The organism is Agromyces sp. SYSU T00194 (assembly GCF_040496035.1).
Taxonomy (GTDB): domain Bacteria; phylum Actinomycetota; class Actinomycetes; order Actinomycetales; family Microbacteriaceae; genus Agromyces; species Agromyces chitinivorans.
Genome location: NZ_JBEPJZ010000001.1, coordinates 223,776 through 277,734 on the forward strand (window position 1 = coordinate 223,776; position 53,959 = coordinate 277,734).

63 protein-coding genes (2 of these 63 only partly in view) are annotated in these 53,959 nt (G+C 71.5%); 7 read left to right on the forward strand and 56 right to left on the reverse strand.

What is annotated here, in order from left to right; translation table 11 throughout:
- The 7 genes from ABZK10_RS01065 to guaB form a co-directional block, all read right to left on the reverse strand.
- Positions 1-217: the 5' portion of a YciI family protein gene (locus tag ABZK10_RS01065; RefSeq protein ID WP_353807338.1), read on the reverse strand. It extends 203 nt beyond the left edge of the window; 217 of the gene's 420 nt are visible here — the first part of the coding sequence; the start codon lies at positions 215-217; its stop codon lies beyond the left edge, outside the window.
- A gap of 105 nt (positions 218-322) precedes the next feature.
- A complete protein-coding gene (gene guaA, locus ABZK10_RS01070) occupies positions 323-1,975 on the reverse strand; it encodes a glutamine-hydrolyzing GMP synthase (protein ID WP_353807339.1) in 1,653 nt (550 codons plus the stop codon).
- Positions 1,972-2,424, reverse strand: coding sequence for a DUF3817 domain-containing protein (locus ABZK10_RS01075; protein WP_353807340.1), 453 nt, complete (start codon positions 2,422-2,424; stop codon positions 1,972-1,974). The genes guaA and ABZK10_RS01075 overlap by 4 nt, the downstream gene beginning before the upstream one ends.
- 9 nt (positions 2,425-2,433) lie before the next feature.
- A complete protein-coding gene (locus tag ABZK10_RS01080; RefSeq protein ID WP_353807341.1) occupies positions 2,434-3,234 on the reverse strand; it encodes an SURF1 family cytochrome oxidase biogenesis protein in 801 nt (266 codons plus the stop codon).
- 60 nt (positions 3,235-3,294) lie between these two features.
- Positions 3,295-5,025, reverse strand: a complete 1,731-nt coding sequence (locus ABZK10_RS01085; protein ID WP_353807342.1) for a glycerol-3-phosphate dehydrogenase/oxidase — start codon at positions 5,023-5,025, stop codon at positions 3,295-3,297.
- Between the two features lie 73 nt (positions 5,026-5,098).
- Positions 5,099-6,223 (reverse strand): GuaB3 family IMP dehydrogenase-related protein, encoded by a 1,125-nt coding sequence (locus tag ABZK10_RS01090; RefSeq protein WP_353807343.1) that lies wholly within the window; start codon positions 6,221-6,223, stop codon positions 5,099-5,101.
- A gap of 84 nt (positions 6,224-6,307) precedes the next feature.
- Entirely contained in the window at positions 6,308-7,813 is a 1,506-nt protein-coding gene (gene guaB / locus ABZK10_RS01095; protein WP_353807344.1) for an IMP dehydrogenase, read from the reverse strand.
- Between the two features lie 292 nt (positions 7,814-8,105).
- Between guaB and ABZK10_RS01100 the strand changes: the two genes are divergently transcribed.
- The 4 genes from ABZK10_RS01100 to ABZK10_RS01115 are packed head-to-tail and all read left to right on the forward strand — an operon-like array spanning position 8,106 to position 12,037.
- Entirely contained in the window at positions 8,106-9,380 is a 1,275-nt protein-coding gene (locus ABZK10_RS01100) for a branched-chain amino acid ABC transporter permease (RefSeq protein WP_436408521.1), read from the forward strand.
- Between the two features lie 12 nt (positions 9,381-9,392).
- Positions 9,393-10,376 (forward strand): branched-chain amino acid ABC transporter permease, encoded by a 984-nt coding sequence (locus tag ABZK10_RS01105; protein ID WP_353807345.1) that lies wholly within the window; start codon positions 9,393-9,395, stop codon positions 10,374-10,376.
- Positions 10,366-11,280: an ABC transporter ATP-binding protein gene (locus tag ABZK10_RS01110; RefSeq protein WP_353807346.1), complete on the forward strand. Its 915-nt coding sequence runs from the start codon at positions 10,366-10,368 to the stop codon at positions 11,278-11,280. The genes ABZK10_RS01105 and ABZK10_RS01110 overlap by 11 nt, the downstream gene beginning before the upstream one ends.
- Positions 11,267-12,037, forward strand: a complete 771-nt coding sequence (locus tag ABZK10_RS01115; protein WP_353807347.1) for an ABC transporter ATP-binding protein — start codon at positions 11,267-11,269, stop codon at positions 12,035-12,037. Before ABZK10_RS01110 ends, ABZK10_RS01115 begins: the two co-directional genes overlap by 14 nt.
- 730 nt (positions 12,038-12,767) lie before the next feature.
- Here ABZK10_RS01115 and ABZK10_RS01120 read toward each other — a convergent pair.
- From ABZK10_RS01120 to groES, 3 genes are all read right to left on the reverse strand, one after another.
- Entirely contained in the window at positions 12,768-14,075 is a 1,308-nt protein-coding gene (locus ABZK10_RS01120; RefSeq protein ID WP_353807348.1) for an ABC transporter substrate-binding protein, read from the reverse strand.
- A gap of 209 nt (positions 14,076-14,284) precedes the next feature.
- Positions 14,285-15,289, reverse strand: a complete 1,005-nt coding sequence (gene rarD / locus ABZK10_RS01125) for an EamA family transporter RarD (protein ID WP_436408478.1) — start codon at positions 15,287-15,289, stop codon at positions 14,285-14,287.
- 88 nt (positions 15,290-15,377) lie between these two features.
- Positions 15,378-15,674, reverse strand: a complete 297-nt coding sequence (groES, locus tag ABZK10_RS01130) for a co-chaperone GroES (protein WP_281884999.1) — start codon at positions 15,672-15,674, stop codon at positions 15,378-15,380.
- 168 nt (positions 15,675-15,842) lie between these two features.
- On the opposite strand from groES, the gene ABZK10_RS01135 reads away from it, so the two are divergent.
- Positions 15,843-17,027 (forward strand): class I SAM-dependent methyltransferase, encoded by a 1,185-nt coding sequence (locus tag ABZK10_RS01135; protein ID WP_353807349.1) that lies wholly within the window; start codon positions 15,843-15,845, stop codon positions 17,025-17,027.
- Between the two features lie 54 nt (positions 17,028-17,081).
- Here the strand turns inward: ABZK10_RS01135 and ABZK10_RS01140 are convergent, their stop codons facing one another.
- The 10 genes from ABZK10_RS01140 to glmS all read right to left on the reverse strand — a co-directional run bounded on the left by ABZK10_RS01140 (position 17,082) and on the right by glmS (position 24,789).
- On the reverse strand, positions 17,082-17,549 hold the full coding sequence (locus ABZK10_RS01140; RefSeq protein WP_353807350.1) for a hypothetical protein: 468 nt from the start codon (positions 17,547-17,549) through the stop codon (positions 17,082-17,084).
- An 8-nt stretch (positions 17,550-17,557) separates the two neighbouring features.
- Positions 17,558-18,220 carry a DUF4190 domain-containing protein gene (locus ABZK10_RS01145; RefSeq protein ID WP_353807351.1) on the reverse strand — a complete coding sequence of 221 codons (663 nt, stop codon included), beginning with the start codon at positions 18,218-18,220 and terminating at the stop codon, positions 17,558-17,560.
- A gap of 40 nt (positions 18,221-18,260) precedes the next feature.
- Positions 18,261-18,587, reverse strand: coding sequence for a DUF4190 domain-containing protein (locus ABZK10_RS01150; protein ID WP_353807352.1), 327 nt, complete (start codon positions 18,585-18,587; stop codon positions 18,261-18,263).
- 158 nt (positions 18,588-18,745) lie between these two features.
- Positions 18,746-19,798, reverse strand: a complete 1,053-nt coding sequence (gene tsaD, locus ABZK10_RS01155; protein ID WP_353807353.1) for a tRNA (adenosine(37)-N6)-threonylcarbamoyltransferase complex transferase subunit TsaD — start codon at positions 19,796-19,798, stop codon at positions 18,746-18,748.
- Positions 19,795-20,304: a ribosomal protein S18-alanine N-acetyltransferase gene (gene rimI, locus ABZK10_RS01160; RefSeq protein ID WP_353807354.1), complete on the reverse strand. Its 510-nt coding sequence runs from the start codon at positions 20,302-20,304 to the stop codon at positions 19,795-19,797. Before rimI ends, tsaD begins: the two co-directional genes overlap by 4 nt.
- Positions 20,301-20,921 carry a tRNA (adenosine(37)-N6)-threonylcarbamoyltransferase complex dimerization subunit type 1 TsaB gene (gene tsaB, locus ABZK10_RS01165; RefSeq protein ID WP_353807355.1) on the reverse strand — a complete coding sequence of 207 codons (621 nt, stop codon included), beginning with the start codon at positions 20,919-20,921 and terminating at the stop codon, positions 20,301-20,303. Before tsaB ends, rimI begins: the two co-directional genes overlap by 4 nt.
- 9 nt (positions 20,922-20,930) lie before the next feature.
- Positions 20,931-21,422, reverse strand: a complete 492-nt coding sequence (gene tsaE / locus ABZK10_RS01170; RefSeq protein ID WP_353807356.1) for a tRNA (adenosine(37)-N6)-threonylcarbamoyltransferase complex ATPase subunit type 1 TsaE — start codon at positions 21,420-21,422, stop codon at positions 20,931-20,933.
- Positions 21,419-22,558 carry an alanine racemase gene (gene alr, locus ABZK10_RS01175; protein ID WP_353807357.1) on the reverse strand — a complete coding sequence of 380 codons (1,140 nt, stop codon included), beginning with the start codon at positions 22,556-22,558 and terminating at the stop codon, positions 21,419-21,421. The genes tsaE and alr overlap by 4 nt, the downstream gene beginning before the upstream one ends.
- Positions 22,555-22,911 carry a holo-ACP synthase gene (locus ABZK10_RS01180; protein WP_353807358.1) on the reverse strand — a complete coding sequence of 119 codons (357 nt, stop codon included), beginning with the start codon at positions 22,909-22,911 and terminating at the stop codon, positions 22,555-22,557. The genes alr and ABZK10_RS01180 overlap by 4 nt, the downstream gene beginning before the upstream one ends.
- A 27-nt stretch (positions 22,912-22,938) precedes the next feature.
- Positions 22,939-24,789 carry a glutamine--fructose-6-phosphate transaminase (isomerizing) gene (glmS, locus tag ABZK10_RS01185; RefSeq protein WP_353807359.1) on the reverse strand — a complete coding sequence of 617 codons (1,851 nt, stop codon included), beginning with the start codon at positions 24,787-24,789 and terminating at the stop codon, positions 22,939-22,941.
- A 103-nt stretch (positions 24,790-24,892) separates the two neighbouring features.
- On the opposite strand from glmS, the gene coaA reads away from it, so the two are divergent.
- Positions 24,893-25,849 carry a type I pantothenate kinase gene (gene coaA, locus ABZK10_RS01190; protein ID WP_353807360.1) on the forward strand — a complete coding sequence of 319 codons (957 nt, stop codon included), beginning with the start codon at positions 24,893-24,895 and terminating at the stop codon, positions 25,847-25,849.
- A gap of 42 nt (positions 25,850-25,891) precedes the next feature.
- Here coaA and glmM read toward each other — a convergent pair whose 3' ends face one another.
- The 19 genes from glmM to ABZK10_RS01285 all read right to left on the reverse strand — a co-directional run bounded on the left by glmM (position 25,892) and on the right by ABZK10_RS01285 (position 42,533).
- The gene (glmM, locus tag ABZK10_RS01195; protein WP_353807361.1) at positions 25,892-27,253 is read right to left on the reverse strand and encodes a phosphoglucosamine mutase; all 1,362 of its coding nucleotides are present in this window, start codon (positions 27,251-27,253) and stop codon (positions 25,892-25,894) included.
- A 14-nt stretch (positions 27,254-27,267) separates the two neighbouring features.
- Positions 27,268-27,753 carry a 30S ribosomal protein S9 gene (gene rpsI, locus ABZK10_RS01200; protein WP_353807362.1) on the reverse strand — a complete coding sequence of 162 codons (486 nt, stop codon included), beginning with the start codon at positions 27,751-27,753 and terminating at the stop codon, positions 27,268-27,270.
- Between the two features lie 44 nt (positions 27,754-27,797).
- On the reverse strand, positions 27,798-28,244 hold the full coding sequence (rplM, locus tag ABZK10_RS01205; RefSeq protein ID WP_353807363.1) for a 50S ribosomal protein L13: 447 nt from the start codon (positions 28,242-28,244) through the stop codon (positions 27,798-27,800).
- Positions 28,245-28,380: 136 nt separating this feature from the next.
- Positions 28,381-29,268: a tRNA pseudouridine synthase A gene (locus tag ABZK10_RS01210; protein WP_353809581.1), complete on the reverse strand. Its 888-nt coding sequence runs from the start codon at positions 29,266-29,268 to the stop codon at positions 28,381-28,383.
- Between the two features lie 107 nt (positions 29,269-29,375).
- Positions 29,376-31,328 (reverse strand): acyltransferase family protein, encoded by a 1,953-nt coding sequence (locus ABZK10_RS01215; protein WP_353807364.1) that lies wholly within the window; start codon positions 31,326-31,328, stop codon positions 29,376-29,378.
- 114 nt (positions 31,329-31,442) lie between these two features.
- On the reverse strand, positions 31,443-32,474 hold the full coding sequence (locus ABZK10_RS01220; protein ID WP_353807365.1) for a GNAT family N-acetyltransferase: 1,032 nt from the start codon (positions 32,472-32,474) through the stop codon (positions 31,443-31,445).
- A gap of 76 nt (positions 32,475-32,550) precedes the next feature.
- Positions 32,551-33,594 (reverse strand): GNAT family N-acetyltransferase, encoded by a 1,044-nt coding sequence (locus tag ABZK10_RS01225; RefSeq protein WP_353807366.1) that lies wholly within the window; start codon positions 33,592-33,594, stop codon positions 32,551-32,553.
- 96 nt (positions 33,595-33,690) lie between these two features.
- Complete coding sequence (rplQ, locus tag ABZK10_RS01230; RefSeq protein ID WP_353807367.1) at positions 33,691-34,200, reverse strand: 50S ribosomal protein L17; 510 nt, start codon at positions 34,198-34,200, stop codon at positions 33,691-33,693.
- Between the two features lie 47 nt (positions 34,201-34,247).
- The gene (locus ABZK10_RS01235; RefSeq protein ID WP_353807368.1) at positions 34,248-35,234 is read right to left on the reverse strand and encodes a DNA-directed RNA polymerase subunit alpha; all 987 of its coding nucleotides are present in this window, start codon (positions 35,232-35,234) and stop codon (positions 34,248-34,250) included.
- A gap of 176 nt (positions 35,235-35,410) precedes the next feature.
- Positions 35,411-35,809 carry a 30S ribosomal protein S11 gene (gene rpsK / locus ABZK10_RS01240; protein ID WP_353807370.1) on the reverse strand — a complete coding sequence of 133 codons (399 nt, stop codon included), beginning with the start codon at positions 35,807-35,809 and terminating at the stop codon, positions 35,411-35,413.
- Between the two features lie 33 nt (positions 35,810-35,842).
- Positions 35,843-36,217, reverse strand: a complete 375-nt coding sequence (gene rpsM / locus ABZK10_RS01245) for a 30S ribosomal protein S13 (RefSeq protein ID WP_281884961.1) — start codon at positions 36,215-36,217, stop codon at positions 35,843-35,845.
- 152 nt (positions 36,218-36,369) lie between these two features.
- Complete coding sequence (gene rpmJ / locus ABZK10_RS01250) at positions 36,370-36,486, reverse strand: 50S ribosomal protein L36 (protein WP_055821300.1); 117 nt, start codon at positions 36,484-36,486, stop codon at positions 36,370-36,372.
- A gap of 71 nt (positions 36,487-36,557) precedes the next feature.
- Positions 36,558-36,779 carry a translation initiation factor IF-1 gene (gene infA / locus ABZK10_RS01255; RefSeq protein ID WP_021759551.1) on the reverse strand — a complete coding sequence of 74 codons (222 nt, stop codon included), beginning with the start codon at positions 36,777-36,779 and terminating at the stop codon, positions 36,558-36,560.
- A 177-nt stretch (positions 36,780-36,956) separates the two neighbouring features.
- Positions 36,957-38,105: a mannitol-1-phosphate 5-dehydrogenase gene (locus tag ABZK10_RS01260; protein WP_353807371.1), complete on the reverse strand. Its 1,149-nt coding sequence runs from the start codon at positions 38,103-38,105 to the stop codon at positions 36,957-36,959.
- Positions 38,105-38,542, reverse strand: coding sequence for a PTS mannitol transporter subunit IIA (locus ABZK10_RS01265; RefSeq protein WP_353807372.1), 438 nt, complete (start codon positions 38,540-38,542; stop codon positions 38,105-38,107). Before ABZK10_RS01265 ends, ABZK10_RS01260 begins: the two co-directional genes overlap by 1 nt.
- A 39-nt stretch (positions 38,543-38,581) precedes the next feature.
- The gene (locus tag ABZK10_RS01270) at positions 38,582-40,120 is read right to left on the reverse strand and encodes a PTS mannitol transporter subunit IIBC (protein WP_353807373.1); all 1,539 of its coding nucleotides are present in this window, start codon (positions 40,118-40,120) and stop codon (positions 38,582-38,584) included.
- A gap of 15 nt (positions 40,121-40,135) precedes the next feature.
- Positions 40,136-41,824 carry a phosphoenolpyruvate--protein phosphotransferase gene (ptsP, locus tag ABZK10_RS01275; RefSeq protein WP_353809582.1) on the reverse strand — a complete coding sequence of 563 codons (1,689 nt, stop codon included), beginning with the start codon at positions 41,822-41,824 and terminating at the stop codon, positions 40,136-40,138.
- A 42-nt stretch (positions 41,825-41,866) separates the two neighbouring features.
- A complete protein-coding gene (locus ABZK10_RS01280) occupies positions 41,867-42,133 on the reverse strand; it encodes an HPr family phosphocarrier protein (protein ID WP_353807374.1) in 267 nt (88 codons plus the stop codon).
- 88 nt (positions 42,134-42,221) lie between these two features.
- Complete coding sequence (locus tag ABZK10_RS01285) at positions 42,222-42,533, reverse strand: PTS sugar transporter subunit IIB (protein WP_353807375.1); 312 nt, start codon at positions 42,531-42,533, stop codon at positions 42,222-42,224.
- 242 nt (positions 42,534-42,775) lie between these two features.
- Between ABZK10_RS01285 and ABZK10_RS01290 the strand changes: the two genes are divergently transcribed.
- Positions 42,776-44,683: a BglG family transcription antiterminator gene (locus tag ABZK10_RS01290; protein ID WP_353807376.1), complete on the forward strand. Its 1,908-nt coding sequence runs from the start codon at positions 42,776-42,778 to the stop codon at positions 44,681-44,683.
- A 51-nt stretch (positions 44,684-44,734) separates the two neighbouring features.
- On the opposite strand, the gene map is transcribed toward ABZK10_RS01290, so the two are convergent.
- The 17 genes from map to rplV all read right to left on the reverse strand — a co-directional run.
- Positions 44,735-45,562 carry a type I methionyl aminopeptidase gene (map, locus tag ABZK10_RS01295; protein WP_353807377.1) on the reverse strand — a complete coding sequence of 276 codons (828 nt, stop codon included), beginning with the start codon at positions 45,560-45,562 and terminating at the stop codon, positions 44,735-44,737.
- Positions 45,563-45,570: 8 nt separating this feature from the next.
- Positions 45,571-46,173: an adenylate kinase gene (locus ABZK10_RS01300; RefSeq protein ID WP_353807378.1), complete on the reverse strand. Its 603-nt coding sequence runs from the start codon at positions 46,171-46,173 to the stop codon at positions 45,571-45,573.
- The gene (gene secY / locus ABZK10_RS01305) at positions 46,170-47,492 is read right to left on the reverse strand and encodes a preprotein translocase subunit SecY (RefSeq protein WP_353807379.1); all 1,323 of its coding nucleotides are present in this window, start codon (positions 47,490-47,492) and stop codon (positions 46,170-46,172) included. Before secY ends, ABZK10_RS01300 begins: the two co-directional genes overlap by 4 nt.
- Before the next feature lie 118 nt (positions 47,493-47,610).
- Positions 47,611-48,387 (reverse strand): 50S ribosomal protein L15, encoded by a 777-nt coding sequence (gene rplO, locus ABZK10_RS01310; protein ID WP_353807380.1) that lies wholly within the window; start codon positions 48,385-48,387, stop codon positions 47,611-47,613.
- On the reverse strand, positions 48,387-48,572 hold the full coding sequence (gene rpmD / locus ABZK10_RS01315; protein ID WP_281884931.1) for a 50S ribosomal protein L30: 186 nt from the start codon (positions 48,570-48,572) through the stop codon (positions 48,387-48,389). The genes rplO and rpmD overlap by 1 nt, the downstream gene beginning before the upstream one ends.
- On the reverse strand, positions 48,572-49,273 hold the full coding sequence (gene rpsE, locus ABZK10_RS01320) for a 30S ribosomal protein S5 (RefSeq protein WP_353807381.1): 702 nt from the start codon (positions 49,271-49,273) through the stop codon (positions 48,572-48,574). Before rpsE ends, rpmD begins: the two co-directional genes overlap by 1 nt.
- A complete protein-coding gene (gene rplR / locus ABZK10_RS01325) occupies positions 49,270-49,629 on the reverse strand; it encodes a 50S ribosomal protein L18 (RefSeq protein ID WP_353807382.1) in 360 nt (119 codons plus the stop codon). Before rplR ends, rpsE begins: the two co-directional genes overlap by 4 nt.
- A gap of 2 nt (positions 49,630-49,631) precedes the next feature.
- Positions 49,632-50,168: a 50S ribosomal protein L6 gene (rplF, locus tag ABZK10_RS01330; RefSeq protein WP_353807383.1), complete on the reverse strand. Its 537-nt coding sequence runs from the start codon at positions 50,166-50,168 to the stop codon at positions 49,632-49,634.
- Between the two features lie 6 nt (positions 50,169-50,174).
- On the reverse strand, positions 50,175-50,573 hold the full coding sequence (gene rpsH / locus ABZK10_RS01335) for a 30S ribosomal protein S8 (protein WP_353807384.1): 399 nt from the start codon (positions 50,571-50,573) through the stop codon (positions 50,175-50,177).
- A 125-nt stretch (positions 50,574-50,698) separates the two neighbouring features.
- On the reverse strand, positions 50,699-51,286 hold the full coding sequence (gene rplE, locus ABZK10_RS01340) for a 50S ribosomal protein L5 (protein WP_353807385.1): 588 nt from the start codon (positions 51,284-51,286) through the stop codon (positions 50,699-50,701).
- Positions 51,287-51,288: 2 nt separating this feature from the next.
- A complete protein-coding gene (gene rplX / locus ABZK10_RS01345; protein ID WP_353807386.1) occupies positions 51,289-51,654 on the reverse strand; it encodes a 50S ribosomal protein L24 in 366 nt (121 codons plus the stop codon).
- 3 nt (positions 51,655-51,657) lie between these two features.
- Positions 51,658-52,026, reverse strand: a complete 369-nt coding sequence (rplN, locus tag ABZK10_RS01350; protein ID WP_281884919.1) for a 50S ribosomal protein L14 — start codon at positions 52,024-52,026, stop codon at positions 51,658-51,660.
- A 34-nt stretch (positions 52,027-52,060) separates the two neighbouring features.
- The gene (gene rpsQ, locus ABZK10_RS01355) at positions 52,061-52,363 is read right to left on the reverse strand and encodes a 30S ribosomal protein S17 (RefSeq protein ID WP_353807388.1); all 303 of its coding nucleotides are present in this window, start codon (positions 52,361-52,363) and stop codon (positions 52,061-52,063) included.
- A 1-nt stretch (position 52,364) separates the two neighbouring features.
- Positions 52,365-52,682: a 50S ribosomal protein L29 gene (gene rpmC / locus ABZK10_RS01360; RefSeq protein ID WP_353807389.1), complete on the reverse strand. Its 318-nt coding sequence runs from the start codon at positions 52,680-52,682 to the stop codon at positions 52,365-52,367.
- Positions 52,682-53,101 (reverse strand): 50S ribosomal protein L16, encoded by a 420-nt coding sequence (gene rplP / locus ABZK10_RS01365; protein ID WP_286310352.1) that lies wholly within the window; start codon positions 53,099-53,101, stop codon positions 52,682-52,684. The genes rpmC and rplP overlap by 1 nt, the downstream gene beginning before the upstream one ends.
- 2 nt (positions 53,102-53,103) lie before the next feature.
- Positions 53,104-53,853, reverse strand: coding sequence for a 30S ribosomal protein S3 (gene rpsC / locus ABZK10_RS01370; RefSeq protein ID WP_281884911.1), 750 nt, complete (start codon positions 53,851-53,853; stop codon positions 53,104-53,106).
- A protein-coding gene (gene rplV, locus ABZK10_RS01375; RefSeq protein WP_281884909.1) for a 50S ribosomal protein L22 crosses the window boundary here: on the reverse strand, positions 53,853-53,959 show its 3' end. It continues 259 nt past the right edge of the window; 107 of the gene's 366 nt are visible here — the last part of the coding sequence; its start codon lies beyond the right edge, outside the window — the gene reads right to left on this strand; the stop codon is at positions 53,853-53,855. The genes rpsC and rplV overlap by 1 nt, the downstream gene beginning before the upstream one ends.

Below are 53,959 nucleotides of genomic sequence, written 5' to 3' on the forward strand. Positions count from 1 at the left end.
CGTACGGCCCGTCGGTCACGAGCGGCTCCTCGCCGTCGAAGTCGACCACGAACCCCTCGTCGGCCTCGGTCAGGCCCTCGCCGCCGACCATCACGCCGGCCTTCATCAACTGCTCGTTGTAGGCGCCCATGCGGGCGATGACCTCCTCGAACGGCAGCTCCCTGTAGGCGGCCACGCCGCGGTCGTCCGAGCGCATGATCAGCATGTACTTCGTCATCGTCGTTCACTCCCTGGATTCACGGGCCGCTGTCTCGACCCTCTCACCACAGACGTCGAACGGGAAGGGGCCGGATCGACAGGTGCGCGGAAGTTGCTCCCGCGGCTACTCCCACTCGATGGTGCCCGGCGGCTTCGACGTGATGTCGACCGTGACGCGGTTGACGTCGGGCACCTCGTTGGTGATGCGGTTCGAGATCTTCGCGAGCACGTCGTAGGGCACGCGGGTCCAGTCCGCGGTCATCGCGTCCTCGCTCGAGACGGGCCGCAGCACGATCGGATGCCCGTAGGTGCGTCCGTCGCCCTGCACGCCCACCGAGCGCACGTCGGCCAGCAGCACCACCGGGCACTGCCAGATCTGGGCGTCGAGGCCCGCGGCCGACAGCTCGGCGCGCACGATGGCGTCGGCCTCGCGGAGGATCGCGAGGCGCTCGGCCGTGACCTCGCCGACGATGCGGATGCCGAGGCCCGGCCCCGGGAAGGGCTGGCGGCCGACGATGACCTCGGGCAGCCCGAGCTCGCGGCCGATCGCACGCACCTCGTCCTTGAACAGGGTGCGCAGGGGCTCGACCAGCTCGAACTGCAGGTCCTCCGGCAGGCCGCCGACGTTGTGGTGGCTCTTGATGTTCGCGGTGCCCGTGCCGCCGCCCGACTCGACGACGTCGGGGTAGAGCGTGCCCTGAACGAGGAACCGGATCGGCTCACCGGCATCCTTCGCCTCGGCGACGAGGTCGCGCTCGGCCTGCTCGAAGGTGCGGATGAACTCGCGGCCGATGATCTTGCGCTTCTGCTCGGGGTCGCTCACCCCGGCGAGTGCGCCGAGGAACCGCTCCGAGGCGTCGACCGTCACGATGCGCACGCCGGTCGAGGCCGCGTAGTCCTCCTCGACCTGCCGGCGCTCGTCCTTGCGGAGCAGTCCGTGGTCGACGAACACGCAGGTGAGCTGGTCGCCGACCGCCTCGTGCACGAGCGCCGCGGCGACGGCCGAGTCGACGCCCCCCGACAGCGCGCAGATCACCTGCGACGAGCCGACCTGGGCACGGATGCGCGCGACCTGCTCGGCGATGACGTTGTCGGCGTTCCAGTCGTCGGGGATGCCGGCGGCCCGGTGCAGGAAGTTCTCGATCACGCGCTGCCCGTGCTCGGAGTGCTTGACCTCGGGGTGCCACTGCACGCCGTAGAAGCCGAGCTCGTCGCTCGCGAACGCGGCGACCGGCGTGGACTCGGTGGACGCGAGCACCTCGAAGCCCTCGGGTGCGACCGCGACCGAGTCGCCGTGGCTCATCCACACGGTCTGGTGCTCGGGCTGCCCGGAGAGCAGCGCGTTGCCGTCGTCGGTGCGCGCGGTCACCGGCGTCGAGCCGTACTCGCGGTGGCCGGTGCGCGCGACCTGTCCGCCCAGTTGCTTCGCCATGACCTGGAAGCCGTAGCAGATGCCGAGCGTCGGCACGCCGAGCTTGAGGATGCCCTCGTCGAGCGACGGTGCCCCCTCGGCGTACACCGAGCTGGGGCCGCCCGACAGCACGATGCCCACCGGGTGCTTCGCGGCGACCTCCTCGGCGGTGATGGTGTGCGGCACGATCTCGGAGTAGACGGATGCCTCGCGCACGCGCCGCGCGATCAGCTGCGCGTACTGCGCGCCGAAGTCGACGACGAGCACCGGGCGCTGCGCAGTGCCGGCGCCCTCCGCGTCGGGCTCGGCGAGCACGGCCGGCTGCTCGGCCTCATCGGGCACGGGCCCTGCGATCGGGTCGCTCATGCGCTCGCCTCCGCCGGGGTCGTGGCGGGCTCGGCGTCGCGTGCCTCGCGATCGGCGAGGTACGCGGTCACCTCGCGCCCGACGCGGGCCTCGAGGAAGAACGACAGGAACGGCACGATGCCGCCCGACGCGATCACGAGGAACCGCAGGAACGGCCAGCGCATGAGGCTCCAGAGGCGGAAGTCGCTGAAGAGGTAGACGACGTAGAACCAGCCGTGCACCATCAGGATGCCGGTCGAGAGGTTCACGGCCGTGACCGTGTCGGTCGGCACGAAGGCCAGGACGCCCTGGGGGCCGGCGAGCTCGAGCTCGAGCCCGAAGGCGTACTTCATGACCATCTCGCCGACGAGCGCGAGCAGCAGCACGCCGGTGATGACCGAGCAGACCTGGTAGAAGCGGAGCGCCCCGCGGATGCGCGGGAGATCGGCGGACTTGGGCTCGAGGGGCATGCCTCGATTCTACGCAGGCGGGCCCGCGGAATCCTGCGCGCCGGCCGCGAGCTCGGCCTCGTCGCGTTCGCGTTCGACGGCGTCGCGCACGAGGCGGTACCAGAGGTAGATCGCGAAGCCCGCGAACACCGCCCACTCGAGCGCGTAGAAGACGTTCAGCCAGTTCAGCTCGCGCTCGAGCTCGGGCGCGGGCGCGTCGATCGCGGTGAGAGCGAGGGCGGATGCCGCGTCGGGCACGATCACGTACGCGAAGTACGCCGGGCGATCGTCGAAGTCGGCCCAGACGTTGACCAGCTGCGCCACCGCGAGGGTCGACATCGCCTGCGGGTCGCCGTCCTCGTCCGGCAGCTCCGGCGCCTCGCTCGGCACGAAGCGGCCCTCGATGCGACCGGGGTCGAAGCCGCCGCCGTCGACGACCGCCGCCACCGCGGCGGCGGTCTGCTCGTCCGGCGCCCAGCCGAGTGCCAGCGGGATGCCGCCCGGGGTGCCGTCGCCCGACACCTCGGCGTGCGCGACGACCCAGTACCCCGCCTCGCCCTCGTGCAGGCGCCCCTCGAGCAGCACCGTGTCGCCCGGCACCACCTCGGCGGCGAACGTCACCATCTGCCCGGTCGCCGCCTGCGTGGTCGGCCCGTCGGGCTCGGCGACGTCGGCGAGCGGCAGCACGTCCTCGGTGGGGCGCTCGACGACCGCGCCCTGCTCCACCGCGCGCTCGATCTGCCACTGGCCGAGCAGTGCGAAGGCGGCGGCGATGCCCAGCGCGAGCAGCAGCGCGAGCAGCCAGCGTGGGCGCAGCATCATCCGGAGCATCAGCCGGAGAGTCTACCCGCGGGCGGCTGGGAACCGCGCTCCGGTCGGCGGCGGCGACCGTCAGTCGGCGCTGACGATGTCGGGCGCCTCGCGACGCACCCGGTCGGCCGAGGCGTCGTCAGGCTGCTGCTGCGAGGCGATCTCCGCCTCGACACGCTGCAGGTAGCGGTCGACCTCCAGCTGCACGCGTGCGGCGTCCCAGCCGAGCACGCGTCCCATCAGCTCGGCGGCCACCGGTGCCGCCGACACCCCGCGGTCCCACGCCTCGATCGAGATGCGCGTGCGCCGGGCGAGCACGTCGTCGAGGTGCAGCGCCCCCTCGTGCGAGGCCGCGTAGACGACCTCGGCGCCGATGTAGTCGTCGGCACCGGGCAGCGGCTCGACCAGCTCCGGATCGTCGCGGATCAGGTCGAGCAGCTCGTCGGTGAGCGTGCCGTACCGGTTCAGCAGGTGCTCGATGCGCACCTTGTGCACGCCGAAGGCCCGCGCGAGCTTGCCGCGCTTGTTCCAGGCGGCCCGGTAGCCCTCCGCTCCGAGCAGCGGGATGTCCTCGGTGGTCGACGCCGGCACGCGGCCGTCGAGCGCGTCGGCCGCCGCGTCGATGGCGTCCTTGGCCATGACCCGGTACGTGGTCCACTTGCCGCCCGCGATCACGACGAGGCCGGGCACGGTGTGGGCGACCAGGTGCTCGCGCGACAGCTTCGAGGTCTCGTCGGACTCGCCCGCGAGCAGGGGCCGCAGCCCCGCGAACACGCCCTCGACGTCGGCGCGCGTGAGCGGGATCGCGAGCACCTGGTTGACGCGCTCGAGCAGGTAGTCGATGTCGGCGGCGGTCGCGGCCGGATGCGCCTTGTCGAGGTTCCAGTCGGTGTCGGTCGTGCCGATGAGCCAGTGCCGCCCCCACGGGATGACGAACAGCACGCTCTTCTCGGTGCGCAGCAGCAGCCCCATGGTCGACTGGAACCGGTCGCGCGGCACCACGAGGTGGATGCCCTTGGACGCGCGGACCTTGAACGTGCCCCGCTCCCCGACCATGCGCTGGGTGTCGTCGGTCCAGACGCCGGTGGCGTTGACGACCTGGCGCGCGCGCACCTCGAAGTGCTCGCCGGTCTGCAGGTCGTGCGCGCGCACGCCCACGACGCGCTCGCCGACCTTCACGAAGCCCTCGACCTTGACCCGGGAGGCGACGTGCGCACCGTAGAACGAGGCCGTGCGCGCGAGCGAGGCGACGTACCGGGCGTCGTCGACCTGCGCGTCGTAGTACGTGATGCCGCCGACCAGCGCGCCACGCGCGAGCGACGGCATCGACTTGAACACCTGCCGCTTCGAGAGGTGGCGGTGGTGCGGAACGCCGGGCGGCCGGCCGCCGGAGTAGCTGAACACGTCGTAGAGGAGCATCCCCGCCCCGACGTAGAGGCGCTCGAGGAGCGGACGCGTCAGGGGGTAGAGGAACCGCACCGGCTTCACCAGGTGCGGCGCGAGGCGCTGGAGCAGCAGTCCGCGCTCGATGAGGGCTTCGCGCACCAGCCGGAAGTCGAGCTGCTCGAGGTACCGGATGCCCCCGTGCACCAGCTTCGACGACCGGCTCGACGTGCCCGACGCCCAGTCGCGCGCCTCGAACAGGCCCACGCTGAGGCCGCGCGTCACGGCGTCGAGCGCCGCGCCGGTGCCGACGATGCCCCCGCCGATGACGAGGACGTCGACCTCCTTCTGCCGCAGGCGCGCGAGCGCCGCCTCCCGCTCGGCGGGACCGAGCCGGTTGGACCGGGTGACCGTCCTGCGCTCCGCCATGCCCCCTACGCTAGTCCGGCCCGGCGTCGCAGCGGGCGGACTCGCGGGGTTCGCTCAGGCGGTCGGGCGGATGCTACTGCAGGCCGTAGGGCGCGGCGACGACCTCGACCCGCTGGAACTCCTTCAGGTCGGAGTACCCGGTGGTCGCCATCGACTTCCGCAGCGCGCCGATCAGGTTCGCGGTGCCCTCGGCGGCGGTGGCCGGGCCGAAGAGCACCTCCTCGAGGGGCGCGATCTGCCCGACGCGCACGCGCTTGCCGCGCGGGAGCTGGGGGTGGTGCGCCTCGGCGCCCCAGTGGAAGCCGCCGCCCGGCGCATCCGTCGCCCGCGCCAGCGTGGAGCCGAGCATCACGGCGTCGGCGCCGCACGCGATCGCCTTCACGATGTCGCCGGAGTGCCCCAGCCCGCCGTCGGCGATGACGTGCACGTAGCGGCCGCCCGACTCGTCGAGGTAGTCGCGCCGGGCGCCCGCGACGTCGGCGACCGCGGTCGCCATCGGCGCGTGGATGCCGAGCGAAGCGCGCGTGGTCGAGGCCGCGCCGCCGCCGAACCCGACGAGCACGCCCGCGGCGCCGGTGCGCATGAGGTGCAGCGCCGCCGTGTAGGTGGCCGCGCCGCCGACGATCACGGGCACGTCGAGCTCGTAGATGAACTTCTTCAGGTTGAGCGGCTCGTCGCCCTTCGACACGTGCTCGGCCGAGACCGTCGTGCCCCGGATGACGAACAGGTCGACGCCCGCCGCGACCACGGTCTCGTACAGCTCCTGGGTGCGCTGCGGCGAGAGCGCGCCGGCGACGGTGACGCCCGCCGCGCGGATCTCGGCCAGCCGCGCCGTCACCAGCTCGGGCCGGATCGGCTCGGAGTAGATCTGCTGCATGCGGGCCGTGGCCGTCTCGGGCGGCAGCGAGCGGATCTCGGCCAGGAGCGGCTCCGGGTCCTCGTAGCGGGTCCAGAGCCCCTCGAGGTCGAGCACGCCGAGGCCCCCGAGCCGGCCGATCGCGATCGCGGTCGTCGGCGAGACGACCGAATCCATCGGGGCCGCGAGGATCGGGATCTCGAACTGGTACGCGTCGATCGTCCACGAGACCGACACGTCCTCCGGATTGCGCGTGCGCCGGCTCGGCACGATCGCGACGTCGTCGAACGCGTACACGCGGCGACCGCGCTTGGCACGGCCGATCTCGATCTCCTGGGTCACGGATCAACCCTAGCGAACGCCCGCGACGCGACCGCCGAGGCGGGCCGGTCGCGGCCGCTCCTCACGTCGTGCGGGTGCGAGGCGCTACTTCCGGTAGTTGGGCGCCTCGACCACGATCTGAACGTCGTGCGGGTGCGACTCCTTCAGGCCGGCGGGGGTGATCCGCACGAACTTGCCCTTGGCCTTCAGCTCGGGGACGGTGCGCGCGCCGACGTAGAACATCGACTGCCGCAGGCCGCCGACGAGCTGGTACGCGACCGCCGAGAGCGGCCCTCGGTAGGGCACCTGGCCCTCGATCCCCTCGGGGATGAGCTTGTCGTCGTTCGGCACGTCGGCCTGGAAGTACCGGTCCTTCGAATACGACGTCTTCTCGCCGCGGGTCTGCAGCGCGCCGAGCGAGCCCATGCCGCGGTACTGCTTGAACTGCTTGCCGTTGACGAAGATGAGCTCGCCGGGGCTCTCCGCGGTGCCCGCGAGCAGCGACCCGAGCATGACGGTGTCCGCTCCCGCCACCAGCGCCTTCGCGATGTCACCGGAGTACTGGAGGCCGCCGTCGGCGATGAGCGGCACGCCCGCCTGGCGCGCGGCGAGGGATGCCTCGTAGACGGCCGTCACCTGGGGCACGCCGACGCCCGCGACCACGCGCGTCGTGCAGATCGAGCCCGGGCCCACGCCGACCTTGACGGCATCCGCCCCCGCATCGATGAGCGCCTGCGCGCCCGCCCGGGTGGCGACGTTGCCGCCGATCACGTCGATGCCGGCGAACGCCGGGTCGGCCTTCAGCCGGGCGATGATCTCGAGCACGCCGGAGCTCTGGCCGTTGGCGGTGTCGACGACGAGCACGTCGACGCCCGCGTCGCGCAGCAGCCCCGCGCGCTCCCACGCGTCGCCGAAGAAGCCGATCGCGGCGCCCACGCGCAGGCGTCCCTCGTCGTCCTTGGTGGCGTGCGGGTACTTCTCCGACTTCTCGAAGTCCTTCACCGTGATGAGGCCGGTGAGGCGCCCGCTCGCGTCGATCAGCGGGAGCTTCTCGATCTTGTGCTGGGCGAAGATGGCCACGGCGTCGTCGGGGTCGATGCCCACCTTGCCGGTCACGAGCGGCGCCTTCGTCATCACGTCGCGCACGCGCGTCGTCGGCTTCTCGAAGTCCGAGACGAAGCGCATGTCGCGGTTCGTGATGATGCCGACCAGGATGCCCTCGTCGTCGATCACCGGGAGGCCCGAGACGCGGTAGCGCCCGCACATCGCGTCGACCTCGGCCACCGTCGCGTCGGGGTGGGTCGTCACCGGGTTCGTGATCATGCCCGACTCCGAGCGCTTGACCTGGTCGACCTGCTGGGCCTGGTCCTCGATCGAGAGGTTGCGGTGCAGGATGCCGATGCCGCCCTCGCGCGCCATGGCGATCGCCATGCGCTGCTCGGTCACGGTGTCCATCGCGGAGGAGAGCAGCGGCGTGGCCACCTCGATCCGGCGGGTGAGGCGCGAGGTCGTGTCGGCCTCGCTCGGGATGACGTCGGTCTGCCCGGGCAGCAGCAGCACGTCGTCGTAGGTGAGTCCCGTGAAGCCGAACGGATCGGGCTGCTCGTCCATGTGGTCCTTTCGCGAGCGCGAGTCGAGGGGTGCTCGCGCGCGTCGTGGGCGCGTGAGTGTACCCATGTTAATCGAGTTCACCGGTCCCCCATTCCCCGATAACGATCGGGCACCAGTGCGGCCCCCGGGAAACACATAGGACATAATCGGCACGTACTGTCGTCATCGCAGCCGGCAGTAGGAGACCGGACCCGACCGGTACCACCGGCGCACGGGTCCCCATGGAGGTGCAGTGGAACCGACTCTGACAGTCACCAGACCCTGGTCCGGTCGATTGCTCGCCCTACTCGGAATGGTCTTCGCGGTGCTCGCCCTGATGGGCGTCACGGCATCGGCCGCCGTCGCGGAGGAGACCGACGACGGCACCGGCCAGGAGGAGGTCGTCGAGTACGACTACCACTTCCGCGGCAACGTCCAGTTCGAGGGCGAGCCGCTCGCGGGCGTGGCCATCACGATCGAGGGCCCCGGCGGGTTCGAGGCGATGGTCGAGACCGACGCCGACGGCCGCTGGGAGGTGGGCGTCCCCGAGAAGGTCGCCTACACCGTCACCCTCGACGAGGAGACCCTCCCCGAGGGCGTCATCGTCGCCGAGGGCGGCGCGACCCGCGAGGCCGAGTTCGGCCAGACCAGCAATGCCTCCGTCAACTTCTTCCTCGGCGAGGGGCAGCGCGTCACGCAGAACATCTGGAGCCAAGTGCTCGACCGGGCGGTGACGGGCCTCAACTTCGGCCTGCTGCTCGCGCTCGCCTCGATCGGCCTGTCGCTCATCTTCGGCACGACCGGCCTGTCGAACTTCGCGCACGCGGAGATGGTCACGTTCGGTGCGCTCATGATGCTGACGTTCTCGGTCTACGTCGGGCTGCCGGTGTGGCTGGCGATCATCGTCGCGCTCATCCTGAGCGCCGCACTCGGCTGGGTGCTCGACGCCGGGCTGTGGAAGCCGCTCCGGCGACGCGGCGTGGCGATCGTGCCGCTCATGATCGTCTCCATCGGACTCTCGCTGGCCATGCGCTACCTGTTCCAGTTCTTCTACGGCGGCACGACGCAGCAGCTGCCCGGCGCGACCATCCCGCCGACGATCATCCTCGGACCGATCTCCCTGTCCTGGATCGACGTGACGTCGATGGCCGTCAGCGTCATCGCGCTCCTCGGCTTCGGCTACTTCCTGACCCGTACGCGCATCGGCAAGGCGACGCGCGCCGTCTCCGACAACCCGAGCCTCGCGTCCGCCAGCGGCATCGACGTCGACCGGGTCATCCGCATCGTCTGGGTGCTCGGAGCGCTGCTCGCCGGCCTCAGCGGCATCCTCTTCGCCTACTACCGCCCCGGCGTCAGCTGGGACATGGGCTTCCAGCTGCTGCTGCTGATCTTCGCCGCAGTCACCCTGGGCGGCCTCGGCACCGCGTTCGGCGCGCTCGTCGGTTCGCTCATCGTCGGCCTGTTCGTCGAGCTGTCGACGCTGTGGCTGCCGAGCGACCTGAAGTACGTCGGCGCGCTGGTGGTGCTGATCCTGGTGCTGCTGTTCCGGCCACAGGGCATCCTGGGCCGTCGAGAGAGAATCGGATAGGAGGGGCCTGACATGCTCGACTGGGGAGCGATCTTCGGCAATGCCGCAATCGAATTCATCAGCCCGACCACCGCGGCGTACGCGCTCGCGGCGCTGGGCCTCGCCGTCCACTTCGGCTACACGGGCCTGCTGAACTTCGGCCAGGCCGGGTTCATGGCCATCGGCGCCTACGGCTACGCGCTCTCGGCGCTGCGCTTCGGACTCCCGATCTGGGCCTGCGTGCTCATCGGCATCGGGGCATCCGTCGTCTTCGCCCTGATCCTCGGCATCCCGACCCTGCGGCTGCGCGCCGACTACCTCGCCATCGTGACGATCGCGGCGGCGGAGATCGTGCGCCTGCTGTTCACGACCAACGAGTTCGACGCGTTCACCGGCTCGGCGAGCGGGCTCTCGGCCTTCCAGCGCGACCTCGAGGCCCTGAACCCGCTGCCCGACGGTTCGTACGGGTTCGGGCCGTGGAACTTCAGCGACCGCACGTGGTTCTTCCTGATCATCGCGTGGGTCGTCGTGGCGATCTGCGCCCTGCTCACCTGGATGCTCATGCGCAGCCCCTGGGGCCGCGTCATCAAGGGCATCCGCGAGGACGAGGACGCCGTGCGCTCGCTCGGCAAGAACGTCTACTCGTACAAGATGCAGAGCCTCATCCTCGGCGGCGTCTTCGGCACCCTGGCGGGCATGCTCTTCGTGTTCCCCCGTGCGGTGGTGCCGTCGTACTTCCAGCCGACGCTGACGTTCTTCGTCTACGCGATCCTGCTGCTCGGCGGCGCCGCCACCATCCTCGGTCCGATCGTGGGGTCGATGGTCTTCTGGGTCCTGCTGTCGTTCTTCTCCGGCTTCGTGGCTCGCGCCGTCGCCGCCGGCTGGTTCCCGTTCATGACCCAGGTGCAGGCCGGGCAGCTCCGGTTCATCCTCGTGGGCGTGGCGATCATCCTGATCGTCGTGTTCATGCCACAGGGCATCCTCGGCAACAAGAAGGAGTTGGCCTTTGTCAAGTGACACCGTTCCCTCGAAGCGCCCCGAGAAGACGACCGGGCTGCACGTCGGCGATCCCGCGCCGGGCGTGAAGAAGGTCGATCCGATCCTCGTCGCCGACAGCGTCAAGCGCACCTTCGGCGGTCTCACGGCCGTCGACGTCGACCACGTCGAGATCCCCCGCAACGCGATCACGGCCCTCATCGGGCCGAACGGTGCGGGCAAGACCACGTTCTTCAACCTGCTCACCGGCTTCGACCGGCCCGACACCGGCAAGTGGGAGTTCGACGGGCGTCCCCTCGCGCACGTGCCGGCCTACCGGGTCGCGCGCATGGGGCTCATCCGCACCTTCCAGCTGACCAAGTCGCTCGGCCTGCTGACCGTCATGGACAACATGAAGCTCGGCGCCAAGGGACAGTCGGGCGAGAACATCTTCCGGGCGCTCCTGCCGTTCCTGTGGCGCGGCGAGGAGCAGGCGAACGAGGAGAAGGCGCTCGACCTCCTCACCCGGTTCAAGCTCGACGCGAAGAAGGACGACTACGCGGCGAGCCTCTCCGGCGGCCAGCGCAAGCTCCTCGAGATGGCGCGGGCGCTCATGAGCGACCCGACGCTCGTCATGCTCGACGAGCCGATGGCGGGCGTGAACCCGGCGCTGACCCAGTCGCTGCTCGACCACATCCTCGACCTCAAGGCCGAGGGCATGACGGTGCTCTTCGTCGAGCACGACATGCACATGGTGCGTCACATCGCGGACTGGGTCATCGTCATGGCCGAGGGCCGCGTGGTCGCCGAGGGCGACCCGCACGAGGTCATGCAGGACCCCGCCGTGATCGACGCCTACCTGGGCAGCCACCACGACAGCGACCTCGGCGAGACCGAGTCCGAGCACGTCACGGCGATGAAGGAGCTCATCGATGACGAACAGTGAACCCAGCAGCACCCCGGTCCTCGAGCCCGAGGGCGAGATGGTCGTCGACGTGCGCGGCGTCACGGCCGGGTACCTCCCCGGTGTGAACATCCTCAACGACTGCTCGCTCCAGGCCCGCGACGGCGAGCTCATCGGCATCATCGGGCCGAACGGCGCGGGCAAGTCCACGCTGCTGAAGTCGATCTTCGGCCTCGTGAAGGTGCGCGACGGCGGCATCTTCCTGCGCGGCGAGGAGATCACCAACCTCAAGGCGAACAAGCTCGTCGCCAAGGGCGTGGGCTTCGTGCCGCAGACGAACAACGTGTTCCCGACGCTGACCATCCAGGAGAACCTCGAGATGGGCGTCTTCCAGCGCCCGAAGGACCTGAAGCACCGGCTCGAGTTCGTGGTCGACATCTTCCCCGAGCTCGGCAAGCGCCTCTCGCAGCGCGCGGGCTCGCTCTCGGGCGGTGAGCGACAGATGGTCGCCATGTCGCGCGCGCTGATGATGGGGCCGCACGTCCTGCTGCTCGACGAGCCGTCGGCCGGCCTCTCCCCCGTGCGCCAGGACGAGGCCTTCCTGCGCGTCAAGGAGATCAACCGCGCCGGCGTCACGACGATCATGGTCGAGCAGAACGCACGTCGCTGCCTGCAGATCTGCGACCGCGGCTACGTGCTCGACCAGGGGCACGACGCCTACACGGGCACCGGCCGCGAGCTGCTGAACGACCCGAAGGTCATCGGGCTGTACCTCGGCACGCTGGGCCAGGAGGAGTAGCCGCCGCACGCCGACACGTCCACGACGGGGGCGGATGCCACGGGCATCCGCCCCCGTCGTGTCACGTCCGGGCGGGCGACCGTGCGGGGCCACGGCCACCGCGCAGGGCGGCCCGCGTGTGCCTGCGTCTGTGCGCCTGCGTGCGTGCGTGCCTGCGTGCCTACGCGCCTGCGCGCCTGCGTGCCTACGTGCCTACGTGCCTACGTGCGCCTGCGTGCGCCTGATCAGCTGCGCGGGGCGCGGCAACGGTCGCACCGTCGCAGCATGTCCGACGCTCTTCAGGAGCCTCCCGCCGCGCGCTGTGGATTCCGTCGCCGCCGAGCGGCCAGGTGCACGATCAGTGCGCCCGGCCGGCCTGATCCGGCATGATGCGCCGCGGGCCGCTCCTGGGTTCCTGAATACGGAAACCCACGCGCGCGGGGCAGCGGGACACGGAGGCACGGTGGGCGCAGGCACACGTGGCGCAGGCGCACGTGGCGCAGGCACACGTGGCGCAAGCGCACGTGGCGCAAGCACACGTGGCGCAGGCACACGAGTGCGCAGGATCCGATCGTGGACACCCGGCGCACGGCAGCGCGCAGCCCCGCCCGTACGGCGATCGCGGCACCGAGGTCGGACGCCCGAGCTCGGGGCCGCGACGCTCACGAAGCGGCGGAGCGGGATGCGCCCGGGAACGACGATGGGCCCCGGCCGAAGCCGGGGCCCATCGCCTACGCGTCAGCTGCGGAGACTATCCGTCGCCGATGCGCTCGTAGGTGCCGTCGGCACCGTACTGGAAGATACCGATGGTCGCCTCGGTCGGGTCGCCGTTCTCGTCGAACGTGACCGGGCCCGACGGACCGTCGTAGTCGACCTGCTCGCCGTCGGCGAGCAGCGCAGCGGCGTCGGCGAAGGTCGTGACCTTCTCGCCCACGCCCGCGATGCCGCCCGAGACCTGCTGGAGGTACTCGGCGATGTCGGCGCCGTCGGTGCTGTTGGCCGCGTAGGCCGCGAGCGCCAGCAGGATGACCGCGTCGTACGACTCGGCGGCGTAGCTGAAGTCGGTCAGCGAGTCGTCGATCGTCAGCAGGTTGTCGGTGAAGTCACCGAGGGTGGCGGTGTCGAGACCGGGAAGGGTGCCCTTGGCGCCCTCGACCAGACCCGGCGCGAAGTCCGCGCTGTAGTCGGCCAGGTTGCCGTCGACGAAGTACAGCTTGTCGCCGGGGAAGCCCTCGCCCACGAGCGCCGGGGTGATGATCTTCGCCTGGTCGAACGTGATCAGCGCGATCGCGTCCGGGTTGGCGGCGGTCACGCCGGCGATCTGCGAGTCGAAGTTCGAGTCGCCCTCGTTGAAGAGCTCCTCGGCGACGACCTCGCCGCCGGCAGCCTCGAACGCGGTCTTGGTGAACTCCGCGAGGCCGGTGCCGTACGGGTCGTTCAGCACGATCATGCCGAGCGTCGCGTTGCCGTCCGACGCGATCAGGTTGCCGAGCACCTCGCCCTGGAGCGTGTCCGACGGAGCGGTGCGCCAGTACAGGTTGTCGTCGTCGTAGTCGGTGAAGTCGGCCGACGTGTTGGCCGGCGAGAACTGCACGACGCCGGCGGCGACGATCTGGTCGATGACGGTCTTCGAGACACCCGACGAGGCGGCGCCGACGATGCCCGAGACGTCCTGCGAGAGGAGGTCGGTCACCGAGACGGTCGCGGTGTCGGTGGTGGTGTCACCCGAGTCGCGGTAGACGACGTCGACGGTGATGCCGAGGTCGGCCTCGTTGATCTCCTGCGCGGCGAGGGCCACACCGGCCTCCTCGGGCGGGCCGAGGAAGGCGAGGGCACCACTCTGCGGGAGGATCGTGCCGATCTTCAGCGTGAGGTCACGCTCGCCGGGTTCGATCGGGTTTGCGTCGCCGGAGGCGGCCGCATCTTCGGACTCGGTCGGCTCGGACGTATCACCCGTGCTGCACGCGGTGAGGAGGAGGGCGGACACACCCGCAAGGGCGATCCCCGTCCAGGCCGCGCGAGCCGAGCGCTTGGCCGAGGCCTTCGCGATTACGCTCATGATGCTCCTAGGGACTGTTAGGACACTGGTTGGAACGGCACCCGCGAGGATGCCGTGCGTTCACAGTAGTCAGGCCCGTGAGACGGGAACAAGTCAGGGCGATCACAACCATGTAACGCCGCCTGAATCGTTACGTGGGCGTCATAATCCCGCTCGCACGACGTGTTTCCTGCGTTCCGGGCACGCTCCCACGCAACGATCGTGAGCCCTCAGATGGGGCCCACGGGCGCTTCCGGGGCGTCCCGGTCATCGGAAGCGGAAAGGGCCCTCCGGGCCGCCCTGCCGCGCCCTGCGGCCCGCGCGAGGTCCGCCAGCAGCAGTGCGATGGCGAGCCAGACCAGCGCGAACCCGACCCATCGCTCGGCCGGCATGGGCTCGCCGAGCACGGCGACCCCGACGATGAACTGGATCACCGGCGCGAGGTACTGGATGAAGCCCATCGACACGAGGGGAAGGCGGCGCGCCCCTGCCGCGAACGCGAGGAGCGGCACCGCGGTGACCGCGCCGGCGCACAGGAGGAGCACGGCGTGCGCCGGTCCCGCAGCGCCGAGCGTGAGGCCCGACGTCGCGGCGACGACCACCAGCTGCACGATCGCCACCGGGGTGAGCCACGCGGTCTCCAGCGTCAGTCCGGCGACCGCGTCGACCCGATCGCCGACGCGCTTCTTGATCAACCCGTAGCAGCCGAACGAGAAGGCGAGCGCGAGGGCGATCCAGGGCAGGCCGCCGTGCGCCACCGTGAGCACGAGCACCGCCGCGAACGAGATGCCGACCGCGATCCACTGCAACGGGCGGAGCCGCTCTCGCAGCACCAGCACGCCGAGGAAGACCGTCACGATCGGGTTGATGAAGTAGCCGAGCGACGCCTCGACGACCTGGCCGGTCGCGGTCGCGTAGACGTAGGTCTGCCAGTTGACGTAGATGAGCGCGCCGGCGGCACCCATGGTGAGCAGCACGCGCCGATCGCGTGCGAGCGCGAGCAACGGCCGCCAGGTGCGCGCGACGGTGAGCAGGAGCGCGCAGAACACGAGCGAGAGCAGCACGCGCCAGGCGACGATCTCGAACGGGCCGGTCGGCGCGAGCGCGAGGAAGTACAGCGGCAGGATGCCCCAGAGCCCGTAGGCCGCGAACGCGAACGCGAACCCGGCACGGCGCGTGCCCGCGGGGACGCCGGCTGCCGGCACGGGCGGCGGGCGCCGCGAGGAGTCGGTCACCGCTCGATGCTACGCCGCCGCGGACGGCGGGACGACGAACGGCCCGGCCGCGCGATGCGACCGGGCCGTCCGGGTGGAGCGGATGCGACTAGCGGACGACGACCGCGAGGACGTCGCGGGCCGACAGCACCAGGTAGTCCTGGCCGCCGAACTTGACCTCGGTTCCGCCGTACTTCGAGTAGATCACCTTGTCGCCGACTGCGACGTCGAGCGGGACGCGGTTGCCGTTGTCGTCGATGCGACCCGGGCCCACTGCGACGACCTCGCCCTCCTGGGGCTTCTCCTTCGCGGTGTCCGGGATGACGAGACCCGAAGCGGTGGTCTGCTCCGCCTCGACCTGCTGGATGACGATGCGATCCTCGAGCGGCTTGATGGAGACCGACACGGTTGACCTCTTTCTTGAAGAAACGAAGACTGTTTAGCACTCGCAGACTGAGAGTGCTACGTCGAGTCTAGGGGTCTGTTGGCACTCGTGCAACGTGAGTGCCAACAGGGTTGCGGATGCCGCCGGGCGGGCACGGACCGGCCGCCGCGCCGGTGCTAGCGTGGCGGGATGGATCGCGCCGAGCTGGTCGAGCTGCTGAGCCCCGAGGGCCTCCGGCTGCTCGACTCGCTCCCCCGCTGGACGGGTCGCGACCAGGTCGTGTCGACCGTCAGCCGGCTCCGCAGGGAGGGTCACTCACCGGGGGTCGTCGCGGCGGCGCTCACGCAGTCGCGCCTGCGCGCCCGCGCCGAGGCGAAGTTCGGCCCGTTCGCCGAGCGCATGCTGTTCACCGAGGCCGGGCTCGAGCAGGCCACCCGGCTCCGCGTCGCCGCGCTCCACGCGGGGCGGTTCGACGCCGCCGGCCTCCGTCGCATCGCCGACCTCGGCTGCGGCATCGGCGGCGACGCGCTCGCCATGGCCGCGATCGACCTCGAGGTGACCGCGGTCGAGGCCGACGAGGTCACCGCGGCGATCGCCGCCTACAACCTCACGCCGTTCGCGCAGGCGCGGGTGGTGCATGCCGACGCGGCATCCGTGCCCCTCGACGACGTCGACGCCGCCTGGCTCGACCCCGCCCGCCGACGGGTCGAGCAGGGCACCACGACCCGGCTCTCCGAAGCCGACTACTCGCCGAGCCTCGACACCGTCTTCGCCATCGCGGAGCGCATGCCGGTCGGCGTGAAGCTCGGGCCGGGCACCGACCGCGACGTGATCCCCGACGACGCGGAGGCCCAGTGGGTCTCGGTCGACGGCGACCTCGTCGAGATGGTGCTCTGGACCGGCGTGCTCGCCCGCGACGGCGTGCGCCGCGCCGCGCTCGTGCTCCGCGACGACGGCGCGCACGAGATGACGGCTGCGGCCGACAGCGCCGACGAGGAGACGGGGCCGCTCGGGGCGGTCGTGTACGAACCCGACCCGGCGGTCATCCGCTCGCGGCTCATCGGCGACCTGGCCCGCAGGCTCGGCGCGCGCATGGTCGGCGACGGCATCGCCTACCTCACCGCCGACGAGCTCACGGTGACCCCGTTCGCGACCGCGTTCCGGGTGCTCGAGCAATTGCCGCCCGACGAGGACGACCTCCGGCGCGCGCTGAGGCAGCGCGACATCGGGGTGCTCGAGATCAAGAAGCGCGGCGTCGACGTCGACCCGGCGGCGCTGCGGAAGCGGCTGAAGCTGCGCGGCGACCGCAGCGCGACGGTCATCCTGACCCGCGCGCAGGGGCGCCACGTCGCGCTGCTGGCGGAGCGCGCCTGAGCGCTGCCGGCGATACCCGCATCTTGAGCCCGGCCGCACGGACCGGCGACCGGGTCAGCCGATCGCGCCGAGCACGTTGACGTAGTAGACGATCCAGATGGACGAGAACAGGGTGCCGAGCGCGCCCGTGACGATGCCGACCCAGGAGCGCGACTCGTCGCCCGCGCCGCGGCGCACCCCGAGCACGCCGAAGACGATCGCGGCGATCGACAGCGGCACCGCCCAGCCGACGAACAACGCGGCCAGCAGCCCCAGGATGCCGCTGACCGAGGCGACGGTGCCGTAGAGCGAACGCTCGACGACCTCCTCCTCGGCGGCGTGCTCGTCGAGCTCGGCGTCCCAGTCGCGGTGGACGACCAGCAGCTCGGCCGTCGGGAGCTTCGCGAGCTGCCCGGTGTCCATGGGCACCTCGTACTCGCGCTGCACGGCGAGGTCCGCGGGCAGCGACTCCCCCGACGACGCGCGTCGCCCGGCCGCAGGATCCCCCGGCGGCCGGGCGACGGACTCGTCGTCGGGGAGCATCGCGCCGATCAGTAGTACAGGTAGGGGTCGGACGTGAAGATGGCCACCCACCCGATGATCGACAGGATGCCGATCGCGATGCCGACGAACCCGAGGATGATGCCCGCGAGCGCCATGCCCTTGCCGTTCGGCTCCTTGCGCCGGCCCAGGAAGCCGAGCACCACCGCCGCGGCGGGGATGAACAGCTGCAGGATGCCGCCGACGATCGGGATCCAGACCACGAGGATCGACCCGACGACGCCCAGGATGCCCGCGACGAGCGAGAGGATCGACAGCACGGCGGGCGGAGCCGCGGGTGCCGACGGCGCGCTCGCGGAGGGGCCGTACGACGCCGTCGCGGACGGACCGTAGGACGCACTCGTTCCGCTCGGCCCGTAGGCCGGCGGGACGGGCGGCGGAGGCGAGGACGCCGCGGGCGGCGCGACGGGCGGGCCCGGCGGCGCCGGCGGTGCCGTGGGCGTCTCCGGCGGTGCCGTGGGCGTCTCGGGCGCGCCGGGCGAGGGCACGACGGGCTCGGCCGGCGTCGGCGCGAGCGGCTCCTCGGGGGCCGGCGGCGCCGGCTCCTCGGGGTTGGGTGCGACGGGCTCGGCGGGCGTCGGGACGTCGGGCTCGCCGGGGGCCGGCGTCTCGGGCTCGTCGGGCTGGTCGGCCGGTACCTTCGGATCGGTCATGGTGCGCTCCTCGGGTGCGTCGGTTCCGTCGTGCGAGGGATCAGTAGTTCAGGTTGCCGGAGCTGGCGGCGATCCCGAAGATGACGACCCAGAAGAGGAGGACGATAAGGCCGATCACCAGGCCGACGTAGCCGATGACGAGGCCGGCGATCGCGAGGCCGCGGCCCTGCTCGCCCGTCTTCTTGATCTGGCTGAGGGCGATGTGCCCGGTGATGATCGCCACGAGCGAGATGAAGAACGCCGACACGAGCGAGACGATCGCGAGGACGTTCGTCTTCGGCGTGCTGCTCGGCGCGGCGGCGTACTGGCCCGACGGGGCGGGCGCTGCGGAGTAGTCGGGCTGCTGGGGAGTGTTGGGATCGGTCACGGTGGGTGCCTCCTCGTGTGATGCAGGACGACGGATGCGGTGGCGCGCATGCATCCGGGCGCCACGACGTGCGGCGCTCGTACCTCACCATAGCGTCGGGCCCGACCCGGGCACAGGAGGGTTAACCCTCGGATGTCGCAGCGTGTCGGGAACGCACGTCAGGACTGGATGCGCGTGACCGGCAGGGTCGAATCGGCGCCGAAGCCGAGCTCGGACGGCTCGTGCCCCGCCATGATGCGCTGGGCGCCGAGCGCCGCGATCATCGCCCCGTTGTCGGTGCAGAGCGAGAGCGGCGGAACGCGCAGGGCGATGCCCGCGGCAGCCGCCCGCTCCTCGGCGAGCGCGCGCAGCCGGGCGTTCGCGACCACGCCGCCACCGAGCAGCAGGCGCGGCACTCCGAGGTCGGTGCACGCCGCGATCGCCTTCGTCACGAGCACGTCGGCGACCGCCTCGCGGAAGCTCGCGGCGACGTCGGCGACCGGCACCTCCTCGCCCGCGTCCTCGCGCTGCTCGACCCAGCGGGCGACGGCCGTCTTCAGGCCCGAGAAGCTGAAGTCGTACCGGTGCCGCTCCAGGTCCTTCGGGCGGCTGAGGCCGCGCGGGAAGCGGATGGCGCGCGGGTCGCCGCCGACCGCCGCAGCGTCGATGCGCGGCCCGCCCGGGTAGGCGAGGCCGAGCACGCGCGCGACCTTGTCGAACGCCTCCCCCGCGGCGTCGTCGATGGTCTCGCCGAGCAGTTCCACGTCGGAGACCAGGTCGCGCACGAGCAGCAGCGAGGTGTGCCCGCCCGAGACGAGCAGCGCGATCGTGGGGTACTCGAACCGGTCTCCGTCGGCGAGGATGTCGGCGCCGACGTGGCCGACGAGGTGGTTCACGGCGTAGATCGGCTTCCCGAGCGCCAGCGCGAGCGCCTTCGCGGCCCCGACGCCGACCATGAGCGCGCCGGCGAGGCCGGGGCCGTTGGTGACCGCGACGGCGTCGACCTCGTCGAGCGCGATGCCGGCGCGGCCGAGCGCCTCGTGCAGGGTCGGGCCGAGCGCCTCGAGGTGGGCGCGCGCCGCGACCTCGGGCACGACGCCGCCGTAGCGCGCGTGCTCCTCCATCGAGGAGGCGATCACGTTGGCGAGCAGCGTCGAGCCGCGCACGATGCCGACGCCGGTCTCGTCGCAGCTGGTCTCGATGCCGAGCACGACGGGCGCGGTGCGGTTCACTCGGTCACCTCCACGGCGACGGATGCCGCGGGGCGGGTCACCGGCGCACTCAGGCGCGCGCGCATGACGAGCGCGTCGACCCCGTCGGGCTGGTAGTACGCCCGGCGGCGGCCGATCTCCGAGAAGCCGAGCGAGCGGTACAGCCCCTGCGCGACCGGGTTGTCGGCGCGGACCTCGAGGAAGACGTCGTGCGCCCCGCGCCGCCAGGCCTCCGCGAGCAGCGCCTGCATCAGGGCGCGCCCGAGCCCGCCGGCGCGCGCGTCGGGTGCGACGGCGATGGTCTGGATGTCGCCCTGCCCGGAGCCGCGCGGCGCGAGCAGGCCGGCGTAGGCCACGACCGTCGCCGCGTCGTCCGCCGGCGTCGCCACGAGGTAGTGGGCGTGCGGGTCGACGAGCTCGCGGGCCATCGCGTCGGCCGACCAGGCGTCGTTCACGAAGATCGACCGCTCGAGCTCCATCACCTGCTCGAGGTCGCCGATCTCGGCGCGGCGCAGCATCCAGCTCATGCGCTCACCCGCTTCGGCGCGGCGGCGGGCGTGACGTCGGGCGAGCGCAGGTACAGGGGCTCGTCGGCGGCGAACGGGACGCCCGCGGCTCCCATGCCGGCGGCGAGCGTGCCGAGCGCGGCCGCGGAGACCCGGTGCGCGTCGAGGCGCGTTCCGGCCGCCTCGGGCAGCGCGTCCGGCTTGGCCAGGCCGGGTCCCTCGACGCGCACGGGCAGGCCGTCGGCGTCGAGGCCCTCGTAGGCGCTCCAGTAGCGTTCGCGGCGGCGCGCGTCGGTCACGACGAGGAGCGGCCCGGTGCCGCCCGCGGCGTACCACTCCGCCGCGAGCGCGTCGTGGCTCACGACCGGCAGCACCGGCACGCCCGCGCCGAACGCGAACGCGTGCGCGGCGGCGATGCCCACGCGGAGGCCCGTGAACGGCCCCGGACCCATGCCGGCGACCACGGCCGAGACGTCGGCGCCGGTCGCCCCGGCGTCGGCCAGCGCCCCCGCCAGGAGTTCCCCGATCGCCTCGGCGTGCCGCATGGTGTCGTCGGTCGCGCGTTCGGCGACGACCCGGCCGTCGTCGTCGACCACGGCGACACCCGTGCCGGCCGACGTGTCGATCGCGAGCAGCATGGGTCCAGCCTACGTCCGGGCGGCGTAGCGGGTGCCCGCCCAGCGGACGCCCCGGCCGGTCGCGGTCAGCACCCGCGGCTCGTCGGCCTCGAGGTCGTCGGACGCCTCGGCGGAGGCGCCGGTCGGACGATCGATCTCGACCTCCAGCCACGACTCCGCGACGCCGTCGAGCATGCCGGCGCCCCACTCGACGACGACGACCGATCCCGCGAAGTCGATGTCGAGGTCGTCGAGCTCCATCGCGCTGCCGAGGCGATACGCGTCCACGTGCACGAGCGGCGGGCCGTCGCCGAGGCTCGGATGCGTGCGCGCGAGCACGAAGGTCGGGCTCTGCACGGGCCCGCGTACGCCGAGCCCGGCCCCGATCCCGCGGGTGAGCGTGGTCTTGCCGGCACCGAGCGGGCCGGTGAGCACGACCAGGTCGCCGCGTCGCAGCTCGGCGGCAAGCTCGCGGCCGGCCGCCTCCATGGCGTCGGCGGTCGGCACCTCGCGCGCGATCATCGCGCCTCACGGTGCGTGCGCGGCACCCTCGGCCCGATGCGCGTCACGATCTCGTAGCCGATCGTGCCCGCGGCATCCGCCCAGTCGTCGGCCGTCGGCGCGCCCGTCGCGGCTGCGCCGAACAGCACCACCTCGTCGCCCACGGCGACCTCCGCGTCGCCCGCGTCGACGAGGAACTGGTCCATCGCCACCCGCCCCACCACGGGGCGCACGGCGCCGCCGAGCAGCACCGAGGCGCGCCCGGACGCATGGCGGGGCACGCCGTCGGCGTAGCCGAGCGGCACCAGCGCGAGGGTCGTCGGCGCGCCCGCGCGCCAGGTGAGGTCGTACGAGGCACCGGCGCCCGCAGGCACCCGGCGCACGGCCGCGATGCGGCCGCGGAGCGTCATCGCCGGCACGAGGCCGAGGTCGGCACCCGTCGTACCGTCGCCGTAGGGGGTGAGCCCGTACATGCCGATGCCGACGCGCACGAGATCGAACCGGGCGTCGGGTCGCCGCAGCGCCGCGGCGGTCGAGGCGAGGTGGCGCATCGCGGGGTGCAGCCCGGCAGCCTCGGCCGCCTCGACGGCGGCGCGGAAGGCCGCGAGCTGCGCGTCGTCGTCGGCGTCGGACGCGTTGGCCAGGTGGCTGAACACCCCGTCGACGCGGAGCACCCCGGCGAGCTCGAGCTCGCGGGCACGGGCCACGACGGCGCCCCAGCGCACGGGCTCCACGCCGTTGCGACTGAGGCCGGTGTCGATCTTCAGGTGCACGGATGCCGCGGGCGCACCGCGCTCGACCGCACCCGCGACCTGCTCGAGCTGCCTCGCCGAGGACACGCCGATCGAGACCTGCGCCTCCAGCGCCGGGCCGAAGTCGAGTCCGGGATCGTGCAGCCACGCGAGGATGGGCGCCGAGAGCCCCGCGGCGCGCAGCGCGAGCGCCTCCTGCACGTCGGCCACGCCGAGCATCCGCGCCCCGCCCTCGAGCGCCGCACGCGCCACCGGCAGCGCACCGTGGCCGTAGGCGTCGGCCTTCACGACGGCCATCACCCCGGCGGGCGCCGCCGCCGCCGCGATGCGCGCGACGTTGCCGCGGATCGCATCGAGGTCGACGACGGCCTCGCGGAACGGGCCGACCGGACCGGCGCCGCTCACGCGTCCCGCTCCAGCACCACGAACGCCGTGGCGACGCCGGCGTCGTGGCTCATCGAGACGTGCACGTGCGCGATGCCCCGCCCGGCCACATGCGCGGCGAGCGCGCCGTGCAGCGCGAAGTCCGGGTTGCCCTCCGGATCGTTCACGACCTCCATGTCGTGCCAGCGGAGCACGTCGGGGCCGCCCAGCGCCTTGATCAGCGCCTCCTTCGCCGCGAAGCGCGCGGCGAGCGAACGCACCGGCCGCTCACGCTCACCCGCGGTGAAGAGGCGCTCCCGCAGCCCGGGCGTGCGCGTGATGGCGCGCTCGAAGCGCGCGACGTCGACCACGTCCACCCCGATCCCGGCGATCACCGTGCCTCCCCGATGCGAGCGTACCCGCTACTCGACCGTGACCGACTTGGCCAGGTTGCGCGGCTGGTCGACGTCGAGGCCCTTCGCGGCAGACAGCTCCATCGCGAAGATCTGCAGCGGCACGACGGCCAGGAGCGGCTCGAACAGCGGACCGGCCAGCGGGATGCGCAGCACCTCGTCGGCGAACGGCAGCACCGCGGCATCCCCCGCCTCGGCGATCGCGATGACGCGCGCGCCGCGTGCACGGATCTCCTGGATGTTCGAGACGACCTTCGGGTGCAGCGAGGCCGAGTTGCGCGGACTCGGCACGACCACGAACACGGGCTGGCCCGGTTCGATCAGCGCGATCGGGCCGTGCTTCAGCTCACCGGCGGCGAAGCCCTCGGCGTGGATGTACGCGAGTTCCTTGAGCTTCAGCGCGCCCTCGAGGGCGATCGGGTACCCGACGTGGCGTCCGAGGAAGAGCACCGATCGGGTGTCGGCCATCCAGTGCGCCAGCTCGGCGATGCGCGCGCCCTGCTCGAGCACCGTGGCGAGCTTGTCGGGCACCTGCTCGAGCTCGCGCGCGGCCGTCGCGAGCTGTGCCGGCGTCGACGTGCCGAGCACGCGCGCCAGGTGGAGGCCGAACAGGTAGAGCGCCGCGATCTGCGCGACGAACGCCTTGGTCGATGCGACCGCCACCTCGGGGCCCGCGTGCGTGTAGATGACGGCGTCCGACTCCCGCGGGATCGTCGCGCCCTGCGTGTTGCACACCGAGATCGTGCGCGCGCCGTGCTCGCGGGCGTACTTCACGGCCATCAGCGTGTCCATGGTCTCGCCCGACTGGCTGACCGAGATCACGAGCGTGTCCGGGCCGATCACCGGCTCCCGGTAGCGGAACTCGTGGCTGAGCTCGACCTCGACCGGGACCCGGGCCCACTTCTCGATCGCGTACTTGGCGACCATGCCCGCGTAGGAGGCCGTGCCGCAGGCGATCACGATGATGCGGCGGATGCTCCGCAGCACGTCGTCGCCGAGATCCTCGAGCTCGCCCACGACGACGCCGCCGTCGACGAGCCGCCCGCGCAGCGTGTCGGCCACAGCGGTCGGCTGCTCGCTGACCTCCTTCTGCATGAAGCTCGACCAGCCGCCCTTGTCGGCCGCGTCGGCGTTCCACGCCACCTCGAACGGCTCGACCGGGACCGGCGCCCCGTCGAAGTCGGTGACGGTCACCTCGTCGGCCGTGATCGCCACGATCTGGTCCTGGCCGATCGCGACGGCGTTGCGGGTGTGCTCGACGAAGGCCGCGACATCCGAGCCCAGGAAGTTCTCCCCCTCGCCGAGCCCGATCACGAGCGGCGAGTTGCGCCGGGCGCCGACGACCAGGCCCGGGGCGTCGCGGTGCACCGCGAGCAGCGTGAAGGCGCCGTCCAGGCGCGTGACGACGCGGCGGAAGGCCTCGACCAGGTCGCCGGTCGCGCGGTACTCGCGACCCAGCAGCACGGCCGCGACCTCGGTGTCGGTCTCGCTGGCGAACTCGGCGCCGCCTGCGACCAGCTCGTCGCGCAGCGCGGCGAAGTTCTCGATGATGCCGTTGTGGATGACCGCGAGCCGTCCCTCGTCGGCCAAGTGCGGGTGGGCGTTGCGGTCGGTCGGCCCGCCGTGCGTGGCCCACCGCGTGTGGCCGATGCCGGTGCCCCCCGCGGGCACGGGGTGCGCCGCGAGCTCGTCGACCAGGGTCTGGAGCTTGCCCGCCTTCTTGCTGGTGCCGAGGTTGCCCTCGTCATCGATGACCGCGACCCCTGCCGAGTCGTAGCCGCGGTATTCGAGGCGACGCAGGCCTCCGAGAAGGACGTCCAGGCTGTTGGCATGCCCGACGTACCCGACGATTCCACACATGGGGGCGATTGTATCCGCGCCCGGCCGTGCCCTTGCTGCATGCCGCTCGGCGGCCGTGGACGGGCGGCCGGAGCAGCATGGGCGCGTGGCTAGACTGTCCGCGATGTCCGATCCCGCGACCGCACCCGTCGCCGTGCAGCACCTGTCCCCCTTCGTCGAGCTCGACCGGGCGGACTGGGCGGCGCTGGCGCCGTCGATGCCGCAGCCCCTCACCGAGGTGGAGCTGGTGCAGCTGCGCGGACTCGGCGAGCCGCTCGAGCCCGACGAGGTCGCGGAGGTGTACCTGCCGCTCAGTCGGCTGCTGAACCTCTACGTCGGCGGCATGACGCACCTGCACCGGCTCACCAGCGACTTCCTCGGCGAGCGCGCCGAGCGCACGCCGTTCGTCATCGGCGTCGCCGGGTCGGTCGCGGTCGGCAAGTCGACGATCGCCCGCCTGCTCCGCGAGCTGCTCTCGCGCTGGGAGCACACGCCGCGGGTCGAGCTCGTCACCACCGACGGCTTCCTGCTGCCGAACGCCGAGCTCGCCCGTCGCGGGCTGATGGAGCGCAAGGGGTTCCCCGAGTCGTACGACCGGCGCGCGCTGCTGCGCTTCGTGAGCGACGTCAAGGCGGGTGCGCCCGAGGTGCGGGCGCCCTTCTACTCGCACCTCGCGTACGACATCGTCCCCGACGCGCAGGTGACGGTGCGCCGTCCCGACGTGCTGATCGTCGAGGGCCTCAACGTGCTGCAGCCGCCCGCACCGGGCCACCGGCTCGCCGTGAGCGACCTGTTCGACTTCTCGATCTACGTCGACGCACGCACGCAGGACATCGCCCACTGGTACGAGGAGCGGTTCCTGCGGCTGCAGCGGGGCGCGTTCGCGAACCCGAACTCGTACTTCCACCGCTTCGCCGACCTGAGCGAGGAGCAGGCGCGGATGCGCTCGCGCGAGATCTGGCGCACGATCAACGAGCCCAACCTCATCCAGAACGTGCGGCCGACGCGCTCGCGCGCGTCGCTGGTGCTCCGCAAGGACTCCGACCACGCCGTCTCGAGCGTGCTGCTGCGCAAGATCTGACCGCGCGCGATCGGCGAGGGGCGACGGATGCCCCGGGCCGGCCTACGCCGAGAGCTCGGCGCGCACGACCTCGGCCAGCGCCTCCGCGTGCCGCTGCGCCACGTCCTGCTCGGCGGCCTCGACCATGACGCGCACCATCGGCTCGGTGCCCGAGGGGCGGAGCAGCACGCGACCGGAGTCGCCCAGCTCCTCTTCCGCGGCACGCGTGGCGGCCTCGATCCGGGCGTTGCCGGCGAGCGCGTCGCGGTCCACGCCGCGCACGTTCAGGAGCACCTGCGGGTACACGGTCATGACGTCGGCCAGGTCGGCGAGCGACCGGCCGGTGCGCGCGACCTCGGCGGCCAGGTGGAGCCCCGTGAGCACCCCGTCGCCCGTGGTCGCGAAGTCGGTCATGATGACGTGGCCGCTCTGCTCGCCACCGAGCGCGAGTCCGTCGGCGGCCAGCGCCTCGAGCACGTAGCGGTCGCCGACCTTCGTCTCGACGACGCGGATGCCGTGCTCGGCCATGGCGCGGCGCAGCCCCAGGTTGCTCATGACCGTGGTCACGAGCGTGTCGTCGGTCAGTCGCCCGCGCTCCTGCATCGAGATCGCGAGGATCGCCATGATGCGGTCGCCGTCGACGACCTGGCCGCGGTGGTCGACCGCGAGGCAGCGGTCGGCGTCGCCGTCGTGCGCGATGCCCAGGTCGGCGCCCCGCTCGAGCACGGCGGCCTGCAGCACGTCGAGGTGCGTGGAGCCCACGCCGTCGTTGATGTTCAGCCCGTCGGGGTCGGCGCCGATGACGGTGACCTTCGCGCCCGCGAGGGCGAACGCCTCGGGCGAGACGCCGGCAGCGGCCCCGTGCGCGCAGTCGATCACGACGTGGAGGCCGTCGAGCCGGTTGGGCATCGTGCCGATGAGGTGCAGCACGTAGCGGTCCTCGGCGTCGGCGAACCGACGGACGCGCCCGACGTCGCCGCCGACCGGGGTGAGCTTCTCCTCACCGAGCCGCGACTCGATGCGGTCCTCGACCTCGTCGGGCAGCTTGGTGCCGCCGAAGGAGAAGAACTTGATCCCGTTGTCGGGCGCCGGGTTGTGCGACGCCGAGATCATCACGCCGAAGTCGGCGTGCTCGCTCGCGATGAGGTACGCGGTCGCCGGGGTCGGGAGCACGCCGGCGTCGAGCACGTCGATGCCGGAGCTCGCGAGTCCCGCGACGACCGCCGCGGTGAGGAACTCACCGGAGATGCGGGGGTCGCGCGCGACCACCGCCACGGGCTTGCGGCCCGCCGCGCGGATGGACTCCGCGTGGCGACCCTGCGTGAGCACGAGCGCCGCAGCCTGGGCGAGTTCGAGGGCCAGCCCTGCCGAGAGTTCCCGGTTGGCCAGCCCCCGGACACCGTCCGTGCCGAAGAGGCGAGGCATGGAGCCGTCGGGCCTCAGCGCTTGGAGAACTGGGGCGCCTTGCGGGCCTTCTTGAGACCGGCCTTCTTGCGCTCGATCACGCGCGCGTCGCGGGTGAGGAAGCCGGCCTTCTTGAGGGTCGGGCGGTTGTGCTCGCGGTCGATCTCGTTCAGCGCACGGGCGATCGCCAGGCGCAGCGCGCCGGCCTGGCCCGAGGGGCCGCCGCCGGTGATGCGGGCGGTCACGTCGTAGCTGCCGCGCAGGTCGAGCACGGTGAACGGGTCGGTGATGAGCTGCTGGTGGAGCTTGTTCGGGAAGTAGTCCGCGAGCTCACGGCCGTTGACCGTGATGCCGCCGGCGCCGGGAACGACGCGCACGCGGGCGATGGCCTGCTTGCGGCGGCCGACGGCTGCGCCGGACACGTTGAGGATGACGCGCTCCGAGGCCGGGGTCTCGGTCGGCGCGCTCTCGGTGGTGTAGCTCTCGGGAGCCTGGTCGATCTGGTCTGCGATCTTCGCCACGATGAATGAATCCTTTGGTCTTGAACGTCGAGAGGGGAGCGCCGCTACTGGGCGATCTGGGTGAGGGTGTACGCCTTCGGCTGCTGGGCCGCGTGCGGGTGCTCCGCACCGGCGTAGACCTTCAGCTTCTTGATCTGGGCGCGACCGAGCGAGTTCTTCGGGAGCATGCCGCGGACCGCCTTCTCGACGGCGCGGACCGGGTTCTTCTCGAGGAGCTCGGCGTAGGTGACGGCCGAGAGGCCGCCCGGGTAGCCGGAGTGGCGGTACGCCTTCTTCTGCTCGGCCTTCTGACCGGTCAGGGCGACCTTGTCGGCGTTGACGATGATCACGAAGTCGCCGGTGTCGACGTGGTTCGCGAAGGTCGCCTTGTGCTTGCCGCGCAGCAGGGCTGCGGTGTGGCTGGCGAGACGGCCGAGCACGATGTCGGTCGCGTCGATGACGACCCAGTCGCGCTGGATCTCGTTCGCCTTGGGGGTGTAGGTGCGCGTCACGGAAGTGCTGCTTTCTGATCGAGAGAGGGGTTCGTGAATCCCGCTCCGTCGGGAGTTCGCCCGCGATGCGGTCGAACGCCCGGGTGGAGGGCTCATCTTCGGATGCCGACACTGGTGGCGGCACCAAAGAGACAGCTTAGCCCACGATCCCGTCGGCGTGCAATTCACGGCGTGCCCGGGTCTGGCGCGCCCGATCGGCGAGCTCGTCATCGCCGGGGTAGCCCACCTCGGTGAGCACGAGGCCCTTCGCGGGCATCACCCGGAACGCGCTCGTGCGCTCACCCGCGCGCATCAGCGCGAGCGGGGCGTCCAGGCCGAGCCTGCCCTCCCCCACGGCCACGCACGCCCCGACCAGGGCTCGCACCATCGAGTGGCAGAACGCATCGGCCTGCAGGGCGGCGACGAGCACGCCGTCGGGCTCGCGCCGCCAGTCGAAGGCCTGCAGGGTGCGGATCGTCGTCGCCCCCTCGCGGGGTCGGCAGAACGCCGCGAAGTCGCCCAGCCCGAGCAGGGAGCGCGCCGCGGCGCCCATCGCCGCCGCGTCGAGGGGCTGCGGATGCCACACGGTGCTCGCCCGCACGAGCGGATCGCGCGTCGCGCGCGCGTCGGCGACCCGGTACTCGTAGCGGCGCCAGACCGCCGAGAACCGCGCGTCGAAGCCCTCCGGGGCGATCACGGCACCCGAGACGACCACGTCGGAGTCGTGGGCGCCGAGGATGCCCGAGAGCCGGCGCAGCAGCACCCCGGCCGGGTCGACGGCGCGGCCGGAGCGCGGGTCGCCCCGGCGGGGACGGGTGACCTCCGCGAGGGCGTCCGCGTCGACGTCGAGGTGGGCGACCTGGCCGCGGGCGTGCACGCCGGAGTCGGTGCGCCCCGCAACGGTCAGTCGCGGCGCCGTGCCGGAGCGGCGGAAGAGCGTGCCGAGCGCCTGTTCGATCACTCCCTGCACGGTGCGCTGCCCGGGCTGGGCGCTCCAGCCGTTGAACGCGGTGCCGTCGTAGGCGATGTCGAGTCGCAACCGCACGTTGCCGCCGGGGTCGGCCGGCGCCCCGGCGCGCTCGCCCGCGGCATCCGTCGACTGCTCGTTCACGCCACCAGCCTACGGTCGTGGCCCGCGCGCACGCCGCACGGTCAGCGCAGCCGGCCGAACGCGGCCGCGAGCGCATCGGCGTAGAGCGCGCCGCCCGCGGCGAGGGGATGGATGCCGTCGCCCGCGAGCGCCTCGGGGTGCGGCGACACGGCGGCGTTCCAGCCGCTCACCGCGGTGCCGCCGTTGGCGTCCGAGACCCGCGCCAGCCGCTCGTTCACCACCCCCGCCCACGACGTGCCGGCCACGTCGACGAAGACCACGTGCCGCCCGGTGCCGGCAATGTCGACCACCTGCTGGTACGCGGCGTCAGGGCCGTCGCCGTTCGTGCCGAGCGCGACGACCACGTACTCGCGGAGCGATCCCGACGCGGCCAGCGACTGCACGATCGCCGGTCCCTCCCGCACCTGGCGCGACACGGCCGCGTCGATCGCGATGCCGGGGAAGCGGCGCTGGAGCTCGGGCGCGGCGGCGAGCAGGACGGAGTCGCCGATGGCGGTGATCCGGTCGCCCGACGGGAGCGCTGCGGGCTCCACCGGCGGTGCGGGGGGCGGTGCCGGCTCGGGTGCAGGCTCCGGCTCCGGCTCGGGTGCAGGCTCCGGCTCGGGTGCAGGCTCCGGCTTGGGCCACGCCTCCGACGCCCCGGCGGCCGCCTGCCCCCCGGGCGTGGGCCCAGGCGTCTCGGCCGGCGCCTCCGCCTCCGCCACCGCGTCGGCGCCGCGCTCGATCGCCGCCGCCGCGCTCGTGCGGTGCGGGGCCGACGCCACGCCGTATGCGGCGACCGCGACGAGCATCGCGACGACCGCCGCCGCGACGGCGAGCGTGACGGCACGTGCGAGCGAACCCCGGGGCACCGCCGCCGCGACCCTCCGCGCCGTGCCGCGGAACCCGAGCCGCCGCACCGGCACCTCGACGAATCGGTACGAGGCCGTGGCCGCACCGAGCGTGATCGCCACCGCGGCCGCCGGCGCGATCCAGGCGGGCGACTCCGGCCCGAGGACCGCCACGACGAGCACCAGCACCGGCCAATGCCAGAGGTAGAGCCCGTACGCGCGCACGCCCACCCAGCGCATCGGCCCGGCGTCGAGCAGGCGGCCGACGGCGGGCGCCGCGACGACGAGCCGGATGATCCCCGCGGTGACGAGGCAGGCGAGGAGCATCCCGCCGCGGTACGGAGCGGCCCCGGCCGGGTCGAGCACGCGCATCAGCAGCACCAGCACGGCGAGCAGCGCGACGACGGCGAACGCGCCGGCGAGCGGGGCGAGGCCGCGTGCGGGTGCACGACCGGCCGGAGCATCCGCCCGCCGCTCCAGCTGCAGCGCGAGGAACGCGCCGACCAGCAGTCCGAACGCGTGCGTGCCGGTGCCGTAGTACGCCGCCGTCGGGTCGCCGGCCGCGACCACCGCCATCGCCACGGCCGAGAGGCCCGCGGCGTAGCCCACGACCCAGAGCCGGATCGCCGACGGCGAGGTGCGCGCCAGCGCGACCAGCAGGAGCGGCCAGAGGAGGTAGAACTGCTCCTCGATCGCGAGCGACCACAGGTTGCGGAACAGCTCCGGGGCGGTGGCGCCGAGGTAGTCGGCCTGCGCCGCGATCGCGAACCAGTTGTAGCTGAAGGTCGCACCGCCGAGGAGCTGCCATCCGAGGCCGACCAGCACGTCGCCGCCGACGAACACCGCCACGACCGCGCAGGCGAGCAGCACGAGGCCGAGCGCCGGCAGCAGGCGCCGCGCCCGGCGCACCCAGAAGGCGCGCACGGCGATGCGCCCCGAGGCCGCCCGCTCGCGCAGGAGCAGCGTGGTGATGAGGAACCCGCTGATGACGAAGAAGACGTCCACGCCGAGGAAGCCGCCGGGCAGCACCGCGCCGCCCAGGTGGAACAGCAGCACCGCGACCACGGCGATCGCGCGCAGGCCGTCGAGCCCGGCGACGCGCGTCGTTCGCGTCGCGGGAGGCCGCGCCGCCGGCGTCGTCGCGTCGACCGCCTGCACGTCCACCGCGCCCCCTCCCCGGTCGTCCGGGCGACCCCCGCCCCGACCCGGCACACGATACGCGCACCGGCCCGCGACGGCGCGCCGCTCCGCGCCGACGCGCCGGGCCCGCCCGCGGGCTCAGAGCACGATCGTGTAGCTCGTCTCGCGCTGCGTTGGGGCGTAGCCCATGCCCGTGTACAGTCCCAGCGCACCGGTCGGGCTGTCGCTGTCGACGTCGAGCACCGAGCGTTCCAGCCCGGCGGCCCGCGCTGCGTCGAGGTGTCGGGCGAGCAGCGCTCGCGCGATGCCGCGGCCCCGCGCGTCGCGCACGACGCCCACCAGCCCCACGTACGTGCCCGAGAACCCCTGCCGGGCCCAGTCCTCCTCGTTCACCTCGGCGAGCACGAACCCCGCGACGCGGCCGTCGGCGTCGGCCGCGACGACGGAGAGGTCGGCCCGGAACACGTCGGACCCGGTGAAGCGACTCCACTGCTCCGCGCTCATCGACTGGCTGCCCCAGTGGTCGCGGAAGGCGTCGTTGCGGGCCGCGAGCGCGGCCTCCGAGAACGACGGGTCGTACGGCGCGAGCCGCACGCCGTCGGGGTCACCCCCGTCGTCGATCGGGTCGGCGAGCACGCGCTCCAGCCCCAGGAAGTAACGCGCCGGCGCGAACCCCGCCCGCCGGACCATCGGCCCGGTGCGCGTCGCGCGGTCGTCGGCGTAGACCACGATCCAGCCCGGCAGCCGGGCGTCGGAGGCGGCGAGCTGCTGCCGTGCGCGTCCGACCTGCCACGCGAGCAGCTCCCGGCCGATCCCGAGCCCGCGGGCGTCGGGGTGCACGCCGCCGAAGAGGATGGAGCGCACCAGCGTCTCGCGGCCGGGCGGGCAGACGACGAGCCCGTGCGCGATGGCGCGGCCGTCGGCGTCGTACCCGATCAGCGAGTCGAGCGCGGGCTCGACGTGGCTGATGTCGTACTCCTCGAGGACCTCCTCGCGCGTCGGGAGGTAGTTCGGGTGGTCGGCCGTGCCGATCGCGTGGTCGAGGGCGACGAGCGCGTCGTGGTCGGCCCCCGTCACCGGGTGCCAGTCGACGACCAGCGGATGCGACGGGAGCCGGAGTTCGGTCGGTGCGGCCACCCGCTCCGAGAGGGGTGCGGGGGTCTCGCTCATGGGCTCAGCGTAGCGGCGCGCGGGGCGTGCCACCGGGTACGGGGCGGGCGGGGCGGGCAGGCCCGCTCGCGAGCGCTCAGAACTCGATCGAGTACGCGAACTCGCGGTGCAGCTCGCGATAGCCCATCGACTCGTAGAGCGCGTTCGCCCCGGTCGGGCTGTCGGCGTCGACCTCGAGCACGCTCGACGAGAACCCGGCCGCCGCTGCGGCGTGCAGGTGCTCCGCGAGCAGGCGACGCGCGATGCCCCGGCCCCGGCCCTCGCGGCGGACGCCCACGTACTCGACGTAGATGCCGGTCTCGCCCTCGTGCGCCTCGGACGCCTCGTACTCGCTGGCGAGGAGGAACCCGACCACCCGGTCGCCGTCGACCGAGACGAACGACAGGTCGCCGCGGAAGCCGTCCCCGCCGACGAGGTGCCCCCACTGCTCCGACGACATCACGTCACTCCCCCAGTGGTCGCGGAACGCGTCGTTGCGGGCGTGCCGCACGCCCTCCGCGTCGGCGTCGCCGTAGCGCCGCACCGCGGCATCCGCCCCGGGGATCCCCGGCAGCGGCTCGGCGAGATCGCGCGAGAACTTCAGGAAGTAGCGCTTGACGGCCATTCCCGCGTGCTCGAGGAGGCGACGGTGCTCGGGAGTGCGCTCCTGCGCGTAGCCGAAGACCACGCCGGGCAGCAGGGAGTCGCTCGCCGAGAACTGCTCGATGCCTCGCGCGAGCTCCCAGTCGAGCAGCACGCGGCCGATGCCGCGGCCGCGGAGGTCGGGGCGCACGCCGCCCATCAGGAAGCTGCGCACCATGAACTCGGCGCCCGCCGGGTTCAGCACGAGCCCGTGCGCCGCGAGCGTGCCGTCCGCGGCGAACCCCAGCACGCTGTCGCGCGCGAGGTCGAGCTCGCTCCGGCCCAGCAGGTCGGCGACCTCCTCGCGGCTGGAGCGCCACTCGGGGTGGTCGGCCGCGGCGAGCGCGTGCTCGAACGCGGTGATGACGTCGACGTCGGCGACGGTGGCGGCGCGCCACTCGCGGACGTCGGGATGGGCGAGGACGGCGCTGCGGCGGGCCGACGCGACGCGGTCGCGCAGCGGCTCCTGCCGCGGCTCGGGGTGCAGGGACTCGGTCATCGTGCCATTCCTTTCCGGCGCCGGCCGGCGCCTGGCGACGACGAACGCCCCGGGCGGAACCCGCCCGGGGCGTTCATGCGATGTGGGACGCGGAGGTCACTTGGCCTCGGCGTCGGCCTCCTCGGCGACCTCGGTCGACTCCTCGGCGGCGGGCGCCTCCTCGACGACGGCCTCCTCGGCCACGGGCTCCTCGGCCACCGGCTCCTCGGCGGCGGGCGCGGCCTTGGCCGGCTTCGCCTTCGGGGTCACCGGCTCGAGCACGAGCTCGATGACCGCCATGGGGGCGTTGTCGCCCTTGCGGTTGCCGATCTTGGTGATGCGCGTGTAGCCGCCCTCGCGGTCGGCCACCTGCGGCGCGATCTCGGTGAAGAGCTCGTGCACGACGCCCTTGTCGCGGATGACCGCGAGCACCCGGCGACGGGCGTGCAGGTCACCGCGCTTGGCGAAGGTGACGAGGCGCTCGGCGAACGGACGCAGGCGCTTGGCCTTGGTCTCGGTCGTCGTGATGCGCTTGTGCGTGAACAGGCTGCTGGCGAGGTTCGCGAGCATGAGACGCTCGTGCGCGGGTCCGCCTCCGAGGCGGGGGCCCTTGGTGGGCTTGGGCATTGTTCTGTATCTCCAGTAGTGGGGTGTGCGAGGCGCGCGCGGCGTGCCTAGTTCTCTTCGTCGAACCCGGTGTAGAAGTGCGCGCCGTCGAAGCCGGGAACCGAGTCCTTCAGCGACAGGCCCATCTCGGTGAGCTTGTCCTTGACCTCGTCGACCGACTTCTGGCCGAAGTTGCGGATGTTCATCAGCTGCGTCTCGCTCAGGGCGACGAGCTCCGAGACCGTGTTGATGCCCTCGCGCTTCAGGCAGTTGTACGAGCGGACCGACAGGTCGAGGTCCTCGATCGGGATCGAGAGCTCGCTCGAGAGCACGGCGTCGACCGGCGCGGGGCCGATCTCGATGCCCTCGGCCGCGTTGTTCAGCTCGCGGGCGAGGCCGAACAGCTCGGTGAGCGTGCGCCCGGCCGACGCGATCGCGTCGCGCGGGGTGATGGCGGCCTTGGTCTCGACGTCGACCACGAGGCGGTCGAAGTCGGTGCGCTCGCCGGCACGCGTCGCCTCGACGCGGTAGGTGACCTTGAGGACCGGCGAGTAGATCGAGTCGACCGGGATCTGGCCGGCCTCGGAGAACTCGCTGCGGTTCTGGCTGGCCGAGACGTAGCCGCGGCCGCGCTCGATGGTGAGCTCGAGCTCGAACTTCGCGGTGTCGTTCAGGGTCGCGATGACGAGCTCGGGGTTGTGCACCTCGACGCCTGCCGGGGCCGAGATGTCGGCCGCGGTGACCTCACCCGAACCCTGCTTGCGCAGGTAGGCGGTGATGGGCTCGTCGTGCTCGCTGGAGACGACCAGGTTCTTGATGTTGAGGATGATCTCGGTGACATCCTCCTTCACGCCCGGCACGGTGGAGAACTCGTGCAGGACACCGTCGATGCGGATGCTGGTGACGGCGGCACCGGGGATCGACGACAGGAGGGTGCGGCGAAGCGAGTTGCCGAGGGTGTAACCGAAGCCCGGCTCGAGGGGCTCGATCACGAAACGCGAACGGAACTCCGAGATGTTCTCTTCCGTGAGCGTGGGACGCTGTGCGATCAGCACTATGGATTCCTTTCGGCTCAGTGCCCGCTATATGACACTTTGCGATGGAGGCCGGGTGGCTGGCCCGGCCGGATATGGAGTTGTGAGAGAACGGATGCGCCGGTCGGGCGCCGGACGACGGCGCGACGGACCGAGTGGCCCGCCCGATGCGCCGACGTCCGACCGGCGGACGAGCGTCAGACGCGGCGGCGCTTCGGCGGGCGGCAGCCGTTGTGCGCCTGCGGCGTCACGTCGTTGATGCTGCCGACCTCGAGGCCTGCGGCCTGGAGCGAGCGGATCGCGGTCTCGCGGCCCGAGCCCGGGCCCTTCACGAACACGTCGACCTTCTTCATGCCGTGCTCCTGCGCCTGGCGTGCGGCCGACTCGGCGGCCAGCTGCGCGGCGAACGGGGTCGACTTGCGCGAGCCCTTGAAGCCGACGCCGCCCGAGGAGGCCCAGCTGATGACCGCGCCGTTCGTGTCGGTGATCGAGACGATCGTGTTGTTGAAGGTCGACTTGATGTGGGCCTGGCCCACGGCGACGTTCTTCTTGTCCTTCTTGCGGGGCTTGCGGGCCGCCGACTTGGGTGCTGCCATGACTTCTCCTGAATCCTCGTCGCTGGCCGGGGGCTAGCGAGCCTTCTTCTTGCCGGCGACGGTGCGCTTCGGGCCCTTGCGGGTGCGCGCGTTGGTCTTGGTGCGCTGGCCGCGGACCGGGAGGCCGCGACGGTGGCGGATGCCCTCGTAGGAGCCGATCTCGACCTTGCGGCGGATGTCGGCGGCCACCTCGCGGCGGAGGTCGCCCTCGACCTTGTAGGTGCCCTCGATGTGGTCGCGGAGGGCGACGAGCTGGTCGTCGGTGAGGTCCTTCACTCGGATGTCGCCGGAGATCCCGGTCTCTGCGAGGGTGGCGAGCGCGCGGGTGCGGCCCACGCCGTAGATGTACGTCAGTGCGATCTCCACGCGCTTCTCGCGCGGGATGTCGACGCCTGCCAGACGTGCCATGTTGGCTTCTCCTGAATGGTGTGCGAGAGGTGTGGAGCAACGCCGGTGCCCGGGCCTCTCTCCCGAGGTGTCATCCGCGTCGAGCGGAATCCTGGCGTTGCCGTGTCGTATTCAGTTGTGGGGTTCGTCGTGCCGCCCTCGGGCGGCGCAGGTCAGCCCTGGCGCTGCTTGTGGCGCGGGTTCGACTTGCAGATGACCATGACGCGACCGTTGCGGCGGATGACCTTGCAGTGGTCGCAGATGGGCTTGACGGAGGGGTTGACCTTCATGTGGGGGTTCCTTGCTGCATCGCTGTCTTCGTGCCCGCGGGGTGCCGCGGGCCGTTACTTGCAGCAGAGACCTACTTGTAGCGGTAGACGATGCGGCCGCGGGTCAGATCGTAGGGGCTCAGCTCCACGATCACGCGGTCCTCGGGGAGGATGCGGATGTAGTGCTGACGCATCTTGCCCGAGATGTGGGCGAGCACCTTGTGCCCGTTCGTCAGCTCGACCCGGAACATGGCGTTCGGGAGAGCCTCGACGACCGAACCTTCGATCTCGATGACACCGTCTTTCTTGGCCATAGCCTCACTATCGCTAGGGTTGGAATCTGCTGGTCGTGCGATCGCTTCGCGCGACGAGCCCATGCGCGAGGCATGGGCGTATCGAGGCGCGAAACACCAAGGGTCAACATTACGCCATCCGGCGCGGTTTTTCCAATCGGATGCGCGGGGCGGTCCGCCCCGCGACGACGGGGACGCTCAGGCGGACTGTCGCTCCCGGACGCGCTCGACGATCGGCGCGGACAAGGGGTGCGTGGGCGCGAGCCCGGTGACGTCGGCGACGATCGCCTCGGCGGACTCCTCGCGGAGCATCCGCTGCAGCTCGACGCTCTGCTCGTCCGACGGCACGTCGAAGCGCAACGCGGCCGCCATCGCGTCCAGCAGCGCGCGCGGCGCCATCCCGTGGTCGACGAGCTCGGCGGCCGGGCCGACGAACCGCTCGTGCCGGCCGAGCTTCCGGATCGGCTGGCGGCCGACCCGCTCCACCGTGTCGGGCAGCGCCTCGTTGCGGAACCGCTCGAGGATCGTCTCGCGATATCGCGTCTGCGCCTCCTCGGCGAACTCGTGCTTGGCGACCAGCAGCGCCGAGGTCTCCTCGAGCACGCCGGCCACCGCGGCCTCGACGACCGGGTCGGCGAGCGCCTCGGCGATGCGGTGATGGCCCGCGATGAACCCGAAGTAGGCGATCGACGCGTGGCCGGTGTTCACCGTGAACAGCTTGCGCTCGATGTAGGGCGCGAGGTCGTCGACGAAGTGCGCGCCGGGGATCGCGGGCACCGCGTCACCGAACGGCCCGCGCTCGATGGCCCACTCGAAGAACGTCTCCACGGTCACGTCGAGTCCCGCGTCCGGGTCCTGTCCCGGCACGATGCGGTCGACCGCCGTGTTCGCGAACACGGCCCGCTTCGCCAGGCCGGTCCACTCCTCGGGCGTGCAGAGGGCCGCGGTCTCGTCGTGGAGCAGGTCGGTGGCGTTGATGGCGTTCTCGCACGCCATGACCTGCAGCGGCGGCAGGCCGTCGGGCCGGGCCCGGAGGCCGGCGAGCAGGTGCGGCGCGATGAACCGCAGGATGTTGGGACCCACCGCGGTCGTCAGCACGTCGGCCGAGGCGATCTCGGAGACGACGCGATCGGGGTCCGACGCGCTGTTCACCGCGCGGAACCCGTCGACGCGGGTCGTGGTCGACGACGCGCCCACGGCGTGGACCTCGTAGGAGTCCGCCGCCGCGAGCGCGTCGATGAGCTCGGCGTTCACGTCCGCGAACACGACCTCGTACCCGGCTTCGTGGAGCAGCAGCCCCACGAAGCCGCGGCCGATGTTCCCGGCGCCGAAGTGGACCGCCTGCATCAGGCGTTGACCTCGCCGAGCACCGCGTACAGCGCCTCGGCGTCGTCGGCGGCGAGGAGTCGCTCGACCTCGTCCTCGTCGGAGAAGACGATGGCGATCTTCGACAGGATGTCGAGGTGCTCGTCGCCCTGGCCCGCGATGCCGACGACGAAGCGCACCTGGTCGCCGCCCCAGTCGATCGGCTGGTCGTACCGCACGAACGACAGCGCCGAACGCAGGATCGCGTCCTTCGACTCGTTCGTGCCGTGCGGGATGGCCAGCAGGTTGCCCATGTAGGTCGACACCGACTGCTCGCGCTCGAGCATCGCATCGACGTACGCGGGCGTGACCGCGCCGGCCTCCACGAGGATGCCGCCCGCGGCGCGGATGGCCTCCTCGCGGCCGACCGCCGCGGCGGCGAGACGCACGTTCCCGGGTGACAGCACCTGTTCGCTCATGTCATCCTTTCCCTTCGCTCCTCGCCGCCGCGGTCGCGGTCAGCGAACCCCTTCGGACTGCAGCATGTGCACGACCTCGTCGTACTTCGGGGAGTTCATGAAGTTCTCCACCGAGACGTGCAGCGCGCTGGGCGACTGCAGCTTGGCACGGTCGGTCAGGTCCTGGTGGGTGATCACCAGGTCCACGTCGTCCGTGAGATTGGCGATCGACTTGTTCGTCACGGTGACGCTGTCGATGCCGGCCTTCTTGATCTTATTGCGGAGCACCGTCGCCCCCATCGCACTCGAGCCCATGCCCGCGTCGCACGCGAAGATGATCGTGTGGATCGGCTTGTGCTCGAAGGCCTCCTGCTCGCCCTCCGAGACGAGGCCCGCGCCGGCGGCGACGCCCTCGGCCTGCAGCCCGCCGAGCACCGAGCTCTCCTTGCCCTTGTTGGCCTGGGTCTTCGCGATGGCACCGCTCAGGTCGCCGGCGCCCTCGCCCTCGCGCTCGAGGTCGCGCTTGCGACTCGCCCGCAGGATGATCGAGGCGATGATGAACGACACGGTGGCCGAGAGCACCACCGAGAGGATCACCCCGAGGTAGCTGTCGTTCGCCGTCTGCAGCAGCACCGCGATGATGCTGCCCGGGGCGGCGGGCGCCCGGAGGCCGGAGTCGAACAGCACGTTCGTGGCGACGCCGGTCATGCCGCCGGCGATCACGGCGAGCACCGTGAGCGGCTTCATGAGCACGTACGGGAAGTAGATCTCGTGGATGCCGCCGAAGAACTGGATGATGATCGCGCCCGGCGCGCTCGCACGGGCGAGGCCCACGCCGAAGATCGCGAACGCGAGCAGCAGCCCGAGGCCCGGGCCGGGGTTCGCCTCGATGAGGAAGAGGATCGACTTGCCGGTCTCCTCCGACTGCTGGACGCCGAGCGGGGTGAACACGCCGTGGTTGATGGCGTTGTTCAGGAAGAGGATCTTGCCCGGCTCGACCAGGATCGACACGAGCGGCAGCAGGCCTGCGACGACGAGCCAGTTGACTGCGGTCTCGAGCCCGTTGCTGACCCACTCCACCGCGGGTGCGAAGGCGTAGAATCCGACGAGCGCGAGCAGCATGCCGAGGATGCCGGCGGAGAAGTTGTTCACGAGCATCTCGAAGCCCGCCTTGATCTTCCCCTCCCAGATGCGGTCGACCTGCTTCATGAGGTACGCGGCGAGCGGGCCCATGATCATCGCACCGATGAACATCGGGATGCCCGCGCCCACGATCACGCCGACGGTGGCGATCGTGCCGACGACGCCGCCTCGGGTGTCGTAGACCATCCGGCCGCCCATGTTCGCGATGAGCAGCGGCAGCAGGTACGTGATCATCGGGCCGACGAGCCCGATGTGCTCGGTGCCGTCGGCGCTGGGGAAGCCGCCGATCTCGGGCACAGGGAACGGCCCGTCCGCGATGAACAGCGCAGTGATGAAGCCCCACGCGATGAAGGCCGCGATGTTGGGCATGATCATGCCGCTGAGGAAGGTGCCGAAGCGTTGCACGGCGACGCGTGCCCCTCCCCGCTGCTTCGTCTCGGGTGACGTCGTTGTCATGGTGATGCCTCTCCTTTAGGACGTGGGCGCGGACACGTCGTGCCCGGCCGTGACGGAGCCTGCGGCGTCCTTCGCCGCCTGCTGAGCTTCGGCCGCCCCCTCGGCGGCCAGTGCTGCGCGGGCGATCGCGATCGCGTCGTCCTTCGTGTACCGCGCCAGGGACGCGCGGACGTCTGCGAGTGCCGACGGGGACATCGACAGGGTGGTGGCGCCGAGCCCGACGAGCACGACGGCGAGCATCGGGTCGGCTGCGGCCTCGCCGCAGATGCCGACCGGTCGACCGAGTTCCCGACCTGCCTCCCCCACGGACGCGACGAGCGAGAGCACGGCAGGGTGCCACGGGTTCTGGAACGCCGCGACGGTGCCGAGCATTCGGTCGGCGGCCATCGTGTACTGGGTGAGGTCGTTCGTGCCGATCGACGCGAAGTCGGTCGCGGCGAGCAGCCGATCGGCGAGGAGCGCCGCGCTCGGCACCTCGATCATGACCCCGGCGGTGCGGATGCCGAGCTCCTTCGCCAGTGCGGTGAAGTACCGCGCCTCCTCCACGTTGGCGACCATGGGCGCCATGACCCACAGGTCGGCGTCGGTCGCCGCATCCGCCGCCGCAAGCGCCGTGAGCTGCTCGCGCAGGATCGTCTCCGACTCGCGGAGGGCGCGGATGCCGCGCAGGCCCAGCGCCGGGTTCTCCTCCTCGGCGTCGTTCAGGAACGACAGCGGCTTGTCGGCGCCCGCGTCGAGCACGCGCACGACCACCTTCTTCCCGCCGAAGGCGTTGAGCAGGCGCGTGTACTGCTCCTGCTGCTCGACCACCGTCGGCGCCTGCTGCGCGTCGAGGAAGAGGAACTCGGTGCGGAACAGGCCCACGCCCTCGGCGCCGAGCTCGACCGCGCCGGCCGCGCCGTCGGCCGAGCCGAGGTTCGCCAGCAGCGGCACGGGCGTGCCGTCGGCGAGCGCGCCGGGCGTGATCGGTGCCGCCGCCCGCGCCTTGCGCTCGGCGATGCGCTCCTGCGCCGCGACCCGCTCGTCCTCGGTCGGGCCGACGATGACGAGGTCGTTCTCGGCGTCGACGATCACCTGGTCGCCCGAGTCCAGCTGACCGGCATCCGTCGCACCGACCACCGCGACGATCGACTTCTCGCGGGCGAGGATCGCCGTGTGCGAGGTCGGTCCGCCGTCGATGGTCACGAGCCCGAGCACCTGGTCGAGGTCGAGGGTCGCGGTGTCGGCGGGCGCGAGGTCGCGCGCGACGAGCACGAACGGATGCCCCGGGTTCGGCACGCCCGGCGCGGGCAGCTTCAGCAGGTTCGCGATGACCCGCTGCGAGACGTCGTCCAGGTCGGCGGCGCGCTCGCCCATGTAGCCGCCCATCGCGGCGAGCATGTCGCGGAAGGAGGCGAACGCCTCGAACACGGCGCGCTCGGCCGTCTTCCCCTCGCCCAGCCGCTTCACGATGTCGTCCATGAGCGTCGGGTCCTCGGCCATCATGGCCTGGGCCTCGAGCACGTCCTGCGCCGCTCCGCCGGCCTTCGCACCGCGGCCCTGCAACTCCGCCGCGACGACGGAGAGCGATCCGCGGGCGCGCTCGGCCTCCCGCTCGGGGTCGAGGTGGCTCGGCCGGTCGACCGGCTCCGGCAGCGGCTCCGCCATGCGGACCACCGGCCCGAGCGCGACGCCCGATCCGATCCCTGTTCCGTGCAGTTCCATCACGCGTCTCCCATCCGTTCGGCGAACGGGAGCGGGCGCCCGCTATTCGTCGTGGTCGGTGCTGAGCAGCTCCACGAGCCGCTCGAGCACGGCATCCTCATCGCCGCCCTCGACAGTGAGGGTGACGGTGTCACCGTGATCGATGCCCTGCGAGATGACGGCCAGGATGCTCGCGGCGTTGACGGCCGAGCCGCCATCCTTCGCGATCGTGACCTGTGATCCCGACTCGGCAGCGGCCTGCGTGAAGAGCTTCGCCGGCCTGGCGTGCAGTCCGTGGCTCGATCCGATCTGGACAGTGCGTTCCACCATGATTCCGGCCTCCGTCGCTGGCGTCCGTTCCCGTACTCACCATAGCCCCGGCACTCCACGTCCGGGAGGGTGACGCGCGCTCGCGCGTTCACGATCGCGCCCCAGCGACTTCGAGGGCGAGATCGAGGGCTTCTTCTCCGTCGCGCGCCGCGAAGACGCGCTCGGTCATCACGGCGACGGCGACGGACGCCTCGGCGGCGCGCTCGCGCACGAGGTCGGCGAGGTCGCCGACGTGCGCTCCGAGCAGGACCACGTCGACCTCGTCGAGCCCCTGCTCGAGTCGGCCGGCTCCCGCCGCATCCACCTGCACCACCAGCCCGCGGTCGCGGGCGCTGCGCCGCACGCGCTGGGCGACGAACGTGCTCGACGCACCCGCGCCGCACACCACGAGGATCCTCATCGATCCGCTCACCGTCTCCCGTGTTCCCAAGTCGGTGCCGACCCCCCGACGAGCCGGCGCCCCCGCCGAGGTTCCGGCGGGGCACGACATCAGTCTGGCGATCCGGGCGGGCGTCCCACCACCAGACGTCTTTCCGCACCCCCGGAAATCCGGGTCGGCTCCGCCCGCGGGCCCGGCCGAGGTGGTTGACTCATGGTGGGACGTGCGACGCCGCCGGGCGCTCGCGCGCGGGAGGAGGGTCCGTGGCCGAGCGGCAGGAGCGGATGCTGGCCGTGCTCGAGCGCGGCGGCACGTTCACCGCCGCGGAGCTGGCGGACCGCCTGGGGGTCACGTCGCGCACCGTGCGCAACTACGTCGCCGCGACGAACGCCGCCGCCGAGGACCCGGTGATCCTCTCCGGTCCGAGCGGCTACACGCTCGACGCCGCCGCCCTCGCGCGCTTCCGCGAGCGCGACCGCGACCCGGCCGACTCGCCCGGCGCGCGTCGCGTGCGCGTGCTGCGCCGGTTGGTCGACGCGCACGAACCGGTCGGCGTGCACGACCTCGCCGCGGAGCTGTTCGTGAGCGACTCGACGGTCGAGGCCGACCTCGCCCGCGCGCGCGACCGCCTGCAGGGCTCCGGGCTCCGGCTCGAGCGCCGTGGCGACACCGTGCGCGTCAGCGGCACCGAGGCCGCCCGGCGGCGCATGCTCGGCGCACTGTTCCGCGAGGAGTCGAGCCGCGGCATGCTCGAGGTCGATCGCCTGCAGCAGGCGTTCGCGACCGAGCGGCTCGCCGAGTTCAAGACCGCGCTGCTGGAACGGCTCACCGACGCGGGCTACCTCGTCAACGACTACGGGCTCAGCAACGTGCTCCTCCACGTCGCCGTGTCGGTCGACCGGATCACGCGGGAGCACGCGCTGCCCGAGGCATCCGCCGCCGAACTGCCCGAGACGGCCGAGACCGCGCCGCTCGCGGAGGTGCTGCGCGAACTCGTGCCCGCCCACTTCGACATCGACCTCGGCGAGGCCGACCTGCGCTACCTCGCCTCGCTCATCGCGACCCGGGCCGCGACCCCGGTCGCCGGGGAGGCCGCGTCGCTCGAGCGGTACGTCGACGCGGAGCGCCTCGCGTCGGTCCGGCGCATCGTGCTCGAGGCCACCCGCCGCTACCTGGTCGACCTCGACGACGAGGAGTTCCTCGGCCGGCTCGCGATGCACGTGCAGCACCTGGTCGCGCGCGCCGGGGAGCATTCATACGCGCGCAACCCGGTGGCGGGGTCGCTGAAGTCGTCGTACCCGATGATCTACGAGCTCGCGGTCTTCATCGCCGGCGAGCTCCAGCGCGAGGAGGGCATCGACGTCAACGAGGACGAGATCGCCTACATCGCGATGCACGTCGGCGCCCGCCTGGAGGACGCGACCGCGGGCAGCGACCGGGTCGACGTGTCGGTCGTCGTGCCCGCGTACCAGGACCTCCACCTCAGTGCGCTCCGCCGCATCCGCGACGCCATCGGCGCCGAGGGGCGGATCGTCGACGTGATCACCCGCAGCGACGTCGACTGGGCGTCCCTGTCGGGCGAGGTCGTCGTGACGACCATGCCCGAGCGGCGGCCCGACGAGCGCACCATCGTCGTCACCCCCTTCGTGCGCGACGACGACCTCGACCGGGTCCGGCGGGGCATCGCGCACGCACGCCGGGCGCGGCGTCGCGGACGCATCGCCGCCGAGCTGCTCGAGTACTTCGACCCCGCGCTGTTCCGGCGCACGGTGCCCGACGTGGGCGCGGAGGGGATCATCCGGGAGCTCGGCGCCGAGATGGTCGCACGCGGGCTGATCGACGACGCCTACGTCGAGGGTGCGCTCGAGCGCGAGCGCCTGTCGTCGACCGCGTTCACCGAGAGCCTCGCGGTGCCGCACGCGATGGCGATGACCGCCCGGCGCACCGCGATCTCGATCGTCGTGAGCCCCACGCCGCTGCGCTGGGGCGACGACGCGGTGCGGGTCGTCGCCCTGATCGCGTTCAGCGAGGAGGGACGCGCCGCGTTCCAGCGCGTCTTCGACCAGTTCGTGGAGGTGTTCTCCGAGCCGGCGCACGTCCGCGAGCTGGTGGCCGCCGGCGGCGACTTCCCGTCGTTCATCGACGCGCTCACGCACGTCATGGAGTCGTGACCGCCGTGGCGGTCGAACCCGCGCGGCGCGAGGGGCGGTGGATGCCGCCGGTCAGCGCGGCGGCACCGGGACGATGCCGTGCGCGGCGAGGCCCGCCGCTCCCCCGTCGTCGGCGGTGAGCACCCAGATGCCGTCGTCGTGCACGGCGATCGAGTGCTCCCAGTGCGCGGCGTCGGCGCCGTCGGTGGTCGCGACGGTCCAGTCGTCGTCGCGCACGAGCGTGTCGATGTCGCCAGCGACGATCATCGGCTCGATCGCGACGACGAGCCCGGGGCGCACCTCGGGCCCCCTCGGCCGCACCCGGTAGTTGAACACCGGCGGCTCCTCGTGCATGGTGCGCCCGATGCCGTGGCCCACGTAGTCGGTGAGGATGCCCCAGTCGCCGAGCGACTCGACGTGGTCCTGGATCGCCGCGCCGACGTCGTTGAGGTACCGCACGCGCGCGAGCGCGGCGACGCCCGCCCACAGCGCGGACTCCGTGACCTCGGAGAGCTCCCGTCGCGCCGCGACGAGCTCCGGCCGCGCCGGGTCGTCGAGCACCACCGTGAACGCGGAGTCGCCGTTCCACCCGTCGACCTGCGCGCCGCCGTCGACCGAGACGATGTCACCGGGCGCGAACGGTCGCGTGCCCGGGATGCCGTGCACGACCTCGTCGTTCACCGACACGCAGAGGGTGTGCCGGTAGCCCGGCACGAGCTTGAAGTTCGATTCCCCGCCGTGCGCGCGGATCACCGACTCGGCGAGCGCGTCGAGCTCGATCGGGGTCGCCCCGGGCCGGATCGCCGATCGCGCCGCCGCCAGGGCGGCCGCGGTGGCCGCGCCGGGCGCGCGCATCGCGCGGAGCTGTTCGGGCGACTTGTAGATCGAGCGCTTGAACACGCGCCGGCTCAGGCGTCGTCGACGGATGCGACCGCGCGGAGGCCGCGCGCCGCCATCGCGTCGAGGATGCGCTCGGTGACCTCCTCGACGGCGCCGAGGCCGTCGATCTCGACCACCAGGCCGCGCTCGCCGTAGACCGCCACGAGCGGGGCGGTCTGCTCCGCGTACAGGGCCATCCGGTGGCGGATGACGTCCTCGGTGTCGTCGGAGCGGCCCTGCTCGGCAGCCCGCTTCAGCAGCCGCGCGACGACCTCGTCGGTGTCGGCGACGAGCTGGATCACCGCGTCGAGGGCGTTGCCGTCCTCCTGGAGGATGCGGTCGAGCTCGTGCACCTGCTCGATCGTGCGCGGGTAGCCGTCGAGGAGGAACCCGGTCGTGGCGTCGGCGTGCTGCAGGCGGTCGTGCACGATCGCGTTGGTGAGCGAGTCGGGCACGTACTCGCCGCGGTCCATGTACGCCTTGGCCTCGAGGCCGAGGGTCGTGCCGCCCTGCACGTTGGCGCGGAAGATGTCGCCGGTGGAGACCGCCGGAACGTCGAAGGCCTGCGCCAGGCGCGCGGCCTGGGTGCCCTTGCCCGCGCCGGGCGGGCCGATCAGGAGGATGCGGGTCATCGGAGGAGCCCTTCGTAGTGGCGCTGCTGCAGCTGCGCGTCGATCTGCTTCACGGTCTCGAGGCCGACGCCGACGATGATCAGGATCGAGGCGCCGCCGAACGGGAAGTTCGCGTTCGCGCCGACGAGGCCCAGCGCGATGAGCGGGATGAGCGCGACGATGCCGAGGTAGATCGAGCCCGGCAGGGTGACGCGCGTGAGCACGTAGTCGAGGTACTCGGCGGTGGGGCGCCCGGCACGGATGCCGGGAATGAACCCGCCGTACTTCTTCATGTTCTCCGCCACGTCCTCCGGGTTGAAGGTGATCGCGACGTAGAAGTAGGTGAAGCCGACGATGAGCAGGAAGTAGAGCAGCATGTACAGCGGGTGGTCGCCGTTCACGAGGTAGTTCTGGATCCAGACGACCCAGGGCTGCGGCTCCTCACCCGGCTGCGGCTGGTTGAACTGCGCGATCAGCGCCGGCAGGTACAGCAGCGACGAGGCGAAGATGACGGGCACCACGCCGGCCATGTTCACCTTGATCGGGATGTAGGTGTTGTTGCCGCCGTAGGTGCGGCGCCCGACCATGCGCTTGGCGTACTGGACGGGGATGCGGCGCTGGGACTGCTCCACGAACACGACGGCGACGACGATCGCGATGCCGACGACGAGCACGAGCGCGAAGATGTCCCAGCCGCGGGCCACGCCGATCGCCCAGAGCGAGCCGGGGAAGGTCGCCGCGATCGAGGTGAAGATGAGCAGCGACATGCCGTTGCCGATGCCGCGCTCGGTGATGAGCTCGCCGAGCCACATGATGAGGCCGGTGCCCGCCGTCATGGTGATGACCATGAGGAGGATGGCGTACCACGCGTCGTTCGTGAGCAGCTGCGAGCACTCCGCGATCGGGTTGGTGTTGAAGAGCGCGCCGCTGCGGGCGACCGTGATCAGCGTGGTCGACTGCAGGACCGCGAGCGCGATGGTGAGGTACCGCGTGTACTGGGTCAGGCGGGCCTGGCCGGCCTGGCCCTCCTTGTACAGCGCCTCGAAGTGCGGGATGACGACGCGGAGGAGCTGCGTGATGATCGACGCCGTGATGTACGGCATGATGCCGAGCGCGAAGATCGACAGCTGGAGCAGTGCGCCGCCGGAGAACACGTTGACGAGCTCGTAGAGGCCGGACGTGCCTTGGTTGGCCGCGAGGCAGGCCTGCACGTTGCCGAAGTCCACGAACGGCGCCGGGATGAACGAGCCGAGCCGGAACAGGGCGATGATCCCCAGGGTGAAGCCGATCTTCCTGCGAAGATCCGGCGTGCGGAAGATCCGCCCGATGGCGTTGAACACCTGTCCTCCTGTTGCTCCGTCGTGGAGCAGGTCGTTGTTGCGGCTCGAGCCTGTCAGGGCCCCCGTAATACTACGCGAGGCCCCGACAGGCTCGACACACCGTGCTGCTGCGCGGGGATTACTTGACGGAACCGCCGGCGGCCACGATCTTCTGCTCCGCGGAACCGGAGACCTTGTCGACCGTGACGTTGAGCTTGACGGCGATGTCGCCGTCGCCCAGCACCTTGACCTTCTCGTTCTTGCGCACCGCGCCCTTGGCCACGAGGTCGGAGACGGTCACGTCCCCGCCCTTCGGGTAGAGCTCGGCGAGCTTGGCCAGGTTGACCACCTGGTACTCGACGCGGAACGGGTTCTTGAACCCGCGCAGCTTCGGCGCACGCATGTGGTAGGGCAGCTGGCCGCCCTCGAAGCCGACGCGCACCGTGTTGCGGGCCTTCGTGCCCTTGGTGCCACGACCGGCGGTCTTGCCCTTCGAGCCCTCACCGCGACCGACGCGGGTCTTCGCCTTCTTGGCGCCGGGCGCCGGGCGGAGGTGGTGGACCTTGAGGACCTGCTCGCGCTCGTCGGTCTCGGCGGCCTTGGCCGGAGCCTTCTTCGCCGGAGCCTTGGCAGCCGGAGCCTTGGCAGCCGGGGCCTTCTCGGCAGCGGCCGTGGCGGCCGGAGCCTTCTTGGCCGGAGCCTTCGCAGCCGGAGCCTTCTCAGCCGCGGGCTTGTCGGCAGCGGCCTTCGCCGGAGCCTTCTTCGCCGGAGCCTTCTCGGCGGCCGGCTTGTCGGCAGCGGCCTTCGCCGGTGCCTTCTTCGCCGGAGCCTTCTCGGCAGCGGCCTTCGCCGGAGCCTTCTTCGCGGGGGCCTTCTTCGGGGCCTCCGCCGCGGCGTCCTTCTTCTCTTCTGCCATTAGTCGATCTCCTCAACCTTGACGAGGTGAGCGACGGTGTTGACGTACCCGCGGTTCTGCGGGGTGTCCTCGCGGACCACGACGTCACCGATGCGCTTGAGTCCGAGACTGCGCAGGGTGTCACGCTGGTACTGCTTCTCGCTCACCTTGGACTTGATCTGGGTCACCTTGAGCCGACCGGCCATCAGGCACCTGCCTTCGCTGCAGCGGCAGCCTCGGCTGCCTGGGCCTCGGCACGCAGCAGACGGGCCGGGGCGACCTCGTCGTAGTCGAGGCCGCGGCGAGCTGCGACGGCACGGGGCTCCTCGAGCTGCTGCAGCGCCTCGACGGTGGCGTGCACGATGTTGAGGGTGTTCGACGAACCGAGCGACTTGCTCAGCACGTCGTGGATGCCGGCGCACTCGAGCACGGCGCGCACCGGACCACCGGCGATGACACCGGTACCGGGGGCGGCCGGACGCAGGAGCACGACGCCGGCGGCGGCCTCGCCCTGCACCGGGTGCGGGATGGTGGCGGCCACGCGCGGGACGCGGAAGAAGTTCTTCTTCGCCTCCTCGACGCCCTTCGAGATGGCCGTCGGGACCTCACGGGCCTTGCCGTAGCCGACGCCGACCATGCCGTTGCCGTCGCCCACGACGACGAGCGCCGTGAAGCTGAAGCGGCGACCGCCCTTGACGACCTTCGAGACGCGGTTGATGGTCACCACGCGCTCGAGGAACTGGCTCTTCTCGTCGCGGTCGCGGCCGCGGCCCTGGTTGCGGTCGCGACCGCCGCCACGACGGCCCTCACGGCCGCCGCCGGCGTTCTTGGCGGACTCGCTCGACGCAGCCGTCTCGACGGGCGTCTCGGAGACCACGTCCGGCTCCTTGTTGTTGTTCTCGGTCACAGGTTCAGCCCTGCCTCTCGCGCTCCATCGGCGATCGCTGCGACACGACCGGCGTACTTGTTGCCACCGCGGTCGAAGATCACGGCCTCGACACCGGCGCTCTTCGCGCGCTCGGCGACGAGCTCGCCGACCTTGCGCGCCTTGGCGGTCTTGTCACCGTCGAACGCACGGAGGTCGGCCTCCATGGTGGACGCCGAGGCGACCGTGCGGCCCTTGCTGTCGTCGACCACCTGGACGAAGACGTGGCGCGCCGAGCGCGTCACGACCAGACGCGGACGCAGCTCGGTGCCGACGACCTTCTTGCGCAGGCGGGCGTGGCGGCGCGAACGCGCAGCCGACTTGCTCTTGACGGCCATGATTACTTACCAGCCTTTCCGGCCTTGCGGCGAACGACCTCACCGGCGTAGCGGATGCCCTTGCCCTTGTAGGGCTCCGGCTTCTTGATCTTGCGGATGTTCGCAGCGGTCTCGCCGACGGCCTGCTTGTCGATGCCTGCCACGGTGAGCTTGTTGTTGCCCTCGACCGTGAAGGTGATGCCGGCGGGCGGCTCCACCGTCACCGGGTGCGAGAAGCCCAGGGCGAACTCGATCGAGCTGCCCTTCTGCTGCACGCGGTACCCGGTGCCGACGATCTCGAGGGCCTTCGAGTAGCCCTGCGTGACGCCGACGATCTGGTTGTTGATCAGCGAACGGGTGAGGCCGTGGAGCGAACGCGACTCGCGCTCGTCGTCCGGGCGGGTGACCAGGACCTGGCCGTCCTCGACCTTGGCCTCGATGGGAGCCGCGACGACGAGCGAGAGCTCGCCCTTCGGGCCCTTCACGTTGACCTGACGGCCGTCGACCGAGACGGTGACGCCGGCAGGGATGTCGATGGGGAGACGTCCGATTCGTGACATGTCGGGTTACCACACGTAGGCGAGGACTTCCCCACCCACGCCCTTCTTCTCGGCCTGGCGGTCGGTGAGCAGACCGCTGGAGGTGGACAGGATCGCGACGCCGAGGCCGCCGAGCACCTTGGGGAGCTCGGTCGACTTCGCGTACACGCGGAGTCCGGGCTTCGAGACCCGCTTGATGCCCGCGATCGAACGCTCGCGGTTGGGGCCGAACTTCAGCTGCAGGGTCAGCGTCGTGCCGACGCGCGCCTCGGAGACCTCGAAGTCGGCGATGTAGCCCTCGTTCTTCAGGATCTCGGCGATGTGCGACTTGAGCTTCGAGTTCGGCATGGACACGCTGTCGTGGTGCGCGGAGTTGGCGTTGCGCAGCCGGGTCAGCATGTCAGCGACCGGATCGGTCATCGTCATGATGTGTTTCCTTCGTTCACCAGGTTTCAGGGCCCGTTACACGGGAGCTGACCTGTGGTGGTGAGCCGGGCGGTCGCCCGGATCGGGTGCGGATGCCGCGCGCATGACGCGGCATCCGCGGGGTCCTACTGTGCGTTCGAGCCGGCCGAGTAGGGGAAGCCGAGCGCCGTGAGCAGCGCGCGACCCTCCTCGTCGGTGTTCGCGGTGGTCACCACGGTGATGTCCATGCCGCGGACGCGGTCGATCTTGTCCTGGTCGATCTCGTGGAACACGGACTGCTCCGTGAGGCCGAACGTGTAGTTGCCGTGGCCGTCGAACTGACGGTCGGACAGGCCGCGGAAGTCCCGGATGCGGGGCAGCGCGAGCGAGAGCAGGCGGTCGAGGAACTCCCACATGCGGTCGCCGCGGAGCGTCACGTGCGCGCCGATCGGCTGGCCCTCGCGCAGCTTGAACTGCGCGATGGACTTGCGGGCCTTCGTCACCAGCGGCTTCTGGCCGGTGATCTTGGTGAGGTCCGCGATCGCGCCGTCGATGACCTTGCCATCGCGGGCCGCCTCGCCGACGCCCATGTTCACGACGATCTTCGTGAGGCCGGGAACCTGGTGCACGTTGGTGTAGCCGTGCGCCTCGGTCAGCTTCGCGATGATCTCAGCCTGGTACTTCTGCTTGAGACGGGGCTGGATTTTGCCAGTTCCCACTGCAGTGTCGGTCATTGCTACAGGTCCTTACCTGACTTCTTGGCGTAACGAACGCGGACCGTCTTCTCGACGCCGTCCTTCGTCACGGTCTCGGTGCGGAAGCCGACGCGCGTCGGCTTCTTGGTCTCGGGGTCGACGATCGCGACGTTCGAGACGTGGATGGGGGCCTCGTGGGTCTCGAGGCCGCCCGTCTTCGAGCCGCGCTGGGTCTGGCCGACCCGCACGTGCTTGGTGACGTAGTTGACGCCCTCGACGACGACGCGCTGGTCGGGCAGCACCTCGATGACGCGACCCTGCTTGCCGCGGTCGCCCGGGCTGCCGTCCTTCTTGGTCTTGGGACCCGAGATGACCTGGACCAGGTCACCCTTCTTGATCTTCGCCATGAGTTAGATGACCTCCGGCGCCAGCGAGATGATCTTCATGAACTTCTTGTCGCGCAGCTCGCGGCCCACCGGGCCGAAGATGCGGGTGCCACGGGGGTCACCGTCGTTCTTGAGGATCACTGCGGCGTTCTCGTCGAACTTGATGTACGAGCCGTCGGGACGACGGGTCTGCTTGACCGTGCGGACGATGACCGCCTTGACGACGTCGCCCTTCTTCACGTTGCCACCGGGGATCGCGTCCTTGACGGTCGCGACGATGGTGTCGCCGAGGCCGGCGTAGCGCCGGCTCGACCCGCCGAGCACGCGGATGGTGAGCAGCTCCTTGGCGCCGGTGTTGTCGGCGACCTTGAGCCGGGATTCCTGCTGAATCACTGTGTACTCCTTCTACGAAGCAAGCCCGCGGGGCTTACTTGGCCTTCTCGAGGATCTCGACAAGGCGCCAGCGCTTGGTGGCGCTCAGGGGCCGGGTCTCGCTGATGACGACCAGGTCGCCGATGCCGGCGGTGTTCTGCTCGTCGTGCGCCTTCACCTTGGAGGTGCGGCGGATGACCTTGCCGTAGAGCGGGTGCTTCACGCGGTCCTCGACCTCGACGACGATGGTCTTGTCCATCTTGTCGCTGACGACGTAGCCGCGGCGCACCTTGCGGTACGGGCGGACGAGCTCGGCCTTCTCGGCGACCTCGGCCGCAGCCTTCTTGGTCTCAGCCATGTCAGGCCTCCTTCGTCTCGGCGTCGGCGTCGGCCGCCGCCTTCTTGGTCTTCTTCGCGGGCTTCTCGGCCTTCGCGGGCACCTCGACCGGGGCCGGGGTGGCGCGGATGCCGAGCTCGCGCTCGCGGATCACGGTGTAGATGCGAGCGATGTCGCGCTTGACGGCCTTCAGTCGACCGTGGCTCTCGAGCTGACCGGTCGCGGCCTGGAAGCGCAGGTTGAACAGCTCCTCCTTGGCCTTCTTCAGCTCGTCGACGAGACGCTCGTCTTCGAAGGTGTCGAGCTCGGCGGGGGCGAGCTCCTTGGATCCGACGGCCATTATGCGTCGCCCTCCTCGCGCTTGATGATGCGTGCCTTCAGGGGCAGCTTGTGGATTGCACGGGTCAGCGCCTCACGTGCGAGCTCCTCGGAGACGCCCGAGATCTCGAACATGACGCGGCCCGGCTTGACGTTGGCGACCCACCACTCGGGCGAACCCTTGCCGGAACCCATGCGGGTCTCGGCCGGCTTCTTCGTGAGCGGACGGTCGGGGTAGATGTTGATCCACACCTTGCCGCCGCGCTTGATGTGACGGGTCACCGCGATACGAGCGGACTCGATCTGGCGGTTGGTCACGTAGGCGGGGGTCAGGGCCTGGATGCCGTACTCGCCGAACGACACCTTGGTGCCGCCGGTGGCCTGGCCACGACGACCCGGGTGGTGCTGCTTGCGGTACTTGACTCGACGGGGAATCAACATGGTTATGCCTCAACTCCTGCTGCGACCGGCTCCTGCGCCTTGGGCGCACGACGACGGTCTCCGCGCTCGGGGCGCGACGACTTCTGGTTGGCCTGCTCGCGGGCGAGCTCCTTGTTGGTGATGTCGCCCTTGTAGATCCAGACCTTCACGCCGATGCGGCCGAAGGTGGTCTTCGCCTCGTAGAAGCCGTAGTCGATGTTCGCGCGGAGGGTGTGCAGCGGCACGCGACCCTCGCGGTAGAACTCCGAGCGGCTCATCTCGGCGCCGCCGAGGCGGCCGGAGACCTGGATGCGGACGCCCTTGGCGCCGGCGCGCTGCGCGCCCTGCAGGCCCTTGCGCATGGCGCGGCGGAAGGCCACGCGTGCGGAGAGCTGCTCGGCGATGCCCTGCGCGACGAGCTGGGCGTCGGCCTCGGGGTTCTTCACCTCGAGGATGTTGAGCTGGATCTGCTTGCCGGTGAGCTTCTCGAGGTCGGCGCGGATGCGCTCGGCCTCGGCGCCGCGGCGACCGATCACGATGCCCGGGCGGGCGGTGTGGATGTCGACGCGGACGCGGTCACGGGTGCGCTCGATCTCGATGCGCGAGACACCCGCGCGGTCGAGCGAGGTCTGCAGCAGGCGACGGATGCGGACGTCCTCGGCGAGGTAGTCCGAGTAGCGCTGGCCGGGCTTGTTCGAGTCGGAGAACCAACGCGACACGTGGTCGGTGGTCACGCCGAGACGGAAGCCGTACGGGTTTACCTTCTGACCCATTACTTCGTACCCTCCTCGGGAGTGGCGAGCACAACAGTGATGTGGCTGGTGCGCTTGTTGATGCGGAACGCACGACCCTGGGCACGCGGCTGGAATCGCTTGAGGG

What these genes read in the sequence shown, in the direction of transcription:
- guaA (WP_353807339.1), bottom strand. Translation starts at nt 1,975, where the DNA reads ATGAGCGACCCGATCGCAGGGCCCGTGCCCGATGAGGCCGAGCAGCCG.
- ABZK10_RS01075 (WP_353807340.1), bottom strand. Translation starts at nt 2,424, where the DNA reads ATGCCCCTCGAGCCCAAGTCCGCCGATCTCCCGCGCATCCGCGGGGCG.
- ABZK10_RS01080 (WP_353807341.1), bottom strand. Translation starts at nt 3,234, where the DNA reads ATGCTCCGGATGATGCTGCGCCCACGCTGGCTGCTCGCGCTGCTGCTC.
- ABZK10_RS01085 (WP_353807342.1), bottom strand. Translation starts at nt 5,025, where the DNA reads ATGGCGGAGCGCAGGACGGTCACCCGGTCCAACCGGCTCGGTCCCGCC.
- guaB (WP_353807344.1), bottom strand. Translation starts at nt 7,813, where the DNA reads ATGGACGAGCAGCCCGATCCGTTCGGCTTCACGGGACTCACCTACGAC.
- ABZK10_RS01100 (WP_436408521.1), top strand. Translation starts at nt 8,106, where the DNA reads ATGGTCTTCGCGGTGCTCGCCCTGATGGGCGTCACGGCATCGGCCGCC.
- ABZK10_RS01105 (WP_353807345.1), top strand. Translation starts at nt 9,393, where the DNA reads ATGCTCGACTGGGGAGCGATCTTCGGCAATGCCGCAATCGAATTCATC.
- ABZK10_RS01115 (WP_353807347.1), top strand. Translation starts at nt 11,267, where the DNA reads ATGACGAACAGTGAACCCAGCAGCACCCCGGTCCTCGAGCCCGAGGGC.
- ABZK10_RS01120 (WP_353807348.1), bottom strand. Translation starts at nt 14,075, where the DNA reads ATGAGCGTAATCGCGAAGGCCTCGGCCAAGCGCTCGGCTCGCGCGGCC.
- ABZK10_RS01135 (WP_353807349.1), top strand. Translation starts at nt 15,843, where the DNA reads ATGGATCGCGCCGAGCTGGTCGAGCTGCTGAGCCCCGAGGGCCTCCGG.
- ABZK10_RS01140 (WP_353807350.1), bottom strand. Translation starts at nt 17,549, where the DNA reads ATGCTCCCCGACGACGAGTCCGTCGCCCGGCCGCCGGGGGATCCTGCG.
- ABZK10_RS01145 (WP_353807351.1), bottom strand. Translation starts at nt 18,220, where the DNA reads ATGACCGATCCGAAGGTACCGGCCGACCAGCCCGACGAGCCCGAGACG.
- rimI (WP_353807354.1), bottom strand. Translation starts at nt 20,304, where the DNA reads ATGAGCTGGATGCTGCGCCGCGCCGAGATCGGCGACCTCGAGCAGGTG.
- tsaB (WP_353807355.1), bottom strand. Translation starts at nt 20,921, where the DNA reads ATGCTGCTCGCGATCGACACGTCGGCCGGCACGGGTGTCGCCGTGGTC.
- tsaE (WP_353807356.1), bottom strand. Translation starts at nt 21,422, where the DNA reads ATGATCGCGCGCGAGGTGCCGACCGCCGACGCCATGGAGGCGGCCGGC.
- glmS (WP_353807359.1), bottom strand. Translation starts at nt 24,789, where the DNA reads ATGTGTGGAATCGTCGGGTACGTCGGGCATGCCAACAGCCTGGACGTC.
- coaA (WP_353807360.1), top strand. Translation starts at nt 24,893, where the DNA reads ATGTCCGATCCCGCGACCGCACCCGTCGCCGTGCAGCACCTGTCCCCC.
- glmM (WP_353807361.1), bottom strand. Translation starts at nt 27,253, where the DNA reads ATGCCTCGCCTCTTCGGCACGGACGGTGTCCGGGGGCTGGCCAACCGG.
- ABZK10_RS01220 (WP_353807365.1), bottom strand. Translation starts at nt 32,474, where the DNA reads ATGAGCGAGACCCCCGCACCCCTCTCGGAGCGGGTGGCCGCACCGACC.
- ABZK10_RS01225 (WP_353807366.1), bottom strand. Translation starts at nt 33,594, where the DNA reads ATGACCGAGTCCCTGCACCCCGAGCCGCGGCAGGAGCCGCTGCGCGAC.
- rplQ (WP_353807367.1), bottom strand. Translation starts at nt 34,200, where the DNA reads ATGCCCAAGCCCACCAAGGGCCCCCGCCTCGGAGGCGGACCCGCGCAC.
- rpsK (WP_353807370.1), bottom strand. Translation starts at nt 35,809, where the DNA reads ATGGCAGCACCCAAGTCGGCGGCCCGCAAGCCCCGCAAGAAGGACAAG.
- rpsM (WP_281884961.1), bottom strand. Translation starts at nt 36,217, where the DNA reads ATGGCACGTCTGGCAGGCGTCGACATCCCGCGCGAGAAGCGCGTGGAG.
- rpmJ (WP_055821300.1), bottom strand. Translation starts at nt 36,486, where the DNA reads ATGAAGGTCAACCCCTCCGTCAAGCCCATCTGCGACCACTGCAAGGTC.
- infA (WP_021759551.1), bottom strand. Translation starts at nt 36,779, where the DNA reads ATGGCCAAGAAAGACGGTGTCATCGAGATCGAAGGTTCGGTCGTCGAG.
- ABZK10_RS01260 (WP_353807371.1), bottom strand. Translation starts at nt 38,105, where the DNA reads ATGCAGGCGGTCCACTTCGGCGCCGGGAACATCGGCCGCGGCTTCGTG.
- ABZK10_RS01265 (WP_353807372.1), bottom strand. Translation starts at nt 38,542, where the DNA reads ATGAGCGAACAGGTGCTGTCACCCGGGAACGTGCGTCTCGCCGCCGCG.
- ABZK10_RS01270 (WP_353807373.1), bottom strand. Translation starts at nt 40,120, where the DNA reads ATGACAACGACGTCACCCGAGACGAAGCAGCGGGGAGGGGCACGCGTC.
- ptsP (WP_353809582.1), bottom strand. Translation starts at nt 41,824, where the DNA reads ATGGAACTGCACGGAACAGGGATCGGATCGGGCGTCGCGCTCGGGCCG.
- ABZK10_RS01280 (WP_353807374.1), bottom strand. Translation starts at nt 42,133, where the DNA reads ATGGTGGAACGCACTGTCCAGATCGGATCGAGCCACGGACTGCACGCC.
- ABZK10_RS01285 (WP_353807375.1), bottom strand. Translation starts at nt 42,533, where the DNA reads ATGAGGATCCTCGTGGTGTGCGGCGCGGGTGCGTCGAGCACGTTCGTC.
- ABZK10_RS01300 (WP_353807378.1), bottom strand. Translation starts at nt 46,173, where the DNA reads ATGACCCGCATCCTCCTGATCGGCCCGCCCGGCGCGGGCAAGGGCACC.
- rplO (WP_353807380.1), bottom strand. Translation starts at nt 48,387, where the DNA reads ATGGCAGAAGAGAAGAAGGACGCCGCGGCGGAGGCCCCGAAGAAGGCC.
- rpmD (WP_281884931.1), bottom strand. Translation starts at nt 48,572, where the DNA reads ATGGCCGGTCGGCTCAAGGTGACCCAGATCAAGTCCAAGGTGAGCGAG.
- rplR (WP_353807382.1), bottom strand. Translation starts at nt 49,629, where the DNA reads ATGGCCGTCAAGAGCAAGTCGGCTGCGCGTTCGCGCCGCCACGCCCGC.
- rplF (WP_353807383.1), bottom strand. Translation starts at nt 50,168, where the DNA reads ATGTCACGAATCGGACGTCTCCCCATCGACATCCCTGCCGGCGTCACC.
- rpsH (WP_353807384.1), bottom strand. Translation starts at nt 50,573, where the DNA reads ATGACGATGACCGATCCGGTCGCTGACATGCTGACCCGGCTGCGCAAC.
- rplE (WP_353807385.1), bottom strand. Translation starts at nt 51,286, where the DNA reads ATGACCGACACTGCAGTGGGAACTGGCAAAATCCAGCCCCGTCTCAAG.
- rplX (WP_353807386.1), bottom strand. Translation starts at nt 51,654, where the DNA reads ATGGCGAAGATCAAGAAGGGTGACCTGGTCCAGGTCATCTCGGGTCCC.
- rpsQ (WP_353807388.1), bottom strand. Translation starts at nt 52,363, where the DNA reads ATGGCTGAGACCAAGAAGGCTGCGGCCGAGGTCGCCGAGAAGGCCGAG.
- rpmC (WP_353807389.1), bottom strand. Translation starts at nt 52,682, where the DNA reads ATGGCCGTCGGATCCAAGGAGCTCGCCCCCGCCGAGCTCGACACCTTC.
- rplP (WP_286310352.1), bottom strand. Translation starts at nt 53,101, where the DNA reads ATGTTGATTCCCCGTCGAGTCAAGTACCGCAAGCAGCACCACCCGGGT.
- rpsC (WP_281884911.1), bottom strand. Translation starts at nt 53,853, where the DNA reads ATGGGTCAGAAGGTAAACCCGTACGGCTTCCGTCTCGGCGTGACCACC.